The following is a 56,179-nucleotide window of genomic DNA, read 5'->3' on the forward strand; positions in this document are numbered from 1 at the left end:
ACGCATACCTTGCTGGCCCGCCCGGACGTGGACTACGTCTCCATCAAGGTGTCTTCCACCGTGGCCCCGCACTCCGCCTGGGCGTTCGATGAGGCCGTGGAGCACGTCGTGGAGAAGCTCACCCCGCTGTTCCGGCGCGCCGCGTCCTTCGCAGGGGCCGGCAACAACACCGGCAAAAAGGCCAAGTTCATCAACCTGGACATGGAGGAATACAAGGACCTGGACATGACCATCGCGGTCTTCACCAGGATCCTGGACAAGCCCGAGTTCAAAAACCTCGAGGCCGGCATCGTGCTGCAGGCCTACCTTCCGGACGCCCTCGCCGCCATGGTCCGCCTGCAGGATTGGGCCGCCGATCGCCGCGCCGACGGCGGTGCGGCAATCAAGGTCCGCGTGGTCAAGGGCGCCAACCTCCCCATGGAGCAGGTGGAAGCGTCCCTCCACGACTGGCCGCTGGCAACCTGGCACACCAAACAGGACTCGGACACCAACTACAAGCGCGTCATCAACTATGCCCTGCACCCGGACCGGATCGGGAACGTCCGCATCGGTGTGGCCGGCCACAACCTCTTCGACATCGCCTTCGCCTGGCTGCTCGCCAAACAGCGCGGCATCGCGGATACCGCACAGCAGAGTATCGAGTTCGAGATGCTTCTGGGCATGGCACAGGGCCAGGCTGAAGCCGTCAAGAAGGACGTCGGCTCACTCCTGCTCTACACCCCGGTGGTGCAACCGGCCGAGTTCGACGTCGCCATTGCCTACCTCATCCGCCGCCTGGAAGAGGGCGCCAGCCAGGACAACTTCATGTCCGCCGTCTTCGAACTGAGTGAAAACGAATCACTCTTCGAGCGCGAGAAGCAGCGCTTCCTCGCCTCCCTGGACAAGCTCGACGACGAGGTCCCCGCGGCCAACCGGCAGCAGAACCGCAGCCACCCGCCGCAGCCCCTCCCGCACGATTCGTTCCACAACACCCCGGACACGGATCCGTCGCTCCCCGCTAACCGGGACTGGGGCCGCGCCATCCTGGACCGCGTCCCGACCTCCACCCTGGGGAACGCCGCCGTCGAAGCCGCCACCATCAGCGACGAGTCCACCCTCAGCAGGGCGATTGAGACGGCCGTTGAGAAGGGCAAAGAGTGGGGCGCCCTGTCCGGTGACGAGCGGGCCGAGATCCTGCACCGCGCCGGCGACGTCCTGGAGGCCCGCCGCGCCGACCTGCTCGAGGTCATGGCCAGCGAAACCGGCAAGACCCTCGACCAGGGCGATCCCGAGGTCAGCGAAGCCGTGGACTTCGCCCACTATTACGCCGAGTCGGCGCGCAAGCTGGAAAAGGTCGACGGCGCCACGTTCGTTCCTGCCAGCCTCACCGTGGTGACTCCGCCGTGGAACTTCCCGGTGGCCATCCCGGCAGGGTCAACCCTCGCGGCACTCGCCGCGGGCTCCGCCGTCGTGATCAAACCCGCAAAGCAGGCCGCCCGCAGCGGTGCCGTGATGATCGAAGCGCTTTGGGAAGCGGGCGTCCCCAAGGACGTCCTCACCATGGTGCAGCTGGCCGAACGCGAGCTCGGCAAACAGCTGATCTCGCACCCGGCCGTGGACCGAGTGATCCTCACCGGCGGCTACGAGACCGCGGAACTGTTCCGCTCGTTCCGCAAGGATCTGCCGCTGCTGGCCGAAACCAGCGGCAAGAACGCCATCATCGTCACCCCCAGCGCAGACCTGGACCTCGCCGCCAAGGACGTCGCCTACTCCGCGTTCGGCCACGCCGGCCAAAAGTGCTCCGCCGCCTCACTGGTGATCCTGGTAGGCTCCGTCGCCACGTCCAAGCGGTTCCACAACCAGCTGATCGACGCCGTCACGTCCCTCAAGGTGGGCTACCCGCAGGACCCCGCCAGCCAGATGGGTCCGATCATCGAACCCGCCAACGGCAAACTCCTCAACGCCCTCACCACCCTCGGTGAAGGCGAGACCTGGGCCGTGGAACCGAAGAAGCTCGACGAAACGGGCCGGCTCTGGAGCCCCGGCGTGCGCCACGGCGTCCGCCGCGGATCGTACTTCCACCTCACCGAGTTCTTCGGACCGGTGCTTGGCGTCATGACCGCCGACACCCTCGACGAGGCCATTGCCATCCAGAACCAGATCGAATACGGCCTCACCGCCGGCCTGCACTCCCTGAACCCTGATGAGCTGGGCATCTGGCTCGACTCCATCCAGGCCGGCAACCTCTACGTCAACCGAGGCATCACCGGGGCCATCGTGCAGCGGCAGCCGTTCGGCGGCTGGAAGAAATCGGCCGTCGGCGCAGGCACCAAGGCCGGCGGACCCAACTACCTGGCCGGACTGGGGGAATGGACCAGCGGCCAAGCGTCCTCAACGGCAGCCGTGACCCACTCTGGCGTCCGCCGCATTATGAACGCAGCAACCGGAGCCCTGGAACCGGCCGAAGCCGAGTCGCTGCAGCGCTCCCTCGCGTCCGACGCCCAAGCCTGGGCCGACGAGTTCGGCACCACCAAGGACGTATCCGGACTCAGCGCCGAGCGGAACATCTTCCGCTACCGGCCGCTGCCGGTCACCATCCGCCTTTCCGAAGGCGCCTCGCTGGCGCATCTGGCACGGACTGTCGCCGCCGGCGTCCTGGCCGGTTCGGCACTCACCGTCTCCACCGCCGTCGGGCTCCCCGCACAGTTGAGGGCCGTCCTCACCGGGCTGGACATCTCCGTCACGGAAGAGTCCGACGCCGAATGGCTGGCTTCAGCGGCCCGCCTCGCCAAGGCGGGCAAGCTGTCCGGCGCGCGGATCCGCCTGATCGGCGGCGACGCGACCGCCCTCGCGGAAGCAACCGAAGGCCGCCCGGACCTGGCCGTCTACGCCCACCCGGTGACCGAAGCGGGTCGCGTGGAGCTGCTGCCGTTCCTGCACGAACAGGCCATCAGCATCACCGCCCACCGGTTCGGCACCCCGAACCACCTCTCGGATGCTCTGATTTAGACAGGTCCGGGGCGCCACGTCATGCGTTAACAGCGAAAATCCCGGCGGCCACCAAGGGTGGCCGCCGGGACTTTCTGTTTGTTATGAGGGCCCCGCCGGGAGGCGGCGGCCGGAGACCATGAGGAGTTAGCCCAGATACCAGCCTGGGGGAGTCCACGACGTGGGGACGTTGTGGGCGGAGAAATCCTCGCAACGGGTGCAGGTGTAGGCGACTTCGCCCAGTGTCCTGACCGCCCCGTCACGCCGGTAAACCGGAGGGACATACGATTCGAGATAGATAAATTCGTCCGTGCCGCACTTTTCGCAGGTTGGCTTGCCTACGTACTCGGCGGCGTGGGTGATGCCGGCGCCGTAGCTGGAATGATGCGTGACCAGCGGGCGTACGGTGTTATGTCGTGGCGCATATGCAGTGTGTAAATGGGTGTTCTCGGCTGTCGTCATTGGCTGCCTATCCCGAGTACGGCCGCCCCATGGGTCGCGGGGCGCACTCGTAGTGTTGAAACCGGCCACTGCTTGACCCCATGGGTAATCCAGCATAAAGCAGGCTGGGTTTTTCTTCAATGGTTTTGCGCAATCATGAGCGTGTTCAGGCCGGCTTCTTGAGCGTCCGCCCTACAATGGCCTGCGTCAGGGCATCGATCACCTCATCGTTGGCCAGCGGGTTGCGGATGAGCGTGAAATCGACGTCGCCCACGGCCGGCAGGTCGAACCGCCGGGTGATGATTTTCAGGTCTTCGGGCACCAGTGATGTGGGCATCACGGCGACCCCAATGCCCGCCCGCAATGCCGCCAGGACGCCGCTGATCTGCCGGGTGGCGCACGTGATCCGCCACGTCCGGCCGTGGGCTTCGAGCGCGTCAATGGCCAGTTTCCTGCTGAGGCTGGGGGCGGGGTAGGCGATGAGCGGCACAGGGTCGCCAGGCTCAAGGGACGTCTGCTCCAGGCCCACCCAGGAGAACGTGTCGTGCTGGACCACCGTTCCGTCCTTGGCGCCGGCCACCCACTTTACGAACACCAGGTCCAGTTGGCCGGCGTTGAGCTTCTTGTATAACTGGTCGCTCTGGCCCACGGTGAGCTCAAGGTTGATCTGGGGGTAGACCTGCCGGAATTCCCGCAGGATCCGGGGGAGTCCGGTGATGGCCAGGTCATCGGCCGTGCCGAAACGCAGCCGGCCCCGCATGGCCGAGCCGGAGAAGTAGCGGGCGGCAGCGTCGTGGGCCGACAGGATGCTGCGGGCGAACCCGGCCATGGCGTCGCCGTTGTCCGTCAACCGGACGTCCCGCGTGTCGCGGCGGACGAGGATGCGTTTTGCTGCCGTCTCCAGCTTCCGAACGTGCTGGCTGACCGTCGGCTGTGCCAGGCCCAGCCGTTCGGCCGCCTTGGTGAAGCTCAGCGTTTCTGCCACGGTCAGGAAAGAGCGAAGCTGCGCGGGCTCAAACACGATGGACTCCTTCTGTACTGCGGTTCGCTGTGACGGGCAACATTACGTTTCGTAATGGTAGTTATAGGCACGATAGGACTACATAATCACTGGCGACCAGCTTAGCGTGGGAGCATCCAACCCGCCCGCTTCCCTGAGGACATTCCTGTGGCTCCCCCACCGCCAACATCGGCCGCCGTCAGCCAGCCCGTCATCGATTCCGCCTCCGCCTCCGCAACTTATGCCGCCACCCAGACCCAGCCCCTCGGCGTCGTCAGTGAACGCCTCCCATGGCGCCACACCTTCATCTCCCTGAAAGTCCCCAACTTCCGCCTCTTCGCCATCGGCCACTTTGTGGCCGTTGTGGCCCTCTGGATGCAGCGGATCGCGCAGGATTGGCTGGTCCTGGAACTTTCCGGCTCCGTCACGGCCGTGGGCATCACCGTGGCACTGCAGTTCATGCCGTCCCTCCTGCTGGGTCCGTGGGGCGGCATGGTGGCGGACCGGTTCGCCAAACGCAAGATCCTGATGCTGTGCCAGGCCGTGGCCGGGATCCTTGCGGCAACCCTGGCCGTGCTTTCCCTCACCGGCGCCATCGAGGTGTGGCATGTCTACGGCATCGCCCTCGTACTGGGGCTGGTCACCGTGCTGGACCAGCCGGCGCGTCAGGTCTTCGTCAATGAGCTGGTGGGCCCGAAGTACCTGCGCAATGCCATCAGCGTCAACTCCACAACCTTCCAGCTGGGCGGCCTGATCGGCCCGGCACTGGCCGGCCTGTTGCTCACCGCCGTCGGTGCCGGATGGGCCTTTGCCGCCAATGCGGTGGCCTGCTGCTCCACGGTCACCATGCTGCTGCTCCTGCGGAAGGACCGGCTGTTTGTCAGCGCGCCCGCCCCGAAGAAGAAGGGCATGCTGCGGGAGGGGCTGCGGTATGCGCTCAGCAAGCCCACTATTTACTGGCCGTGGCTGATGGCGGGGTTCATCGCCGTGTTCGCCATGAGCCTGCCGGTCCTGCTCGCCGCGTTCGCGGACCACGTGTTCGACGTCGGTGCCGGCGGCTATGGCCTGCTCAACGCCCTGGTGGCGCTCGGCGCGCTGGCCGGTGCCGTCGCCTCCACCCGCCGCCGGCAGTTGCGGCTCCGGTCAGTGGTGTTCTGCGCCGGAATGTACGGCCTGATGCTTTGTCTCGCGGCGCTGGCGCCGTCCATGCTGTGGTTCGGCGGGGTGATGGTCCTGTCCGGGTTCTGGTGCCTGATGTTCCTGACCGGCTCGAACCAGCTGGTTCAGATCAGTTCGAACGTGGCTATCCGCGGACGCGTGATGAGCCTGTACATCATGGTACTGATCGGCGGACAGGCCATCGGTGGGCCCATGCTGGGCTGGATTGCCGAGCATGTTGACCCGCACGTTGCACTGTTGGTATCCGGCGGTGTGCCGGCGCTTGCCGCAGTGACAATCGGCGTCGTCCTGGCCAGGAAAGGTGCGCTGAAGCTTCGGGTGGACCTTAAGGACCGCCGCCACCCGGTACGGATCGTCTGCCGGGCCGCGGCCGCCTAAGCCGGAAGGTGCGGGTACTCCGCCTGGCGCTGCTGGAACTCCAGCACGTCCTTGTTGAGCACTACGCCGTCGCGGATCTCAATGGCCCGCGAAATCGTCTCGTTCGCGTCCCAGGCCTCGGGGCCGCCGATGACCGTTTCCAGGAACGGCAGCAGCGCCTGGCTGATCTCCCAGCTGGCGGAGTTCCAGAGGTATGACGGGCTGTGGTCCACGGCGTAGTAGTTGATATGGTCACCGACGGTGAACGTCGGCTCGGTGAACGTGGTGGAGCGGGCCCAGCTGAAACCCATGCCCTCGTCGCACGAAACGTCCACGATCAGGCCGCCCGGGGCAAATGCGGCCAGGTCCTCGGTCCGGAGGTACGTCAGCGGATTGTTCGGATCCTGCAGCGTGCAGTTGACCACAATGTCGCTTTCGGCCAGGAACGGTGCCAGCGGAACCCGGCCCCGTTCGGAGATGACCTCGCTCAGGAAGGGGGCTTCGGCGTCGTGATCAAACTGCACGATGTTGACCGAGTGGATCGGGGCGCCCACTGCGGCCACTCCGCGGTTGGTCAGCACCTGGACGTCGTGGATGCCGTGCGCATTCAGCGCGGTCACGGCGCCGCGGGCAGTAGCCCCGAAACCAATCACCACGGCGTTGAGTCGGCGGCCGTAGTCACCGGTTGAGCCCGTCAGCGAGAGGGCGTGCAGCACCGAGCAGTACCCGGCCAGCTCATTGTTCTTGTGGAACACGTGCAGGCCAAAACCGCCGTCGCTCGCCCAGTGGTTCATGGCCTCAAAGGCAATAAGCGTAAGCTTTTTGTCGATGGCCAGCTGGGTGATGGCGCGGTCCTGAACGCAGTGGGGCCAACCCCAAAGGACCTGGCCATCGCGCAGCTCTGCAAGGTCTTCCGGCTGCGGTTTGGGCAGGAGCACGACGTCGGCCTCCGCCAGCAGCGCTTGCTTAGTGGCGACTTTGCCCACCAGGGTGGCGAGGTGACTATCCGAGACGCCGAAACGCTCGCCATAGCCCTGCTCCAGGATGATGCGCTGGCGCAGTTCCGGGGCGACGCGTTCGAAATGCAGGGGGTGGATGGGGAGGCGGCGTTCGTCCGGTTTCCGGGTTGATGCCAGTACGCCCAGGGTCAGCTGGCTCTGGTGGCCATTCACTTCTTTTTGGCGGCCTTGGACGTGACGTCCAGGGAGCTGGCCGGCGCGGAAGCGGCCCTCTTGTCTGCGCGCTTTTCCTTGATGGACTTGCCGGATTTTTTGGATGCTGCTTGACGCGGGGACTTGTCAGCCATGATTGCTCCTGTAGCGGAACCGAAGAGGTTCCTGACTCCTGACGATACACGGGGGGACCTAACGCCCCGGTGGCGGCGGGGACGGGCGCGGCGGTGATTGTGCCTTGGCGTTCCCGGTGTGAAAATGACGCTCTGGGCACTGCGCCGGGCGGGCCTCGCAGAAATACGGGAACAGCATCATGGGATCCATCACGATCGAAAGCACCGTCCTCATCCCCTGCGGACGGCCGGACGTCTACGCGTTCTGTGTCGATGCGGAGTCCCGCGCCGCCGTTCCCGGGCAGGAGGCGGTTTCCCTGCAGATCCAAGACCAGGTACAGGACCGCTCGTGGACCGAAACCCTTGAGAGCCGCACGGAGACCGTCACCTGTTCCTGCGTGGTGTACCCGGTAGCGGACAGCACGCGATTGACCGTCACCGCTGAGTACGCCCCGAAAGGATTCGGCCGGATGTTTGCCGCGACCAAGGAGGGAGCTTTCCGGAAGCAGGAGGCGGCGCGGCTGGCGGCGCTGAAGAAGGCCGTGGAGCGTGGGGTTCGGAAGTCGAAGAGTGCCCAGTAGTAGACCGGGCTATTCGCAATGGAGCGGCTGACGGGAATCGAACCCGCGTATCAAGCTTGGGAAGCTAGCGCTCTACCATTGAGCTACAGCCGCGTGGCCCCAGGTGGCCGGGGCAGAACTTAGCTTAGCGCAGATGCGGCCGCGTCCAGGCAACCCGGCCCGCGTGACGGAGCGTGTCTGCCCCGGGACCGGATGCGGGGCGTCATCCAGTAACTCTTCAATAACGTCCCGGCCCGGGGCTAGGTGCCAAGCAAAACCACTGGCTACTGTGAACCCGTAGCTGCAGTGTCATGGGGGTGGGGCGGGCTATCACCGCTGACCTGACGCCAACCGAAGGATCCCATGGCATTCGCAGAACACGAGGTATTCATCCCGCGTGACGCCTTGGACGTGTATACCTTCCTGATCGACGGAATGAACCTGCCAAAGTGGCGCACCGGCATCCGCAGCATCAGCGTCTCATCCGGAGTGGCCGGTTCCAAGGGCTCGGTGTACCAGCAGACCGTCCTGGGCAGGTCCGGCTGGCCCGTACCGGCCGACTTCGAAATAACGGAAGCACGGCCCGGAGCCGAAATCCGTTACCAGGTCATCGCCGGGCAAAACCGGCCCTCAGGCGGGTACTACCTCAGCACCGAACCCGACGGAACGCGCGTCCGGTTCGCGCTCGAATGCCAGCCCAAAGGACTCCTCGGCCTGATGAACACCGGCATCCAGCGGGCCATAAAGGCAGAGGTTGTTCAGCTCGAGCGCCTCAAGGACGTCCTGGCGGTCGCGTCGGCCGCATAGGGTCTCGGGCCACTCCGCGCGCCGTAACCGGCGCCGTTGAGCGCGCACCGGTAACGCGCCGCCGCCGCTATTGGGCCAGGCGCTGGCCTGCCCAGCTTCCGGTGATGTTCGACGGCGATGCAAGGGTTCCGCCGGTCAGGTCCCAGTACTGCACCACGTCGTTCGCCCGGCGCAGTGCCACCCCGGTCGAGTTCAGTCCTGTGACATCACGCAGCGGCCGGATGCCTGTGACATCCCCCCAGCCTGTGGCCACAGTGGCCCGGGCTTCGGCGCGGGGCATTGGAGTCCCGGCGCCGCGGTAAAGCTGCACAGTGCCATCGGACTTTCGTGCCAGGAGGTCCTGGAAGCCGTCAGCGTCATAATCCACCATCGCCAGCCGGGTGGCCGACACCGTGCTGGCCATCAGCGTGCGGGAGGACATGTCGGAGAGGCCGACGTTCGGGTAGAGCCAAAGGGAGCCTGCAGTGTCCAGCGCCACGAGTTGCGGGAAGCGGTTGTTGGCGCACCAGCCGCCGACGGCGAGCGTCATGCCGGCCCAGCCGGACTGGCCGAGAGTGACAGCAGCGCCGAAACCGCCACCCGCGAACCCTGGATGAAGCGTCAGCCGGCCGTCGTTCCATTGGGCGAGGATGTCATAGGTGCCGTTGCGGTCCCAGTCGGTAACGAAGACTTCCTTGACGTTGCTGAAGAAGGAGTTGATGACCTTGGCCGGGCCGTAGGTCCTGTTCCCTGTGGCGGGACGGTTGATGAGCTCGCCGCCGGCATTAACCGTGACGAGGTCGGCGGGGCTGGTGATTGCCGCACCGCTCAGGTCCAAGGTGGGCGGCATGTGCTTGACGGTGGAGTCGCACATGGTTGGCGTAGCGGGCGGGAAAGCTGAGCCGCCGGTGGAGCTGCCGCCGGGAGAATTGACGGTGCCGGCCGGGAGGGTGGTGTAGCCGAAGAAATTCACCACGCCCCAGATCTGGTACGTGCTGTTTGTGTAGGAGATTCCGGCGCCCATGACGTTGAAGCGCGGGTCGAGCAGCATGGCGTTGTGGCCGGGCGAACCCTTCCACCACTCCACCAGCTGCGCGGCGTCACGGTCCGTCCTGATGGCGATGACCTCGCCGGCGCTGCTCGGGTTCATGGCACGGGAATCCAGCCAGAAGTTGGCTCGGTGCTCGATGACTTCGCGTGACGCGATGTTGTCTGACCAGTCCTGCGCGAGGGCGGCCACCGTGGGATGGTACTTGACCGGGGCCAGGTTATTCGCCACCCGGTACTCGTTGATTTTGTTGAAAACAATCACGATGGCGGCCGCGTTGTTGTCCGGGACCAGTGCTTCGGTGGCAAGGGACCCTGGCGCCAGGGACTCCGTTGCGATGTTCCGCGGGGCGGGTACCGTGGCCGTGTTCTGCGCCAGTTCATCCTCGGGGGCCCACAGCGGCGGCACGGAAGGAACCTCGGGGACGAGTTGTTCGGAGGCGGTGGCCGGTGCAGCTTCAGTTGCCGGCTGCGGCAGCGCCGCGGACGCGGGGATTTGCCCCCCGGCGGGCGACGTCGGCGTGCTCACCGGTTCCACGGCGGGGGCGAGCAGCGACCCGACGCCGGCATCCGCACCGCGTGCGACGCCGTCGTCGTCCGCTGTGCCCGCAGGACCCAAGGTGACCGCGCTTGGCCCGAAGGCGCCAACAGCCTCGGGCGTAGGCTGGTGCGCGGGCGGGACGGAATGGAGGCCAGCGGCCGGAGAGACCAGTGCGAGGGCGCACAACACAGCCACAACGGCGGGCGCCGCAAAGTTTTTCAAACCAACCCCAGATCAGTTCAGTTCAGTTGTACCAGCCGGGAGACCTCCGGTGGCTGACATCCTGAGGCAACATTAGCCCCACTAGGCGACAGCAACAACGAAAAATGTGCGCTGTGGACAACGCATAGTAATTTGGGAGGCGTGCTGATCTCTGACCGCGACATTCGCGCTGAACTGGACTCCCAACGGATCGTCCTCGAACCCTACGATCCCGCAATGGTCCAGCCATCCTCGGTGGACGTGCGGATCGACCGGTTCTTCCGTCTTTTCGACAACCACAAATACGCCCATATCGACCCCGCGGAGGAGCAGCCTGAACTGACCCGCCTGGTCGAGGTGGACAGCGGCGAGCCCTTCATCCTGCACCCCGGCGAGTTCGTCCTTGGCTCCACCTACGAGACCGTGACGCTGCCTGACGACATTGCAGCCCGCCTGGAAGGCAAGTCCTCCCTTGGCCGGCTGGGCCTGCTGACGCACTCAACGGCCGGGTTCATCGATCCGGGATTCTCCGGACATGTCACCCTGGAACTGTCCAACATGGCTACCCTGCCCATCAAGCTCTGGCCGGGGATGAAGATCGGCCAACTGTGCTTCTTCCGCCTGACGTCGGCCGCCGAACACCCCTACGGCTCGGGGGAGTACGGAAACCGCTACCAGGGCCAGCGCGGTCCGACCGCCAGCCGCAGCCACTTGAACTTCCACCGCACCGAGATCTAGGCGGGTTTCCGGGCTCCGGCGATCGGGAGCGCACGCCTACGCGCGGGCCGGCTCCCCGGCAGGAGGGCGGAGGGCTTTCACCGCGGGCTCCACGTAACGGGCGGCCAGCGGTCCGATGATGGCCATCAGCAGGACGTAGGCCGTGGCAAGGGCCGCGAGGTCGCGAGGGACCACGCCTGAGGCGACGGCCAGGCCTGCGATGACGATGGAGAACTCGCCGCGGGCTATCAGGGCGGCCCCTGCCCGGAAACGGCCAGGCCGGCCCACGCCTGCCCGCTTGGCCGCCCAGATCCCGGTGATCATCTTGGTGGCGGCGGTGACGACGGCCAACACCAGCGCCCAGCCGAGGACCGGGGGAATGGTCGAGGGGTCGGTGTTGAGCCCGAACGCCACAAAGAAGATCGCGGCGAACAGGTCGCGGAGCGGCTCGAGGATCCGGGTGGCGCTGTGGGCCGTGGCGCCGGAGATGGCGATACCGAGCATGAAGGCGCCCACCGCGGCGGAGACCTGCATGGCCGAGGCCACGCCGGCCACCAGCAGGGCGGCGCCGAGCAGGTTGAGCAGGAAGACCTCGGAGTTTTCGCTGTGCACCGCCCTGGACACGTGGTGGCCGTGCCGCAGGGCCACCATCAGCACCAGGGTGACGACGGCGAGGGAAATGCCCACGGTGGTCAGTCCGCCCAGGAAGCTCACCCCCGCCAGGGTGGCGGTGAGGATGGGCAGGTAGACGGCCATGGCCAAGTCCTCGAATACCAGGATGGACAGCACCACCGGCGTTTCACGGTTACCAAGCCGGCCGAGGTCGGTAATCACCTTCGCGGCGATTCCGGAGGAGGATATATACGTGACGCCGCCCATGACCATGGCGCCCACCGGACCCCAGCCCAGCAGGAACGCAATCCCGGCACCCGGGAGGAAATTCAGCACCAGGTCAAGAACACCGGCCTGCCAGGACCTGCGCAGACCGGTGAAAAGCTCGGCAGCCGTATATTCCAATCCGAGCATAAGCAGCAGCAGGATCACTCCGATTTCGCCCGAGAGATGTGCGAATTCGTGCATACCATCAAGCTTGACCACCCCGCCCGCGCCGAAGGCTAGCCCACCCACGAGGTAGAGGGGGATGGGTGACATTCCGATCCGTCCGGCCAGCCTGGCCAACAGGCCAAGGCAGAACACAACGGCCCCCAGTTCAATGAGGGTCAGGGCCAGAGGGTCCATGGCGCTCAGCCGTTGCGGAGGATATCGGCCGCCGAGTCGAGGCCTTCTTGCGTTCCTACCGCCACCAGCAAATCGCCGGAGTGAAGTACGACGTCGGGTCCCGGCGAGGGGAGCACCTCGCCTTCGCGCATGATCGCCACAATCGAGACGCCGCAGCGGGTGCGAATGCAGGCTTTGCCCATGGGCTGGTTCTGGAACGGGGAATCCGGGGCAATGGAGAACTGCCGGGTCACAATCCCGGGCACGTCCCGGTGTTCCTCGGTCAGCTTCATGGCCAGGTGCCGTCCGCCCAGGAGGTTGCCCAGAGTGGCTGCCTCATCCCCGGTCAGGGGAATGGAGGCCTGGCAGGTGTCAGGATCGTCCCAGGTGGAAACGATAAGTTCCGTCTGGCCTTCGCGCAGCTCCACGACGCCGATGCGGCGCCCGGAAGCCGTCATGAAATCCTTCCGCCGGCCCAGGCCGGGGAGGTCCGTTTCGTCCACGTTCATCCTTCCAGCCTAGTCTCCGCGGGCCGTTTTCGGGTGTCCGTGCGCCGTCCAGCAAAGCAGGGCGGCAAACCGGGGCGATGTGCGCCCCCTCGGATGGAACTGGGCCCGTTAGGAGGCGGGAACCAGTGCAATGGTGGTCTTGCCCGGCGGCTTAACCGGCAGCAGGACCAGCAGGCCGGCGAGCAGGACCACCATGATGCCCAGGACTCCCCAGCGCTGGGCCTGGCCGGGAGCAACGAGGGGCGTGGCCACGGTGATGCACAGGGTGAACAGCGCGGGGGCCAGGAAGCTGACGGCACGGCCGGTGGTTGCATACAGGCCGAACAGTTCGCCGGTCTCGCCGCTGGGTGCAAGCCGGGCCAAATAGGCTCTTGAGGATGACTGCGCCGGGCCCACGAACAGGCAGAGGAACAGGCCAAAGACCCAGAATGTCGTGGCGCCGGCCCAGGCGGTTCCGAAGAACACGTAGCTGCCGTTGCCGAGGACGAGGATCATGGCGCCGGCCATCAGCAGGCCCACGAGGGAGCCCATGATCACGGCCTTGGGCCCCACCCGGTCATCCAGGAAGCCGCCGATGACGGCCCCCACGGCCGCCACCACATTGCCGAAGATGGCGAAGAAGATGACCTGGGACAGCTGGAAACCGAAGGTTCCGGCAGCGATGATCCCGCCGAAGGTGAAGACTGCCGCGAGGCCGTCGCGGAAGACGGCGCTGGCGAGGAGGAAGTAAATCGTGTGGGGGCTCGTGGCATGGATCGCCTTGATCCGGCGCCCCAGCAGGCCGTAGGAGGCCAGGAAGCCCAGCTGTTTTGCCCGTGCCGGGCGCGGAAGCTCCGGGACGCTGAACAGCACGGGGAGGGCAAAGATGAAAAACCATAAGGCCGAGAACACGGCCACGAGCCGGATGTTCAGGCTACCTTCCGTGGAGGCGCCGAACCAGTCGAAGCTCGGCTGCACAAAAAGTTGGAGCACCACCAGCAGCGCCACGATGCCGCCGAGGTAGCCCATTCCCCAGCCGAACCCGCTGACCTTGCCGATGTTTGCCGGGGTGGACACCTGGATGAGCATGGCGTTGTAGTTGACGCCGGCAAACTCAAAGAACACGTGCCCCAAAGCGATCAGGGAGACGCCCAGCAGCAGAAATTCCGGGCGGGGGTAAACGAAGAAACACAGCCCCGTCAGGATGGCGACGGCGGCCGTGTTGACTCCCAGCCACAGCTTGCGGCGCCCGCCGTTGTCCGAGCGCTGCCCCGTCACCGGAGCGAGCAGGGCGATGGCGAAGCCCGCAATGGCCAGCGCACCGCCAAGGACAGCCGAGGCCTGGTCTTTGTCGCCGAAGGCGCTGGAGGTGAGATAGACGGTGAAGACGAACGTGGTCATCACCGCGTTGAACGCCGCCGAGCCCCAGTCCCAGGCAGCCCAGGCGAGCACGCGGCCCTTGCCGGCGGCCTGGGTTCCGGACGCGAGTTCCGATGACGGCTGGGTGGCCTCTGGAGCGCTGGCGGTGTTCATACGCTGAATGGTATCCGCCCGTGGCGAACAGGGCGGGCATAATACGCCTGACACCCGGCAAAATCGAGCGGCCGGGCTCTTTTGCGGGGAAATCGGCCGGAACGACTTGGTAAACTGGGGCCACCGAACCTAACGATTGACCGCCTGCCCTAACTTTTTGCTAAATCGAATTCCTGACGTTGCGGAGATAACAGTGATCACAGTCCTTGCCGTGCAGTTTACGGTGGCTGCTGTGGCGCCTCTCCTGTTCAGGCTCTGGGGCCGTAACGCGTTCTACGCTTTGGCAGCCGTGCCTGCTGCGTCCTTTATCTGGCTGCTGTTCCAACACGGCGCCGTGTATTCGGGCTCCGGCGCGGTTACAGAGCTCATCCCGTGGATACCCGGGCTGAAACTCGAATTCGCCTTCCGGCTGGATCCCCTGGCGTGGGTGATGTCCCTGCTGGTCCTGGGTGTGGGCGCCCTGGTGCTGGTCTACTGTGCCCGGTACTTCAGCAAAAAAGACCAGGACTTGGGCGGATTCGGTGCCCAGCTGCTCGCCTTCGCAGGCGCCATGTTCGGCCTGGTGGTGGCGGACGATCTTCTCCTTCTGTTCATCTTCTGGGAACTCACCACCATCCTGTCCTATCTGCTGATCGGCTTCGCCCGCACCAGGCTTGCCGCCCGGCGCTCCGCCCTGCAGGCGTTGATGGTCACCACTGCCGGCGGCCTGGCCATGCTGGTGGGACTGATCATGCTGGGCTACAGCGCCGGAACGTACCGGATCTCGGCGATCATGGTGCAGGCTCCCACGCTGGTAACCGGACCGGACAGCGGCATCGTCGCCGCCGCCGTCGTACTCATCCTCGTGGGTGCCATCAGCAAATCCGCGCTGGTTCCCTTCCACTTCTGGCTGCCTGGAGCCATGGCAGCCCCCACCCCCGTCAGCGCCTACCTGCACGCCGCGGCGATGGTGAAGGCGGGCATCTACCTGGTGGCCAGGCTCGCGCCGGGATTTTCCGAGACCGCCTACTGGCAGGCCATCGTGCTGGGGCTGGGCCTGGCCACCATGCTGGTGGGCGGCTACCGGGCACTGCGCCAGACTGACATCAAGCTCATCCTCGCGTATGGCACCGTCAGCCAGCTGGGCTTCCTCACCATGGTGGTGGGACTCGGGACGCCGGATGCGGCGCTCGCCGGCCTCGCCATGCTGTTGGCGCACGGACTCTTCAAGGCCACCCTGTTCCTGGTGGTGGGCATCATCGACCACCAGTCCGGAACGCGTGACGTCCGCCAGCTCTCCGGCGTCTTCCGCTCGTCCCGGGCGCTCGGCATCGTGGCAGGCATCGGCGCCGCGTCGATGGCCGGTGTTCCGCTGCTGGCAGGTTTTGTGGCCAAGGAATCAGTCCTGGAGGCGTTCGTCCACCACGCCTCGGCCGGAGACGCCTGGAGCACGGTTGTGTTGGTGGGCATCGTCCTGGGCTCGGTCCTGACGTTCGCCTATAGCGCCCGTTTCATGTGGGGGGCGTTCGCCGTCAAGCCCGGCGTTGAACCCACACCGTTCAAGGCCGTCAGGCCCTCCTTCCTGGCGGCGCCCGCAGTTCTCAGCCTCCTCACCATCGTTTACGGCATGTGGCCGGCCCCTGTGGATGCCTGGATTCAGCCGTATGCGGCCCTCTTTGCGTTCCCCGCGCCCGACGCCGGCACTCCCGCCGAGCAGGCAGGGCACCTTGCGCTGTGGCACGGCCTCACCCCGGCGCTCGGACTGACTGCGCTGACGTTCGCCCTGGGCTTTGTCATGCACTACGGCCGGACGCTCGTGGAGCGGGCACAGTCCCGGGTTCCCGGCTGGATCGACGGCGACCGCTTCTACCAGCTGAGCATCGGCGCGCTGGATGACGTGGCGGTCTGGATCACAGGCCGCACGCAGCGTGGTTCGCTGTACTTCTACCTCTCCGTGATCCTTTCCATGGCGTTCGCGCTGCCGCTGACCACCATGCTCCTGGCGGGGAAGCCCCTCCCGACGAACCTGTACTTCAGCGACCCCTTCTCACCGCTTCAGCCGGTGGTGGGTGCTGGGATCGTGATCGGGGCGCTCGCTGCGGTCAAGGCCAACAGGCGGTTCCTCGCCGTGCTTATGGTGTCGGTGACGGGATACGGGATTGCCCTGATGTTCGCCCTTCAGGGCGCGCCGGACCTGGCCCTGACGCAGATGCTGGTGGAAACCATCATCCTGGTGGCCTTCGTCCTGGCCATGCGCAGCCTCCCGGCCGAGCTCCGCGATCGGACCGGCGGCAGGTACCGCGTGGTGCGGGTGATTATCGGGGCGGCCTTCGGCATCACCATGGTCTTCGCCGCCATTTACGCCATGGGCGCCCGGGTGGCGGCCCCGGTGTCACTGGAATTCCCGCGGCTTGCCTACGAGGGCGGCGGCGGACTGAACATCGTCAACGTGACCCTCGTGGACATCAGGGCCTGGGATACCTTCGGGGAGATTTCGGTCCTCGCCCTCGCCGCAACGGGCGTCGCCAGCCTGATCTTCGTCCGCGGCCGCGGCGACCGGCTCCGGGCTTCCTCCACGATTGCCGAGGGCAGCGTTGGACGGCAGTCCGCAGGGGATCCCGGTTCGCGCGAAGCCGCCTCACTGGCCATCAGCCGCAAGTTCGCCGCCTCGGCACGGGACGCTTGGATCGTGGCCGGACGGACCCTGGCCCCCGAGCGGCGCTCCATCATCTTCGAGGTGGTCACGCGGCTGATCTTCCACTCGCTGATCATCTTCTCGCTGTACCTCCTCCTCGCCGGGCACAACCTGCCGGGCGGCGGTTTCGCCGGCGGCCTCACCGCGGGGCTGGCCCTGACCATCCGTTACCTGGCCGGCGGCCGCTTCGAACTGCGGGAGGCCACTCCGATGGGTGCCGGTACGCTCCTGGGGATTGGGCTCGCGACGGCGGCAGCCTCGGGTGTGGTGCCGCTCCTGCTGGGCGGGCAGGTCTTCCAGAGCGCCATCATCGAACTCTGGCTGCCGGTGTTCGGCGACATCAAGTTCGTCACCTCCACCATCTTCGATATCGGCGTGTACATCGTGGTGGTGGGCCTCGTGCTGGACGTGCTGCGCAGCCTGGGTTCCGAGATCGACGAACATTTTGATGAACACCAGGCCGAACCGGCACCGGACTCCCTTGTTGAGGACGTGATGGCCGGCGCCGTATCCGCCGACGGGCACGAGCCCATGGCTCTGTCCACCGAATCCACCGTGAAGGGCCAAGGATGAGCGTCAACCTGACCCTGCTGATTGTGATGGGCGCGCTGTACGCGTGCGGCATCTACCTGATCCTGGAACGCAGCCTCACCCGGGTGCTGCTGGGGCTGATGCTCCTGACCAACGCCACCAACCTGCTGATCCTGACCACGGGCGGCTATGCCGGACTGGCGCCGTTCTTCAACAAGGACACCGGTGCCAACGAATACGCCGATCCGCTCCCACAGGCCCTCATCCTCACCTCGATCGTGATCTCGTTCGCCGTCACCGCCTTTATGCTCGGCATCATTTACCGCACCTGGGTGCTGGCACGCCAGGACGAGATCCAGGACGACGTCGAAGACCGCCGCGTCGCCGCGACCCCTAGGTTCGATGCCGAGGACGACGCACCGATACCGGCCGAGACGTCGGAGTTTCCCCTGACGATGCTGGGCAGCGATGGCAGCGGTATTTCGGATCATGCAGATCATGCAGAGTCCGGGGAGCACATCATCGCCGGCGCCAGGACGATTCCGGTCGTGGACGCCGCCGCCGAGGAGCAACCCGGCTCACGGAATGTAGATCTCGGCCCCGAAGGAGGTGTGAAGTGAACATCGCAAGCTTTGCCCCGCTCGCCGTCCTCTTTCCCATCTTCGGTGCCGCCCTGGCCTTCCTGTTGTTCCGGCATGCCCGGGCGCAGCGCGGGGTAAGCATTGCCGTGCTGTCCATGACGCTCCTGCTGGAGTGCTTCCTGCTCGCCTCAGTGTGGGAGGGCGGGACGGCCGCCGTGAATATCGGTGGCTGGCTGCCGCCCTGGGGCATCACGATGGTGGTGGACCAGTTCTCCTCCCTCATGCTGGTGGTCTCTTCCGCCGTCAGCCTGGCCGTGCTGATCTACGCCACCGGGCAGGGCATGGCCGACGGCGACCGCGACGCACCGGTATCGATCTTCCACCCCACGTTCCTGATCCTCGTGGCCGGGGTGTCCAACGCCTTCCTGTCCGGGGACCTCTTCAACCTGTACGTCGGCTTCGAGATCCTCCTGACCGCGAGTTATGTCCTGATGACCCTGGGCGGTACGGGGCCGCGCATCCGCGCCGGCGTCACCTATGTGGTGGTCTCCGTGGTGTCCTCGGTCCTGTTCCTGATCTCCATCGCGATGGTCTACGGGGCCACCGGGACGGTGAACATGGCAGACCTTGCCATCAAGCTCGCGGACCTGGACGAAGGAACACAGACGCTGCTGCATGTGATGCTCCTGGTGGCCTTCGGCATCAAGGCGGCAGTGTTCCCGCTGTCGTTCTGGCTGCCTGACTCCTACCCCACCGCGCCCGCCCCGGTCACCGCTGTCTTCGCCGGCCTGTTGACCAAAGTGGGCGTGTACGCGATGGTCCGCACCGAAACCCTGCTGTTTCCCGGCGATAGCCTGAACACTCCCTTGATGGTGGTGGCGCTGCTGACCATGGTGGTGGGAATACTCGGCGCCCTGGCCCAGAGTGACATTAAACGTCTGCTGTCCTTTACCCTGGTGAGCCATATCGGCTACATGGTGTTCGGACTGGCCATGTCCTCCGTGGCCGGACTGGCCGCCGCCGTGTTCTATGTGGCGCACCACATCACCATCCAGACCAGCCTCTTCCTTGTCACGGGCCTGATCGAACGCCGCGGCGGCAGTTCCTCCGTGGACCGGCTGGCAGGCCTGGCCAAGCTTTCGCCCCTGCTGGCGCTCCTGTTCTTTGTGCCCGCAATGAACCTGGCCGGAATCCCGCCGTTCTCCGGGTTCCTGGGCAAAGTAGGCCTGATCCAGGCCGGTATTGAACTGGGGACTCCGCTCGCCTATGCGCTGGTGATCGGCGGCGTGGTGACCAGCCTGCTGACACTCCTGGCCGTGGCGAGGGTATGGAACCGTGCGTTCTGGCGCAAACCGTCGGACGCCGAGCATCCAGACCCCGTCCTGCTGGCCGCGCCCGAGGAATCGGCCACCGGCCGCCGGGCCGGGCGTGACAGCGTGACCCTACTGCCCCGGACCATGGTGGGATCAACCCTCGGCCTGGTGGTGCTTGGGGTCGCCCTCACAGTCTTCGCCGGCCCGCTGTTCAAGGTCGCGGACCAGGCGGCCCAGGAGATGCTGGACAGGTCCTCGTACATCCAGGCCGTGCTCGGTGAGGACACCCAAGTTCCAGCCCTGGCGCTGAAAGCGGGTGGGGGCGAATGAGCCGCCGCCGGATATCCCTGCGCCAGGAGATTCCCCTGCTGGTGTGGCTGGTGATCGTCTGGGGTGCGCTCTGGCAGGACTTCAGTCCAGGCAACCTGCTTTTCGGCGCCCTGCTGGCCGTGCTGGTAGCCCGGATGTTCTACCTGCCGCCGGTGGAACTCAGCGGCAGGTTCAACATCCTGCACGCCGTGCCTTTCGTCCTGCGGTTCCTCGCCCGGGTGGCGGCAGCGAGCATCGAAGTCATGTACTTGGCGGCCGTCCGCGGACCGAAAGTGATCAACGCAGTGGTCGCTGTCCCGCTGCGGAGCCACCAGGACCTGATAGTCACCGCCGTGGGCCACGTGATCTCGCTGATCCCCGGTTCCCTGGTGGTGGAAGTGGACCGTTCAACGTCCACCCTCTATCTCCACGCGCTCAATATCAGCACTGCCGAGGATGTGGAGAACCTGCGCAAGGAGGTCCGCTCCATCGAAGCCGGGCTGATCCGCATCATGGGCAGCAAGGAAGAACTCGAAGTAGTGCGGCAGGAGAACCCGGCATGATGCAGATTGTCCTGGCTGTCACGGCAGTCATTCTTTCACTGGCCGCGGCCGGTGCCATCATCCGGATCGCCCGGGGCCCGTCGCTGCTGGACCGTGTGCTGGCCTCCGACGTCCTGCTGGCCATCCTCGGCGCGGCGCTGTGCATCGACATGGCAGTCAACCGGCACCTGAACAACCTGATGCTGCTCGTGGCGCTGTCCGTAGTCGGCTTCATCGGCTCCGTAACAGTGGCGCGCTTCGTGGCCGACCGGCGGGAGCACACCCATGAGTCCTGACGCGAGCCTGGTGGATAACGTGATTGACACCGTGACGGCGGTGTTCCTGGTGGCGGGCGCACTGATGTCCCTGGCAGCCGCCGTCGGCCTGCTCCGTTTCCCTGACCTGCTGAGCCGCATGCACGCCGCCACCAAACCGCAGGTGCTGGGGCTGTTCCTGCTCCTGGCGGCCATCGGCCTGCAGATGCGGACGTGGTGGGTGTGGCCGGTGCTGCTGGTGGCCTGGATTTTCCAGCTGCTGACCGTGCCGGTGTCCGCGCACATGGTGGGCCGCTCCGGCTACCGCACCAAGCACATGCACCGCGAGCTGCTCAGCTCCGATGATCTGGAGGCCGTGGTCCAGAAGGCGGCCAAATCCGCCCGTGACGAAGCGTCCGACGGCTAAGAGTTTTTGTCCAGATAATGCCGCCTGGTGACTGCACAGCGGCCGTTATCTGGACAAAAACTCGCTAGACGATGTCCTGGGTCTTGGCGAAACGGGTGATGGCCCGCTGCGTGCCGCGGTTGGCGAGGACCTGGATGATGGTGCTGACCGAGGCTGAGATCAGCGCGAAGGTCAGTGCCGAACGAAGGCTCGTGGGGGTGTCTTCGTGCTTGCCCGTGGGTGCCTTGTTGCCGGTGGACTTTTCCCACACGGCGTTGACCAGCTTAGTGCCGACAAACCCGGCGCCGATGCTGATTCCGGTGCCGAGCAGCTTGATGAGCACGTTCATGGTTTGAACTCCTTGTGACCGGGACGGGGACTGCCTTTAGCCTAACGCGATCCGGCCGCCAGCCAGCACAAGGCAAGCACTAGTCCGGGCGCAGGGACCCCAGAATTTCCCGGAGGGCCTCCACCACGAGGTCATGGTCCTGCATCTGCGGCAGCCCCGAAACGGTCACCGTGGCCACGGCGCCCACACCGGTGACGTAAACCGGGAAGCACCCGCCGTGGGCCGCATAGACCGATTCGTCATACCAGCCCTGGTCTTCGATCCGGCCGCCCCGCAGCCGGGCGCGCAAGCCCACCAACAGCGAAGGGATCTCGTATCGGGCGGCGGTGCGCTGCTTCGCCCGGACCCAGTGTTCGTTGTTGGGGGTGGCGCCGTCCAAAGCAACATGGAACAGGACCTGGTCACCCTTGGTGATGTCGATGGCGATGGGCAGCTTCCTGGTCTTGCCGAGCTCCACCAGCAGCAGCCCGAGGCTGAGGGAATCGTCCTTCGTGAACCGCGGGAACTGGAGCTCGCTGATCTCGGCGTCGATTCGTGCAATCAGGGCTTCGAGCGCCCCCGGCGGCTGGTTCTCGTCGGAATCGGGATCGAACGCTGTCACATCGGATCGTTCGGCAGTCATGGCCCACAATCTACCCCTACAGCGGTGTAAACTGGGTCACGCCCATCAGGGCAGAATTAATTACGACAGGGGAGCGCCGCCGTCGGGCACTGCAGTCATGCAGCCGGTGGATGGGCGCTGAGAGTGCGGACAGCCGCAGACCCTCGAACCTGATCCGGTTAGTACCGGCGCAAGGGAGTCGAGCTTCTCAGAGTGTCCGGATCCGGACGGCGCAGGCCGCGCGGCAACCGAGAACACCCTCCCCTCCTGTACCTCAGGAGGTTGACATGACAACAGTAGGAATCAAAAAAGCCAGCTATAGCTGGCGCGTTGTGGACATTGTAGTGGCGGCTCTGATCGCCATTGCGGGCGGCGTTATCTTCTGGGCATGGGACCAGGGTGCGGCGCTGGTCTCCACACCGATGAACGCGACATACCCGCCCCTGACCGGCCTCATCGCCGGCGGCTGGATGATTCCGGCAGTGCTGGGCATGCTCATCATCAGGAAACCGGGCGCCGCACTGTTCTGCGAAGCCGTGGCCGCCACCGGTGAGCTCATGATGGGTTCGCAGTACGGCACCACCGTGCTGATCTCCGGCATCCTGCAGGGCCTCGGCGCGGAACTGGTGTTCGCCGCCTTCGCCTACAAGAAGTTCAACCTTCCGACCGCCCTGCTGGCCGGTGCCGGGGCAGGACTTTTCTGCGGCCTGAACGATTCCTTCCTCCCGTGGGGCTGGAACATCGCCTATGAGGCCGGCGATAAAGCCGCTTACATTGTCTTCTGCGCGATCTCGGGTGCCGTGATCGCGGGCGCCGTTTCCTGGCTCGCCACCCGCGGCCTGGCGAAGACGGGTGTGCTGAGCTCCTTCGCATCGCGGAAGGCATCCTCGGAGCCCGTCTTCAACTGATGGCCGCTTCCGACGCCGGCGTTTCCGCTGTGCGCCCCGCAGCGGTGTCCGCCCGTGGCTGGGGCTGGCGGCACGCCGGCCGCGCCGTACCAGCCGTCCAGGGGCTCGACCTGGACATCGCGCCCGGAGAGCGGGTGCTGCTGCTGGGCCCCTCGGGCGCCGGCAAATCAACGCTGCTGCACGCGCTCGCCGGGGTGCTGGGTGACGAAGCGGACGACGCCGACGAGACCGGCACGCTGCTGATCGACGGCGTTGCGCCGCGCGGCCAGCGCGGCCGGGCCGGACTGATGCAGCAGGATCCTGAAACGCAGGTGGTCCTCTCCCGGCTGGGCGACGACGTCGCCTTTGGCGCGGAGAACCTGGCAGTGCCGCGGGATGAGATCTGGCGGCGGGTGGAGGAAGCGCTCGACGACGTCGGGCTGCGTAGTGCCGGGCGCCCGGACAGTGCGGCCGGAGTCCCGGGCGCGGCGGGACCAGACGCCGCGGGGCTCCCGCTGGACCACCCGACGTCGGCCCTGTCCGGCGGCCAAAAGCAGCGGCTGGCGCTGGCCGGCATCCTCGCGATGCGGCCCGGGCTGATCCTGCTGGACGAACCGACCGCAAACCTCGATCCCGCCGGTGTCCTGGAAGTCCGGGACGCCGTTGCCCGCTGCCTCGACAAGACCGGCGCCACCCTGGTGGTGGTGGAACACCGCGTGTCCGTCTGGAAAGACCTGGTGGACCGGATCGTGGTGCTGCAACCGGGCTCGGCTGCCGGGGCGGCCGATGGCATCCCGGGCAGCACCTCCGGCGTGCTCCTGGACGGGCCGCCGGACCGGGTGCTCGCCGAGGCACGCAGCATACTGATCCGCGCCGGTGTGTGGGTGCCGGGATACGTTCCCGAGACCCGTCCGCGTGCCGGCACATCCGGTGGTAGTTCTGCTGACTTCGGCGATTTGCTGCTGGCGGCCGAGCGGCTTGCCGTGTCCCGTGAGCGGCCACGCCGCCGGGGCTTCCGCACCATCCCGCCGGTGCCTGTGCAAACGGGCATCACGGCCCAGGTCCGCGCCGGCCAGGCCCTGACCATCACCGGCCCCAACGGCGCCGGAAAATCGACGTTCGCGCTGACGCTTGCCGGACTCCTGGCGCCGGTGGAGGGAACGGTGTCCGCCGCCGTCGAGCTTTCCCAAGGTGCCGGGATAGACCCTTACAAATGGAAGGCCAAAGAGCTGATTTCCCGGATCGGCACCGTGTTCCAGGAACCCGAGCACCAGTTCGTCACCGGCCGGGTGCTGGACGAGCTGATGTTTGGTCCGCGTCACCTGGGGTACGGGGAGGAACGCGTGGACGAACTCCTGGAGCGGCTGCGCCTCACACACCTGGTGGATGCGAATCCGTACACGTTGTCCGGGGGCGAAAAGCGGCGCCTGTCGGTGGCCACCGTCCTCGCGGCCCACCCGCGGGTGCTGGTGCTGGACGAACCCACGTTCGGCCAGGATGCCAACACGTGGGCCGAGCTCGCCTCCTTCCTCTCAGAACTGCTCGACGCCGGAACGTCCGTGGTCTCCGTGACCCACGACGAAGAATTCACCGCAGTCCTCGGCGGCACCGAGCTGCGCCTGGGCCCGGCCTCGCGGGGCGGCGCCCGTCAGGAAGCAGGGGCAGCATGAGGGACGCCCTGACGCTCAGCGGCAACCAGGCCCTGCTGACGCGCGCCAACCCGCTGGCCAAATTCGGCGCCGTCTTCCTCATCACCGTGGTCCTGGCGCTCTCCATCGACTGGGTTTCCGCATCGGTGGCGCTCGCCGCGGAACTGGCGCTCTTCCCGCTCGCCGGACTGACGCTGCGCCTGCTCTGGCAACGCGGCTGGCCCCTCATCATCGCGGCAGCGGTGGGCGGCTGGAGCACGGCCATTGTGGCCGCGGACAGCGGAGCTGTACTGCTCGACGTCGGGATCTGGTCGATCAGCGAAGGTTCCCTTCAGCTGGGGCTCGGCTTCATGCTGCGCGGTCTCGCGATAGCCTTGCCGGCGATCCTGCTGATGACCTGCACGGACCCCACCGACCTCGCCGATGCGCTGGCCCAGAAAGCCCGGCTGCCGCACCGGTTCGTCCTTGGCACGTTGGCCGCGATGCGGCTGGTGGGACTCCTGGCCGAGGAATGGCAGACCATCGGGGTGGCCCGGCGTGCCCGCGGCGTGGGGTCGCACGGCAGCCCGTTGCAGCGGCTGCGGGCCACGCTCGGGCAGAGCTTTGGACTGCTGGTTCAGGCGATCCGGCGTGCCTCCCGGCTGGCCGTGACCATGGAAGCACGCGGATTTGGCACCGGTCAGCGCACGTGGGCCCGGGAATCCACCTACTCGCTGCTGGACATCTGGGTGGTGCTGGGTGGCGTGCTGATCGCTGCGGCGGCCGTGGTTGCCGCGGAGCAAATGGGGACCTGGAACTTCGTTTGGCGGTAAACGGGGCTGCCAAGGCGCTTTCTGAACCTTGACGCCAGCGCCCAAGATATCGCATGAAGCGGGTATCTTTCGGGTAATCATGTGTGCCGCGCCATGAAATAGCCCCTCCATAACTCATCCGTGATATTTTTTTGCTATGACTCAGGAAACTGCCGAGCACATCGCCGCTACGCTCAAGGACGCCCGGATAGAAAAGGGCTGGACCCAAGGCCAGTTGGCCGAAGCGCTGGGAACCAGCCAAAGCGCCATCACCCGCATGGAGCAGGGCAAACAGAACCTCAGCCTCAGGATGATCCAGCGGCTTGAAACGATCTTCGAGCGAAGCATCGTCAAGGTGGGCAAACCGCAGATGACACACCTGCGAATCGAAGGCGGCCGGACCCTGTCCGGGGCGGTGGATGTCAACAGCAGCAAGAACGCCGGCGTGGCCCTTCTCTGCGCCAGCCTGATCAACCGTGGCACCACCGTGCTGCGGCGGCTCGCCCGGATCGAAGAGGTCAACCGGATCGTGGAGGTGCTGACCAGCATCGGCGTCGAGTGCACCTGGCTCAACGACACCGATCTCCAACTGCGCCGCCCCGAAGTGCTGGACCTGGCGTCCATGGATGTGGACGCTGCACGCCGCACCCGCAGTGTCATCATGCTCCTGGGCCCCCTCTTGGATGAGAGCTCCGAGTACCGCCTCCCGTATGCAGGCGGCTGCGACCTGGGCACCCGAACGGTGGAACCGCACATGCAGGCGCTGCGCCAGTTCGGCCTCACCGTGGAAGCCACCGCGGGCTTTTACGCTGTGCACGCTCCGGAGCCGGACAGCCGGAACCGCTCGTTCGTGCTGACCGAGCGCGGGGACACCGTGACCGAGAACGCCATCATGGCGGCGGCTCACCGCCGGGGAACCACAGTCATCCGCAACGCCAGCCCCAACTACATGGTCCAGGACCTCTGCTTCTACCTGGAGATGCTCGGCGTGCAGATCGACGGCGTGGGCACCACCACCCTGAAGATCACAGGGCAGCCGCGAGTAAACGCCGATATCGAATACTTCCCGTCCGAGGATCCGATTGAAGCCATGAGCCTGATCACGGCTGGCGTCGTCACCAACTCGGAGGTGACCATCCGGCGAGTACCCATCGAGTTCATGGAGATCGAGCTGGCCACGCTGGAGCAGATGGGCCAGCAACTGGAGATCTCCGGGGAGTACATGGCGCGCAACGGACGGACCCGCCTGGTGGATGTGACCACCAAGCCGTCCGAGCTGCGGGCGCCGGAGGACAAGATCCACCCCATGCCGTTCCCCGGGCTGAACATCGACAACCTCCCATTCTTCGCGGTCATCGCCGCCAATGCTCACGGCCAGACCATGATCCACGACTGGGTCTACGAGAACCGGGCCATCTACCTGACGGAACTGAACCGGCTCGGCGCCCAGGTGCAGCTGCTGGACCCGCACCGGATCTACGTCAACGGTCCCACCAAGTGGCGCGCCGCGGAGGTGGGCTGCCCGCCGGCTCTCCGTCCGGCCGCCTGCCTGCTGCTGGCCATGCTCGCGGCGCGGGGAGTCTCGGAGCTGCGGAACATCTACGTGATCGAGCGCGGTTACGAGGACCTGGCCGAGCGGCTGAACACCATCGGCGCCAAGGTGGAGTATTTCCAGGACTAGTCGCCAGGGGTTTGGGACTGGGTTTGGGCCGGGGCCGGCGGGTTCTGGGGCGTGCCGGCGGGTTCTGCACCATCATCCGGCCACAACACGACTCCGGCCCGTGGGATCACGGTGCTGCGGTCAGGCTCCAGCCGGATGGTTGAGCAGAACCCGTCATAGGAGGAGCCGGCCGCGCTTCAGGACGGCCTGGATTTCCTGCAAGACCATGTCCGGGCTGTTCCAGATCTGTTCCGGGGCGTAGCTGAGGACCGGGTAGCCCTGCGTCTGCGCCACGTTGGACCGGGTCATGTCCTTCCGCCAGGCGGCTCGGGAACTGTGAAATTTGAAGCCGTTGATTTCCACAATGAGCCAGCCGTCGATCAGGAAGTCCACGCGTCCAACGCCGGCAATCTGCACCTGCCTGCTGAACGGGAGCCCGGCAGATTCGAACAGCAGGCGGGCGCTGATTTCCGGGACAGACTCGGACAATCCGTCCGCCTTTGCCAGCCTCCTCCGCGCCGGGCCATAGTACTTCGCGGTTAGCTCTGCTTCCAGGGCGGCCCGGGGTAAGCCATGCATAGCCATCGCCGACTGTGCCATGGCTATCGCGTCCACTTCGGCCAGACACGTTAGGCCGTGAATGACGGTGTCCTCGAGACTGGCGATGGGCAGCCGCTGGTCCGCTGCGAACCGGAGACGGCCGTGCTTGGGGGTATGCCGGCCGCGTCGATGTTTGGCGGCCAGATGGAGGCGGCGCGGCTTGTCCTTGAGCCAGAGTCCGTAGTGGGACGCGCCGGATGCGCACGTGACCAGTGAATCGCTGACGATGGCCTGGAGGAACTGCGCGTCCGCACCGGGTAACGCCCAAACACCTTTACGGGGTTGCGTTGCGCCGGCTTTTGCCAGGTTCCGAACGGCCCGGTCCGAGTAGCCTTCCCGTCGCAGGGTGCCAACCCGGGCCACGCCGCCGAGGGATGTCAAAAAATCCAAGGGGTCCATGGATTGAGCTAGCCACGGTTTGGGTTTGGTGCTGACGGTTGAATGGCTGCATGTGGACAACCCGGGCTGTGGGGGAATAGTGGGGCGTTGGATTCTGCGCCATCATTCGTGCCAGCCGGTGTTCAGCCGGTGTTCAGCCCGCACCATTACAGGGCCTGCCGCCCAGCCCGGCGGAATGATGGCGCAGAACCCGTCGGGGCCGGCCGCGGCCCCTCTCGAACCGGCCCGCTACCCGGACCGGGCTGCCGCACGCCCGGCCGGGTGACGCACAATATAACCATGCGAACTTTCGGCGTCGAGGAAGAGCTCCTGATCGTGGATCCGGAGTCGGGGCAGCCCCTTGCCTTGGCTGACGCCCTGCTCGCGGGGCATCGGATGGCGGCTGACGACGCCCCGGAGGAGCCGCGCGCGCAGAAGACCCGGCACAAGACCGCGAACGACGACGACGAAATGGGCTTGAGTGCGGAGCTGAAGCTTGAGCAGATCGAGACGCAGACGCGTCCGTGCCTCGAGTATTCGGAGCTCCTCCCGCAGATCCGCGCGGGCCGCCTGCTTGCGGACCAGGCGGCACGTAAATTCGGTGCGCGGGTTGCGGCGCTCGCCACGTCGCCGTTCGGGTTGGCGAGCCACACCACCCCGGACCCGCGGTATGCGCGGATGCTGGAGCGCTTTGGCCTGACTGCCCAGGAACAGCTGACCTGCGGCTTCCACGTCCATACGTCCATTGAGTCCGAGGACGAGGGCGTGGCCGTGCTGGACCGGATCAGGGACAAGCTGGCCGTCCTCACCGCACTGAGTGCCAACTCTCCTTTCTGGATGGGGATGCACACAGGATTCGCAAGCTACCGCACCCAGGCCTGGAACCGCTGGCCAACGTCGGGTCCGTCGGCCATCTTCGGCACATATTCCCAATACCGGCGGGTGGTGACGCGACTGCTGGACAGCGGGGTGATGTTGGACGAAGGCATGATCTACTTCGACGCGCGTCTTTCGCGCAACCATCCCACCGTTGAGGTCCGGGTGGCCGATGTCTGCCTCCGGGCGGAGGACGCCGCCCTGATCGCCGTGCTGGTGCGGGCCCTGGTGGAGACGGCCAGCCGGGAGTGGCGGGAGGGCGTGGAGCCGGCGCCCGTGCCCACCGTGCTGCTCCGAATGGCGGCCTGGCAGGCAAGCAGCAGTGGCCTGGGCGGCGAGCTGCTGGACTTCGGCACCTTCCGGCCTGCCCCCGCCGTGGATGTCGTCCGTGCCCTCGTGGATTATCTGGCGCCTGTGCTCGCCGAACAGGGGGAATTGTCCCTTGCCAGGCAAGGCGTGGAGGACATCATTTCCCGTGGCACCGGGTCCGCCGAGCAGCGCCGCGTCCGGGACGCCGCGGCTGAAGCAGCGCCCGACGACGGCGGGCTGGGCGCCGTTGTTGCCCACGCCGTGGGCGTCACCATGCGCGGTACGTCCGGGCTCGCCGAGGTTGATGACGCGCCCGATTTATTGCGGGTGCGCCAGGTCTGACCTGTTCAGCAGCATGTCCGGTCATTCCCTTTGTTCAGTGGGCTAGCTACGATAGGCCGAGCGTGCGTCACTGCACGCAAGGAATTACCTGCGTACGGAACATGAGGGGACACATGGAATACCTGACGCGGCGTAGCGCCATGCTCGGAATCGGGCTGGCCGCTGTGAGCGCCGGGCTCAGCGCGACAGCCGCCACTGCAGCCCCTGCGCCCGCAGTTACCCTCACCCCGGCTTCCGGGCCTGCCGGCACCATGGTCACCGTTTCCGGATCCGGATTTCCGCGGTCGTCCGCGGGCACCATCACCGGCGCCGCTGCGACCGTCAGTTTCCAGACCACCAAGTCCGGATCGTTCAGCGCGCAGGCCACCATCGGTGCGGCGTCTCGAGGCCAGATGGTCCTGACAGTGACTGTCGGTAAGAACTCGCTGACCACCGCCCTCACGGTCCTTACCGGCATCCCGCCCGTCAGTGCGGCGTTCCTCCGCTTCGGCGTCGCCACCCCCGGGGGAGCATCGGCGGGAACGGAACTCGACGCCGGCGCAACACTGGTCGGGGAGAGCCCCGGCATCGTGTTGTCCTACAAGGATTTCAGTCAGGCCCCGCCCGTGGCGGAACTGGACTCCGTGGCGAACCGCGGCGCGGCACCGCTCGTCACGTGGGAGCCGTGGATCGCAGGAAACGGCGTGAACCAGCCGGCCTATACGCTCGCCCGAATCGCCGCGGGGGACTTCGACCCCTACATCAGCCAGTGGGGTGCCGCCCTTGCCGCCTGGGGCAAGCCGCTGATGCTCCGGTTCGCCCATGAGATGAACGGCAACTGGTACCCGTGGTGTGAGGCGGCCAACGGGAACCAGCCCGGGGACTATGTCTCCGCCTGGCGTCACGTGCACAGCCTGGTGAGCGCCGCAGGGGCCGCCAACGTCAACTGGGTCTGGGCACCCAACGGCGGCGGATCCGTAGACCCGGCCCTCCTGTATCCCGGCGATGCTTACGTGGATACGGTGGGCCTGGATGCTTACAACTGGGGGACCACTCAGGCGTGGAGCTCCTGGCAGCTGCCGGCCACGTTATTCGGGCCCTACCTGGCCCAGCTGCGGACCATCGCTCCGGGCAAGCCCATCATCATTACCGAAACGGCCAGCACCGAGGCCGGCGGCAGCAAACCGGACTGGAACACCGCCTTGGTTTCCTACCTGCGGACGCAGGCGGACGTGTCCGGCTTCGTCTGGTTCGACTTCAACAAGGAGACCGACTGGCGGATCGACAGCAGCACCGCCTCGGCTTCCTCCCTCGCTGCGGCGTTGGCTGCCCGCCGGTAGTTCGCCCGACGGTCAGCCGCCGATGGCCAGCCGTATCCCCAGCGTCAGCATCACGGCTGCAACAAGGCCGTCGAGAATTCGCCAGGAGGAGGGCCGCGCGAAGAAAGGCCGCAAGGCGCGGGCCCCGAATCCTAGCGCGCTGAACCAGGCCACACTGGCTGCGATTGCACCGGCGCCGAACCACCACCGCAAGTCCTGCGCTTGCTGGTCGGCAACGGATCCCAGCAGCAGGACAGTGTCCAGGTAGACGTGCGGGTTGAGCCAGGTCAGGGCCAGTACGGTGCTGAGGGCGGCACCGAGGCCGACGGCGGGCTGCCGGCCGGACGCGGTCAGGGCACCGGGGCGCAAGGCCCGGCGTGCCGCCATGACGCCGTAGGCCACCAGGAACGCCGCTCCGGCGAACCGGACCACGCTCACGATCACCGGATTCGCCTGCAGCAAGGCACCCACCCCTGCAATGCCGGCGGCGATGAGGATCGCATCCGAGACGCTGCAGACGAGGACGACAGCGGCCACGTACTCACCCCGGATACCCTGCCGCAAGACAAAGGCGTTCTGGCTGCCGATGGCCACGATGAGGGCAAGTCCGGTGCCGAAGCCCAGAGCAGCGGGGGTCAGCAGTCCTGTGAAGTCCATATGTTCCAAGCTAAGGCGAAGCCTACAATTACTCCAGCTAAATATTCTTACGAGTATTAAGGAAAGCTAATGAAGGCGTTTCAACTGGAGCAGCTCCGGACCTTCGCCGCAGTGGTGGAGGAGGGCACCCTGGAAGCGGCCGCCCGCAGCCTGTACGTCACGCCGTCGGCCATTTCCCAGCGGCTGAAAGCGATGGAGGATGCGGCCGGGCAGATCCTGCTGCAGCGCACCAGCCCTGTCCGGCCGACCACCGCCGGCGAGGCAGTCCTGCGGTTCGCTCTGCAGGTCAGGCAGCTGGAGTGGGATGCGCGCCAGGAGTTGGGCGGCGGCCAAAGCGCGCCGAGCGCGCCCATCCCGCTGGTGGTGAATGCCGATTCGCTGTCCACCTGGTTCCTGCCGGCGCTGGCGGGTCTCCCGGCGGACCTTGGCGTTTGTTTTGAAATCCGGCGGGAGGACGAACAGCATTCCACCCGGCAATTGCGCACCGGCGCGGTGATGGCAGCCGTGACCGCAACGCCGGAGCCGGTCCCGGGCTGCAGCGTGGAACCCCTCGGTTCGCTGCGGTACCGTGCGGTGGCCAGCCTGGCTTACGTGCGGCGCTGGTGGCCGGGTGGGCCCCAACTGGTGGCCGGCAGTCAGTCACCGGTAGTGGATTTCGACCGCAAGGACGATCTGCAGACCGGATTCTTCCGCTCGCTGACCGGCACTGACTTGGCGGCGCCGCGGCACTATGTGCCGTCGTCGGCCGAATTCGCGCAGGCCATCCGGCTGGGGCTGGGCTGGGGACTGCTGCCTGAGCAGGAATGCCTGGCCGACCTCAGAAGCGGGGATCTCGTGGAACTGGCAGCAGAAGACCCGGTTGACGTGTCCCTGTATTGGCAGCGCTGGAAGATCGACTCCCCGGTGCTCAACCAGCTCACCGCCGCGGTGCGGGCGGCGGCGTCCAGGCAGCTCCGCCAGCCCGGAGCCTGACGCCAGCCCTCCCACTAGACCTGCTTGAGCGCCTGTTCGAGGTCGCCGATGAGGTCGTCCACGTCCTCGAGTCCAACTGACAGGCGCACCACGCCGTCGCTGAGCCCGATGGCGGCGCGCCCTTCCGGCCCCATGGCGCGGTGGGTGGTGGTGGCCGGATGGGTGATGAGGGACTTCGCATCGCCGAGGTTGTTGGAGATGTCGATGATCCGCAGCGCGTCCAGCAGCGCAAAGGCAGCCTCTTTGCCGGAGCACCCCCCGGTCGCGGCAAGTTCCAGGGTGAGGACGGTGCCACCGGCCTTCATCTGCTTGGCGGCCAGCTCATACTGCGGGTGCGATTTCAGCAGCGGATACTTGACCCAGCTGACGGCCGGTTGCTGCTCAAGCCATTCGGCCAGCCGCAGCGCCGATGCGGACGAGTGGTTCACGCGCAGGGCCATGGTCTCAAGGCCTTTGGTGAGGACCCACGCGTTGAACGAGGACAGCGCCGGGCCGGTGTGGCGCATCAGCTGCTTGACCGGCCCGTTGATGAATTCCGCCGTCCCCAGGATGGCCCCGCCCATGACCCTGCCTTGGCCGTCGATGTGTTTGGTGCCCGAGTACACAATCACGTCTGCGCCGAACTGCCCGCAACGTTGCAGCAGGGGAGTGGCAAAGACGTTGTCCACCACCACTGTGGCTCCCGCGGCGTGCGCCAGTTCGCTGACCGCGGCGATGTCCACGATTTCCTGCATCGGATTGGACGGCGATTCGAAAAACACGGCTGTGGTGGGCTCTGACAGGGCTTCGCGCCACTGGCCCAGGTCCGGGCCGTCCACAAATACCGTCTCCACGCCCCAGCGGGGAAGGATTTCGTTCAGGATCACAAAGCAGGAGCCGAACAGCGAGCGCGCGGCAACCACCCGGTCACCGGCACCCAGCAGGGCACCCAGGGCGGTGAACACCGCTGACATGCCCGACGCCGTGGCGAAGCATGCCTCGGTGCCTTCGAGCAGGCGGAGGCGTTCCTGGAAAGTCGCCACCGTCGGGTTGCCATAGCGGGAGTAGACAAACCGTTCGTCCTCGCCGGTGAACGCCCGCTCGGCGGCGGCAGCGGACTCGTAAACGAAGCCCGAGTTCAGGAAGATCGGCTCGGTGGTTTCCTGGAACTGCGTGCGGTCGAGCCCGCCGCGGACCGCCTGGGTGTCGGGGCTCCAGCCGGAAGCGTCGTCGTTGAAGGCCACTTACTTGCTTCCCAGGTTGGTGGGCAGGCCGCGGTTCTTCCAACCGTTAACCTTGCGCTCGCCGTGCCGGTCCGGCTCGCCTTCGAAGCCTTCCAGGACGTTGTACGAGGTGAACCCCGCTTGCGTCGCGGCGGTGGCGGCGGCGATGGAGCGCTGGCCTGAGCGGCAGAGGAACACCAGTTCGGTACCGCTGTCCTCCGGCGCCTGCTCGGTGAGGCGGGCGATGAAGTCCGGGTTCGGAATGCCGCCGGCAAACGTCCAGGGAAGGAACAGGGGATCGTTGTGCTTTTCGTTCGCGGATTCGGTGACCGGGATGCCGATGTGCGCCCATTCGCCTTCCGTGCGGACATCCACCAGGATGGCGCCCTGCTCCAGCTTGGTCCACGCTTCCTGCGGTGTGAGGTCTCCGGCGTAGCTCATGCGTGGCCCTCGCCGTCGAACTCGAGATCGTCGCCCGCCTCGAGGTCTTCCACGGCGGTGGCGACGGCGGCATCCGCACTGGCGATGGCAGCCGGCAGGATGAGTGCCTGGGCAACGATCACGGCGTTGCCGTTGAACGTGGCAGCCGGGCTGCCGTGCAGGACATAACCCTCGGCCAGGGCGGTGGAAATCCGCTCACAGAACGTGCGGTCGTCCGGGCCGGTGATGAGCCGGTACGAAAGTTTTTCTTCAGGAACAGGGACGTCGGACACGACGGATCTCCTTCTTTCACGCTTGCAGCTCGAATGGGTCGATATGCCGAGTATTCACCTGAGGCACCCCGCCGCGATAGGAGGGTTGCCGACCGGCCAGTCAGGGCTTGGCGCCGGTTCTCATTACTCCCCAAAAACGTAACACCCGGCCCGCCCCGCCGCACCGCCGCCGTCGTCATGTTCCGTAACCGAACCGCGGTTCCATGACCGGTAGAGTCAACCGGGGGCAGGCCCCCCATTACATAACCGTCCGGGGGGGAAGGTTCACACGAGCATGCCAACAGCCACCGCACTTTGGCGCGTGCCGCCGTCGGACGTCCGCGGGCGCCGCCCGCTGTTCGCGGCGCTCCTCGCGGCCCTCGTCCTTCTGATCAGCCTGGTACCTGCGGGTGCCGTCCACGCCGCCGAGCCTGAACCGGCGGAGGGCAAGCCCCTGCTGGGGGCGGTCCTGGAGTGGGGCGAGGACTCCGCCCAGGGTTTTGCCGAGCGGCTGGGGGCCTCACCGGCGCTGCTGGGGCACGAGATCTCCCTCCCCGTGCGGCCCGGCGAGGAACAGGACATCCGGGAGTACCTGGGCCAGGCCGGCGGCCAAGGTTCCCACGCCATGCTCACCGTGCGGCCCGCCGCCGCGCTGGACCAGGTGGACCCGGCTGCCGCCAAAGCCTTCGCGGCCAAGGTGGGGGAACTGGCTGCCAACTTCAAAGGCACCATCCTGATCCGCTTCGCCCCGGACATGAACTCAAGCTGGGTGGAGTGGGGCCAGCAGCCGGCCGCCTACAAAGCAGCATTCCGCAACGTTGCCGCGGCGTTCAAAACCGCGGACGACGCCGGCACGGTGATGGTGTGGCAGCCCTACCTGGGGCGGGACTACCCGTTCGAACGCCACCCGAACGCCCCCGCCGCCGGGACCGGGGGTTTCGCCTTGCTGGACACCAACGGTGACGGAAGCTGGAACGGTGCAGATGAAGCTTACGCGCCGTACTACCCCGGCGATGACGTGGTGGAGTGGGTGGGGCTGACGGCTTACCACGATGACAGCGGCGGCAACTCCGCCGTCAATACCGTTCCCGCCGATGGCGAGTTGTCCGCGATGCTGACCCGGTCCGGCAATGAGGATTTCTACGCTGCCTACGCCGCCGGGCGCAAGAAGCCCATGCTCCTTCAAACGGCAGCCTTCTACAGCCCTGCCACGGGCGGCGCCGCGGAAGCTGACATTAAGGCGCCCTGGTGGGACCAGACCCTGGACGCTGCCACCTCCACTGAGTTCGCCCGCATCGCCGCCGTCGTCTGGGACGAGCGGACCAGCACGCGTGACACCGGGGTCATCAGCATCGACTGGCGGCTGACCGGCAAGGACAGCATCGCCGGAGCAGCGCGCAAAAGGCTCGCTGAATCCGGCCTCACCACCGGGCCCGTGACGGCTGTCAGCGGGGGCCAGCAGGCCACCCGCGCCAACTCCCTGTCCGGGGCGGCCGCCCGGAGCGTCGCCGCGGCCATGCTCATCCTCCTGGTGGCTCTGTGGCAACTTCCGCGGCGCGTCGGCGCCGTGGCCGGCTGGGGTTATGGGCTGCCGTCCAAACGGGACACCCGGGTGGACCTCCTCCGCGGACTGGCGATTGTTTTTGTGGTGGTCAACCACCTGGGCATGACATCGCTGTTCCAACTGCTCACCCAGGAAGCCATCGGGTTCGTGTCCGGCGCGGAACTGTTCGTCCTGTTCTCCGGCCTGGTGGTGGGAATGGTCTACGGCCCCAGGGTCAAGGACGATTTCGGCAAGGTGGTGGATCTGACGTCCCGCCGGGCTGGCAAGCTGTACCTGACGGCCCTTGCCGTCCTGGTGGGAGTCTTCCTGCTCTCGCTGCTGCCGTTCTTCCAGACCGATGCGCTGACCACGTACGTGGACCAGGGAACCGGAGGGGGCGGCCACAACGCCGTCGGCCGTACCTACGACCTGTACGCCGGGATGGAAACCCTGCTGCAGTTCCCGGTCCCTGCCCAGGTGCTGCCCGCCATCATCCTGCTGCAGTTCGGGCCCTGGCAGTTCAATGTGATGGGCCTCTACGTGGTGCTGCTCCTCGCCAGCCCGCTGATCCTCTTGGCGCTCAACCGTGGCAAGACGCTGTGGGTGCTGGCCGCGACGCTGGGCCTCTACACCGTGGGCGCCGCCACCCGCTTCAGGCTGCTGCCGTCCCAGTTCGAGGACTCCTTCCCGCTGCTCGTGTGGCAGGTGCTCTTTGTCCTGGGCCTGGTGGTTGGCTTCCACCGGCACCGCATCGTTGCCTGGCTGTCGGCACATCACTGGGTAGTGGTGGCGTCTACTGTCCTGACATTTGTTTTCGCGTTCCTGTCCTGGTGCAACCCCTACCTGGCCAACGGTTTCGACCTGCGCCTGGCCATCATCCCGGACGCTGCCTACCGGGTCATGTACGACACCTTCTTTGCCCGCACCTACCTTGATCCCGGCAGGCTGCTCAACGTTGTGGTCCTGGTGGTGGCCGCCTACGCGTTCCTCACCGCCTACTGGAAGCCCGTGGAGCGGGCACTGGGGTGGTTCCTGATCCCGTTGGGCCAGGCCACGCTCTACGTCTTCATCCTGCACGTGGTACTCATCGCCGTGATCACCAACATCCCGGTCCTGCGCCAGGGTGACATTATGATCAACACTGCCGCCTACGCGGCGATTCTGGGCCTGCTGTGGCTGATGGTCAAAAAGCGCGTCCTGTTCGGGATCATCCCCACCTGACCGGACCTGACCTGACCCTCGCCGGCTGTCGCCTTCGGGCGCGCCGCTTACGGGGCCTGGTGACGGGCGGTGAGCTCCCGCTTGAGGACCTTGCCGCTGGGACCGGTCGGGAATTCCGTGACCAGGGTGATGATGCGCGGATACTTGTAGGCTGCCAGTTCCGCCGCGGCAAAGTCCCGCAACTCATCAATGGTGGCGCTGCTGCCCGGATTAAGGACGACGGCGGCCGCCACCTCCTGCCCGTGCGTTTTGTCCGGGACGCCATAAACGGCAACACTCAGGACCGCTGCGTGCCGGCTCAGGACTTCCTCCACTTCGCGCGGGTACACGTTGTACCCGTTGCGGATGATCATCTCCTTTTTCCGGTCCAGGATCCTGAGGTATCCGTCGCCGTCCTTGGTGCCCAGGTCGCCGGTGCGGAACCAGCCGTCCACCATAGCCTCCGCGGTGGCCTCGGGGCGGTTCAGATAGCCCGTGAAGAGGTTGTGCCCGCGGATCACCAGCTCGCCCAACTCGCCCTGTGGCAGCAGTTCGATGGCATCCGCGATCTCCGGGCGGGCGATCTCCACCTGGACACCCCAAATGGCCTGGCCTACCGTTCCGGGCCGCGGCTCTTTCCCTACGTGGTTGAAGGTGGCCACCGGGGACGTCTCGGTCAGTCCGTAGCCTTCGTAGATATCCGAGCCGAACTCCGTTTTGAACCGATCCATCACCGCCACCGGCAGCGACGCGCCGCCGGAGATGCAGTACCGCAGGGCGTTGGACCGGCCGGGGTTGGTGCGGGCGGCTTCGAGCAGGGCGATGTACATGGTGGGCACGCCGAAGAAGATGTTGATGTTGTGGCGGGCCAGGGCATTCAGGGCTGCTTCTCCGCTGAATTTGGGCAGCATCACGATGGTGGCCCCCGCCCGGAGCCCCGTATTGAGGACGCATGTCTGGCCGAAGGTGTGGAACATCGGCAGTCCGCCGAAGATGACGTCACCGCGGCGTAGGTCGAACGTGCTGGTCAGCAGCGTATTGGTCTGCTCCACCAGGGCAAAGTGGCTACCCAAGGCGCCCTTGGGCTGGCCGGTGGTTCCCGATGTGTACAGAATCGTAGCCGTCTCGGACGGCCGCAGCGGCAGCCAGGTGCTGATGGGCTCGGCTCCCGCCGCTTCCTCCTCCAGCCGGACGGCACCTTCGGTCCCCTCGGGCACCAGGACCGTGACGACGTCGACATTCGCGGCTGCGGCCCCCTTGGCACCCTCCTCCAGGAGCGGGCCCGCGCAGATGAGCAACTGCGCGCCACTGTCGCGCAGCATGTACTCGATCTCCCTGCCCTTCAGCAGCGCATGCAATGGCACCACTACGCCGCCCAGCGCGAGGACCGCGTAGTAGACCCGGGCGAAATCAGCCACATTGGGCATCAGCAGAGCTACGCGGCTTGCATGCCCCACGCCACGGTCCCGCAGCGCACCGCCATACGCTCGTGTCTGTTCCCAGAGTTCGCTGTACGTCACCCGCTCCTCACCCACCACAAGGGCCACGGAGGCGGGGAAACGAGCGGCTGATTCAGCGAGGATGGCGGCAACGGAGAGGGTCCCGAAGCCCTGTTCGGCGGGGGCTGAACTGACCATGGTGTCCTGTCTGGCTGGTGGGTTGGTTGGTTGGGAGGAAGGGTCACGCTTTGAGGATCAGGGCCTCGCCCTGGCCACCGCCGCCGCACAGGGCCACCACGCCGGTGCCCCCGCCGCGGCGTTTCAGTGCCAGTGCCTGGTGCAGCGCAAGGCGCGCCCCGGACGCGCCCACCGGATGTCCCAAGGCGATGGCGCCGCCGTCGGCGTTGATCTTTTCGGCGTCGATGCCCAGGTCCTTGGCGGACTGCAGCACCACCGAGGCGAAGGCTTCGTTGATCTCGATAAGGTCCAGGTCCCCAACGGCCAGGCCCTCAAGTTTCAGGGCACGCTCAATGGCTCGTGACGGCTGGGAGTGCAGGGAACCGTCCGGCCCGGCGGTCTGGCCGTGGCTGCCGATCTCCGCGATCCAGCTAAGCCCCGCAGCCTCCGCCGCTGCCTTGCTGGCCACCACCAGGGCGGCCGCACCATCGGAGAGCGGCGAGGAAGACCCTGCGGTGATGGTGGCTGAGTCCGCCGTGGAGAAGGCGGGCTTCAGCGCTGCGAGGGCCTCCGGCGTCGTACCTGCCCGGATCCCCTCGTCAGCATCAATCACGACGGCGGGGCCGCGGCGCTGCGGCACCTCCACCGGAGCGATCTCCGCGGCCAGGATACCGGCCGCCCGGGCGGCTTCCGCCCGCTGGTGGGAACGGGCGGCGACGGCGTCCTGGTCCTCCCGGCTGATGCCAAGGCGGGCGTTCCCGGCGTCGGTGGCCGAACCCATCAGTTCACCGGAACGGGGGTCCTGCAGGCCGTCGAAATTCAATGAATCCAGCAGCGCCGCGTCGCCTATCGCAACACCGCCGCGGAGCCTGGGCAGCAGGTGCGGAGCGTTCGTCATCGATTCCTGGCCCGCGGCCACAATGAAGTCGGCCTCGCCCGCACGGATCATCCGGGCGGCGTCGATCACGGCGGTCAGCCCGGACAGGCACAGTTTGTTGATGGTCACCGTGGGCACGTCCCAGCCGATCCCGGCGGCCAGGCTGGCCTGCCGTGCGGGTCCCTGGCCGGCGCCGGCCTGGATGACCTGGCCCACGATCACGGCCTGGATCTGCTCCGGCGCCACTCCGGTCCGCGCCAGGGCGTTGCGGATGGCGTGGGCGCCGAGTTCGCTTGAGGACAGGCCCGACAGCCCCCCGCGGAACTTGCCGAACGGGGTGCGGGCGCCGCCCAAGATGACGGGGGTGCGGGCATCGTTGCTCATGGTCTGTGCCTTACGGCTAGTCGAAGGGTGTTCAAGTGACGAGGCCGGTCCAACGGCTCGCGGCTATTCGAAGGAGGCGCGGCGGCGGTCCGAGGTCCTGGTGTTCCAGACGTCCGGTTTGTTGACCCGGAACCGGCGCCCGGTGAGCGCCCGCGGGGTCAGCCGGATGTAGTAGACCTTTTCCCCGGGCTGCCACGGTTCCAGGTGAAGAGCGTCCACGTTGTCCTTTTCAGCCTGGTCTTCGATCAGTTCCGTGTCTCCGCGCACCACAACGCTCCAGGCTTCCTCCGTGTGCGGATCGTACCCATCGATCTCAATTGCTGCGGGCCGCGCCGATTCCGCGCCCCACAGCTTGGTGCCGCCAGCGCTGCGGAACACGACGCTCCTGCGCTGCAGGATGTAGTTGATCGGGAAGATCTCTGGATGGCCGTCCACCACAAGGGCCAGTCGCCCCACGATGTCGTTAGCCAGTAGTTCCCAGCATTCGTCAAAGGTCAATTTGATGATCGGATCCGTGTGCGAGTTCATGGACCAAACCTTACGGATGATCCTGCCGTTCCAACAGGCCTTGGACGAGGGCATCAAGGATGGGCAGTTGGCCTTTGACGAGCTTGCTGCGCGCATCGGCCTCGGTGACCCACCGGGCGTCGTCGATCTCAGGGAAGTCCTGGATGGTCCCGGACCCCTTGGGCCACTCCAGGGGGAACGTGTTACTGACAACCTCCCCCGGCTGGAAGTCAGCCGCCGCGGTGAACACCGTGATGCGCTTCCCGGACGGCTGGCGGAATTCGCCGAGCAGGGCGTAATCAGCGGCAGGCGGCGGGCTGCCGATCTCCTCAGTGAATTCGCGCCGGGCTGCCGCCAGGGGGTCCTCGTCAGCCTGGTACTCGCCCTTGGGGATGGACCACGAGTGGGCCTTCTTGCCGGCCCAGAACGGTCCGCCCATGTGCCCGAGCCAGACTTCCAGGACTCCCGCCGCGCCGTGCCGGTAAAGCAGGATCCCCGCGCTGCGCACCGTCACGTTGCTTACTGGATTCCCGCGTAGAGTGCGTTGAGTTCGGCCGTCAACTGCTTCTGGAGGGCCGGTGTGCCGATTTCCTTGCCGTCAATGTGGTTCACGGGCGCCAGCAGCCGGATGCTGGAAATCAGCCACACGGCGTCAGCGTCCAGAAGGTCCTGCGGCTCCAGCGGACCGTAGCCCAGTTCCCAGCCTGCCGCCTTCGCAGCGGCGAACAGCGCACCCTGGGACGTGCCGGGGAGTATTCCGCTGTCCAACTGAGGCGTGATGAGCCGGCGGACGGTGCGCGCGCCCGCGCCATCGTCGGCTGTTTCCACATGCGCAAGCAGGACCGTGGACGTGGGCCCCTCCAGGACCCGTCCGTCGGCGGAGAGGAAGATGACGTCGTCGGCGCCCTGTTTGTGCGCGTGCCGCAGGGCGGCCATGTTTACCGCGTAGGACAGGGTCTTGGCGCCGAGCAGCAGCCAGGGCGCACGCTCGGCAACGTCGCTGTCGTAGCCGCGGTCCAGGAGGATGACGTCGATGCCGGCCTCGCGCTGGCGGCGTCCGAGCGCACCCACGGGGGATACCTGCACCCAGCACGTGGGAGAGCCTGCGCCTTCCGGCCCGCGGGTGGCCACCAGTTTCACCACCAACTCGTCCTCGGCCGCAGAGGGTGCCGGGTGCTGGGAGCGGTGTTCCGCTACGCCGGTGGCGATGGCCGCCCGCCACTGCTCCTGCGCCGGGATCACCAGGTCGAGGGTTTCGGCTGACCCGCCCAGCCGGTCCAGGTGGGCCTGCAGTTTCCGGACGTTCCCGCCCACGGCGAGCATGGATTCGAACACCCCGTCACCGCGCGTGGCTCCCTGGTCCGTGGCCATCAGCTGGGGCTGCGAGGCGTCGGCCAGGCGGCCTTCCGGATAGGCGGGGTCAAGGAAAACGAGCACCACGGGCGCAGGAGAGGTCATGGCTCCAGCTTAGTCGGGCCGAGCGCGGCTAAGCTGTGGTCATTGCCCGGCCGGAATCCGTCCGCCGGTGCGCACACCGCGGGGGTACTTTCATTGTTGTGGCCGATTTCGCTTGCCGGTACTGCGCCGACGTGGGTTGTGGTGCTTCTGAGCATTGGCGATCTGGTCATCAGGGTCCTGGCCCTGGGCATTATTCCGGGCAACAGGCGCCCCACCACCGCCATGGCCTGGCTGCTGGGGATCTTCTTCGTCCCGTTCCTGGGCCTGATCCTCTTCCTGCTGTTCGGCAACTTCAAACTCTCCCGCAAGCGCCGGGCCCAGCAGGATGCCGTGAACAAACGGGTCCGCGCCGGAACGTCCCAGTTGGCCGCCGTCGAGAGCCGTTATGCCGGGCCCGAGTGGGTGGCCTCGGCGGCGGAGCTGAACAAGACCCTCGGTTCGCTGCCCATGGTGGACGGCAACAGCGTGGAGCTGCTCCCCGGGTACCCGGACTCCATCAAGGCCATGGCCGCTGCCGTGCGCGAGGCGAAGGAGTTCGTCAACGCCGAGTTCTACATCATGAGCACAGACCACATCACTGACGACCTGTTCACCGCCTTGGAGGAGGCAGCCGAGCGCGGCGTCGAGGTCCGGGTGCTGTTCGACCACCTGGGCACCCTGCGGATCAAGGGATACCGCAAGCTCATCGCGCGCCTGAAGGCCGGCAAGATCCAGTGGCGTCCCATGCTCCCGCTGAATCCGGTCCACGGCCAGTGGCGCCGTCCGGACCTCCGCAATCACCGCAAGATCATGGTGATCGATGGCGAAGTCGCTTTCACGGGCTCCCAGAACCTGATCGAGCCCTCCTACAATAACCCCAGGCACCGCAAGGTGGGCCGCGAATGGGTGGAGCTGATGGCGTGCCTGCGCGGGCCGATCGTCACCACCCTCAACGTGGTCTTCGCGACCGACTGGCTCAGCGAGACGGACGAATCCCTGGAGCATCAGCTGGCGCACGAGCCCGAGATGGTGTCCGGCGGCGTCACTGCCCAGGTCGTGCCCAGCGGCCCCGGGTTCATCACCGAGAACAACCTGCGCCTCTTCAACACCCTCATCTACTCCGCCCAGCACAAGATCTCCATCTGCAGCCCGTATTTCGTCCCGGATGATTCGCTGCTCTACGCGGTGACGACGGCGGCGCAGCGGGGCGTCGACGTCGAACTTTTCGTCTCGGAAAAGGGGGACCAATTCCTGGTCCACAACGCGCAGCAGTCCTACTACGAAGCGCTGCTGGAAGCGGGCGTGCGGATCTACCTCTACAAGGCGCCCTACGTGCTGCACGCCAAGCACTTCACCATCGACAACGAAGTGGCTGTCCTGGGCTCCAGCAACATGGACATGCGGTCCTTCTCTTTGAACCTGGAAGTCTCGGTGATGCTGCTGGGGGCGGACATCGTGGAGAGCATGCGTGCGGTGGAAAGCACCTACCGGGACATTTCGAAGGAGCTCAAGCTCGAGGACTGGCGCCAGCGTCCCCTCGCTGCCCGCTACATCGATAACGTGGCGCGGCTGACGGCCACCGTCCAGTAGCGCCGCATCTTGCCCAAAAATTGCGCCGGTCCGCTCTGGAGCCGCGCGGGAAGGGCGGCTAACCTGAAAGCATTGGTTCATGCATCCGGACCAATGTGTCCCGGCCTGTCTAAGGGCAGCGCCCGAGGGAGCTGACGGTTATGCCACAGTCGAAAGTAGCGCGCTTCTGGTCTCGCGCGTCGGCGGTGTCCTTCACCTTGCTGGCCGGCTTCACCCTCGTCCAGGTCTCCGGCTTTAGCCGCGACCTCGACCGGACATGCGAGGCTGCCGGCCAGCCGCTGGACTTCAACTACCGGCTTCGGCATCCGCACGACGGGACTTTTTACTTCCCGCTGCAAAACAGATGTAACCCCGTGTATGACACGGTTCCAGAATGGGTCAATCCAGTCCTGGCAATCCTGGCAACCGTGTTGGCCATTGCGCTGATCGGCGCCCTGGTCACCTACGGCGAGAAAAAACCCCGGCCGGCACGCGTCAGCCGCCGGGGAACTCCGCGCCCAGAGCGGAAAGCACACCGTGCGCCTTCACCCGGATCTCGTCGTACTCCTCATCCGGCACAGAGTCGGCAGTGATGGCACCGCCGACGCCGAGGGTCAGTTCCACCGTCAGTGCCTCTTCGCTGCCATGCCCGCCGGTGCCTTCCGCGCTAGTGCCGTCCACGGCCTCGCCGTCTTCGGTACCTGCGCCGTCTCCCGTGTAGGTGACCAGCGTCCGGATGGCCACGGCCAAATCCGTGGCTCCGTTCAGCGAAAAGTAGCCGATCGCGCCCGAATACAGGCCGCGCGGACCGTCCTCCAACCGGTCCAGGATGGCCATGGTGCTGATCTTGGGGGCGCCGGTCATGGAGCCGGCAGGAAAGCAGGCAGCCACGGCCTCCGCCCGCGGTGAACCGGGCATCAGCTGAGCGTCGATGGTGCTCACCATCTGGTGCACCGTGGCGTAGCTTTCGATCTCGCACAGCCTGCTGACCGTCACGGATCCTGGCTCTGCGAAGTGGCTGAGGTCATTCCGGAGCAGGTCCACGATCATGATGTTCTCCGCGCGGTCCTTGAGCGACGCTGCGAGATCGTTCCGCAGTGCCCTGTCCTGCTCCGGATCAGCACCCCGGCGGCGGGTGCCCTTGATGGGCTCGGCGCGCATGCCGCCGTCGGACGTGATGCGCAGGAAGCGTTCGGGCGAGGTGCTTGCGACGGTCAGGCCGCCAAACCGCAGATAGCTGGCGAAGGGTGCCGGGTTCCTTAGCCGCAGGGCAAGGTAGGTGGGCCAGGGGGCCGCCGCGGTGGCCGGCAGCCGGGCCGTGAGGGTCGTGGTGAGGCAGACTTCGTACGAGTTCCCCTCATGGATTTCGTGCTGGGCGGCGGCGATTTTCCGTTTGTAGGACACCTCAGTGTCGCGGCTGCTGAACGCTGGCGCGCCGGGAACCACGATGCCGTTGCTGCCGCCGGCCTGGGTAGCTGCGGTTGCGGTGGCGGCGGCTGCGTTGACGGCGCTCCGGGCGGCGGCCTGCCAGCTGTCCGCGTCGGGCGCCTCCAATGCAAGCAGCCAGACCGTTCCCTCAGCATGGTCCACCACCACGGCCCGGCCCGCGAAAATCAGTGCCGCATCGGGGGTCGGCGACACTACGTCCGAGCCGCCGGTTTCGCGCTTGAGCTCATACCCCAGGCAGCCCAGCCAGCCCAGGGTGAAGTCCCCGGGATAGTCGTCGGGGCCGCGGACCGCCCGGCGACCCCAGACAGCATCCAGCCAGCGGAAGAACGGGCCTGGCACGCGTACTGTTGCTGATCCGGCAGTGACCACGGTTTCGCCGGAGCGGTGCGTGACCGACTGGCCGAACGTTCCGGCGTCGTCAGCGAGGATGCTGAAGCGGCTGCGTTCGGTGGCGGGTGACTGCTCTGACGGGGGAGCGGCGGGCGCGTTGGAGGAATCCAGCCACGCAGCGCGTACGGAAGTGCCATACAGGGACGCGAAGAGGGCTGCGGTGTCCGGCCGGCCGGCCAGGCGCTCCGCCCGGAGCCGGAGGCCGCGGCGGCCCGCAAGTTCCGGAACCATGACCGGTCCAAGCACGGGCAGGTAGGAGAGGGCTTGCAGGACGTCCGCCGGGGCCGACCCGTCTGCATGGTTGAGCACGCGGACATCGGCGTGCGCGGGGACGTCGTCCTTGGCCAGCCATTCATCTTCCTGCGCCGCCCACTGTTCCCAGTACGGCTCGTACGTGCCGCCATCGCGGTCCAGGGCCCGTTTCCGGCGGACGTCGTCGGGGGAGTCGGCCCAGATGACGGCACTCAGCAGCGGCCGGGCTTGCAGGGCGGCGGCCCCCACCCCCTCGATGATCACGATCTCCGAGGGAAGGGTGACGCGCGTGTCGCCGTCGTAGTGGTTTGCCCAGTCCCAGCTGGTCCAGGTGGCCGGTTCGCCGCTGCTGAGTGGACCCAGGACGGTGGAAACGTAGCGCTCGATCCCCGCGGCGAGCCCGTTCCAGCCCGGATAAATGTCCTCAAGATGGAACAGGGAGACCTTGTGATGGTTCCGCAGCCGGGCCGCCACTTCGATTGCCAGAGTGGTCTTGCCTGCGCCGGATCGCCCGTCAATGGCGATGATCACAGGTGCGGGGGTCATGAAGTAGAGCGTACCTGCTGCTGTCTCTGCTGCTGGGTTCCGCGGCGGAGCGCAGCGCGGACGTGCTCAACAATGCCTGGCAGGGCGCCATGGATCTGGTGCCAGGCGGCGTCGAAGTCCCCGTGGTCGCCGTACCAGGGATCTTCGATGCCTTGGTCCAGCAGATCATGGCCGGAAACTGCGGGGTCGAAGCTGCGCAGCATCCGGACTTTGTCCATGGACCCCTGGTCCGGCGCTGCCTCGCGCAGCCACGCATAGTGGTCAACGTCCAGGGCCAGAATCAGGTCGCGCTCGCTGAACCAGCGCGCCTGCCATTCGCGGGCAACATGGTGCTGCGAGCTGAGCTTGGTGATCGCCAGCCGGCGGGCCGCCCGTGGGTCAATGGGCCGTCCCACCTCGTAGCCCGTGGTTCCCGCCGAGTCCACGCTCACCTCAGCGCCAAGGCCCTCCGCCCCGAACGCCGCAGCCAGCATGATTTCGGCCATCGGCGACCGGCAGATATTTCCGGTGCACACGGCAATGATCCGGTAGGGGCTCGACGATGAGTTCATAATGCTAAGCATGCGTGTTATTGGAGGTTTTTGGCTAATTTCCTAGTGGATCGCTGCAAGGAGAACTCCGACGGCGACAAACAGGACCCCGAAAATCCGGCTCAGGACCTTCTGTCCGTGGGCATTGTGGGTGAAGCGCTGGAAGGACTTCGCGGCCAGCGCAAAGAAGAACCACATGACCAGGATGTCGATCGCCACAACGGTGCTGGTGAGTACCGCGTACTGCGGCAGGAGCGGCTGTTCGGGGCGGATGAACTGCGGCATGAAGGCGAGGAAGAAGACGATGGCCTTGGGGTTGAGGAGGTTGACCCAGAGGCCGCGGCGGAACATGGACCAGGCTGGCTCGTTACGGAGTACGGCCGCCTGTTCCTGATCGAGGTCCGGTTTGCTCAGGAACTGGCGGATGCCCAGGTACACGAGGTAAGCGGCGCCGGCGTACCGGATCACGTTGAAGGCCACGGGTGAGCTGGCCACCAGGACGCCGACGCCGAGCGCCACGATCAGCACGTGGATCACCAGGGCTGCCTGCTGGCCAAGGATCCCCCAGATGGAGCGGCGGAACCCTGAAGTCAGGGAGTTGCTCATCGTGTTGATGGCGCCGGCTCCCGGAGTGAAGCTGACCAGGACGCCTGCGCCCGCGAGCGCGAGCCAAAGTGAGAATTGCACCTCCCAAGTTTAGGGCCGGTTCACCACAGGGTGGGCACGGGATCAAAGGCCTGGAGATCTTCATCGGCTGTCACCAGTGTGAACCCCTCAACCATGGCCTGGGCCGCGAGGATCCGGTCGAAAGGGTCCTTGTGCTCCCAGTCCAGCTGACCGGCCGCCAGCGTGTGGGGTGCGGAGATGGGGAGCTCTGATGCGTAAAGGTGGGCTACCTGCCGGGCAAAACTGGTCACGATTGCAGCGCCCGATGGCAACTTGCCCTGACGGTGTTTGTAGGACAACTCGTAGGCCGTCACGGGGGAGACATACACCTGGTTCTCCAGTTTGGAGATGGCGTTTCTGGCCTTGCTGGAGAGGCGTTTCGGCTCTGAAATAGACCACAGGAAAACATGGGTGTCCAGCAGCAACTGGATCACTCGGCAGCCCCCATTTCCTCATCCGTCCACGGTTCGTAGAACGCGTCGGGAATGTGGAGCGGGCCCAGGAATCCAAGTTCGCGTTTGTGCGGGCGCTCGATCTTCACCAGCCGGGCAACCGGCCGGCCGGCCTTTGCGATGACCACATCCTCGCCACGTTCAACCAGGTTCAGTAGTTCGGAAAGCCGTGTTTTTGCGTCTTGGACGTTGTATTGGCCCATGTTGACCAAGTCTAGTTGGTCAACCTCAGCCGTGTAAGGCTCAGTCCAGTATTCGTTCTCACCGTAGTGGCTCATGGCTCGAAGCTATGGCCCGGGCCGCGAGGAATGAAGCCCCGGCGCCGGCTATGTGGAAATCCCGGGAGGCCAACGGCTTACGCCCGCGCGATGACCTCGCCGTTCGGGATCAGGAACCAGCCGTCGTCGGTGGATCCCCAGCGGTGCCATCCCGCGGAGATCCGGGCCAGGTCCGCCGGGTTGGCGAAGCCGTACTCCAGTGCCTGGTCCGCAAAGGCCGAATGCAGCACCCGCTCGCCCCATACCCGCGCCTGCCACCGCCGCTGCTGCCCGGTGGCGTAGAGCCAGTTGCTGCTGGTGGGCGCCACGTCGGTGAAGCCTGCGGACTGGGCCCAGGAAACCAGGCGGCGTCCGGCGTCGGGCTCCGCGCCGTTGCGGCGGGCGATTTGCTGGTAAAGCTCCATCCACTCATCAAGTTCCGGCAGGGACGGGTACCAGCTCATGCCGTGGAAGTCCGCGTCCCGTACGGCCACAATGCCGCCGGGCTTTGCCACCCGGCGCATCTCCCGCAGTGCCTCCACCGGATCGGTCAGGTGCTGCAGCACCTGGTGGGCGTGGACGACGTCGAACGTCTCGTCCTCGAAGTCGAGGTCATAGATGTTGCCGGCCACGAACTCCGCGTTGGTCACACCGCGTTCAGCAGCCAGCGCCGTGGCCTGGGCGATGATGTCAGGCGACCGGTCCAGGCCGGTCACCTTTCCCGGGGAAACCAGCGCGGCGAAATCGCAGGTGATGCTTCCTGGCCCGCAGCCGACGTCGAGCACGGATGTCCCGGGGGTGAGGTGCGGGATGACAAAGGCAGCGGAATTTTCCGCGGTCCTGGAAGCGTGGGCGCGGACCACGGACTCGTGGTGGCCGTGCGTGTACACATCGTCGTCTGGCTGCTGCGCACTCATAACCAAACGCTACCGCCGCGGTGGCCTGAATGGGAGGAGCCGCCGTCGTGCGTTCCACTTGGGCGGGGAGGCGGGCGTCAGACGGCCGAATCGCCGGGGGTGGCCGGTCCCCCGCCGGACGCTTCGTGGCGGGCGGCGATGGTGGCATCCACCATGGCGCTCATGAACCGGGTGACGAGTTCAAGTTCCTCGGGGGAGAAGGCTGCCATGGCACTTCCCATGTGGCGGGACAGCGGCATAAACATGGCCCCGCCGTCCTGGAAGGCCTTTGGCGTCATGCGGAGCTGGACCTGCCGGCGGTCCGACGCATGCCGCTCGCGGACCACGTGGCCGGAGTTGTCCAGCCGGTCGATCAGGGCGGTGGTGGCCGGAGAGCTGAGGTTCAGTTCCTTTCGGAGGACCCCGGGCGTGACGACGAGACCCTTGGCGGTGCGGCGCATGATGACGGCCAGGGCGTTCAGGTCGGTGCGGTGCATGTCATTCTGCGCCCCGGCGGAGTCGACGTACCGGTTGGCTTCAAGCGTGAAGTCCTGCAGCAGGCGGATGAGGGACTGGGGGGCGGAGGCAGGCGGGCGCTGGAACGGTTCGTCCGTCACGTTCCGCCTCCTCCGCTAGTGGGTGTGGTCCTGTTTCTGGCTCGCCTCAGGTTTTTGCTGGTGCCCTGACGGATATTACTGCAGCAGCGTCGTCTGCGGCCTTCCATCCCTGAGATATCAGGCAAACGAGAAATTGCACGACAGCCACTTATCTCTATGATGGAGATACTCTATGATGGAAGCAATTGTACTCCTCCCTCCCCAGCCCAGAAGGAATCATGAAAACCAGTTCCCAACACAGCGCGCGGGTCCCGTTCTGGCTGCGCTGGCTCATTCCAGTACTCCTGGTGCTCACATGGCTGGCCCTTGCCGGCGTCGGCGGACCCACCTTCGGGCGGTTGAGCGAGGTCTCCTCGAACGACCAGGCATCCTTCCTCCCCGCAAGTGCCGAAGCCACAGCCGCTCAGGAATGGCAAACGAAATTCCGGGATTCCAACGAAGTGCCAGCCGTCGTTGTGATTGAGAATGCCGAAGCGTTCACCCGGGCCCAGCTGGGCGAGGCCGCAGGCCTGAAGGCGGACCTTGAAGCGCTGAAGCTCGGCAGCACGGTGATCGGCCCTATCCCGTCCGAGGACGGCAAGGCCGTTCAGTTCATCGTCCCCGTCAACTCATCCGGCGCGCTGAAGGAAGCCGTGAAGGAGCTGCGGACCACTGTTGCCGGCGCCGCTCCGCAGGGCATGCAGACGTTCGTCACCGGACCTGCCGGCCTGGCTGCGGACCTCACCAGCGCGTTCGCCGGGATTGATGGCATCCTGCTGCTGGTGGCCCTGGGTGCGGTGTTTGTAATCCTGCTGATTGTCTACCGCTCGCTCCTCCTGCCGATCGCGGTACTCCTCACATCGGTCTTCGCGCTGTGCGCCGCCATCCTGCTTGTGTTTGGAATGGCGAAACTCGGCTGGATCCAGCTGAATGGCCAGAGCCAGGGCATCCTGTCCATCCTGGTGATTGGTGCGGCCACGGACTATGCCCTGCTGTACGTGGCACGGTTCCGCGAAGCCCTGACCCACACGCGCAACCGGACCGCCGCCGTACTGACGGCCTGGAAGGCCTCGGTGGAGCCGATTGTGGCTTCCGGCGCCACCGTGATTATCGCCCTGCTCTGCCTGCTCTTTTCTGATCTGAATTCCAACAAGGGCCTGGGTCCGGTGGCGGCCGCAGGAATCCTCTGCTCGCTGTTCGCTGCGCTGACCCTGCTGCCCGCCCTGATGGCACTTCTGGGCCGGGCCGCCTTCTGGCCGTTCCGCCCCAAGCTGGTCCCGGAGGATCAGCGGGAACCGGAGCTGGTCACGGGTCTGGAAGGTCAGAAAGGCATCTGGCGTGCCACGGGTTCGCTGGTTTCCCGCCGTCCACGCACCGTATGGGTCGCTTCGGTCCTCTTGCTGCTGGTGGCATCGTCCGGCATCCTGCAACTGAAGGCCAATGGTGTGCCCCAGACGGATGTCATCCTCACGGCCTCCAACGCCGTTGACGGCCAGGACGCGCTGGCGCGCCATTTCGACGCCGGCAGCGGCAGCCCCGCCGTCGTGGTTGCGGATGAAGGCAAAGCTGACGAGGTGCTCGCGAAGGTCAAAGCGGCCGCCGGCGTGGGGGACGCCTACCTCCTGGCTGCCGGCAGTGTGCCAATCGTTTCCGGCGGACCAGGAACCCCAGGGGCTCCCAGCGTTCCCGATGTCCGCGATGGCAAGGTGCTGATCAACGCCACGCTCAACTACGCCGCGGATTCCATCGAGGCCGAGGATGTGGTCAAGGCATTGCGGGAGAACGTGAAGACGGTTGATGCCGGCGCGTTAGTGGGAGGCGTGACTGCTACGGCCCTCGACACCAATACGACGGCGCAGCGCGACCTCGTGATTATCATTCCGGTGGTGTTGGTGGTCATCCTCTTCATCCTGATGCTCCTGCTCCGCTCCGTGGTGGCACCGGTCCTGCTGGTGCTCTCGGTGGTTTTGTCCTACGGCGCGGCGATGGGCGTCTCGGCCCTGGTGTTCAACAACCTGCTGGGCTTCCCCGGCGCCGACGCCACGGTGCCGCTGTTCGGATTCGTCTTCCTGGTGGCCCTCGGCGTGGACTACAACATCTTCCTGATGAGCCGGGTGCGCGAGGAGTCGCTGAAGCACGGGACACGCCCCGGGATCCTGCGTGGGCTGGGCGTGACCGGTGGCGTGATCACGTCCGCCGGCGTGGTGCTGGCCGCCACCTTTGCCGCCTTGAGCATCATCCCCATCATGTTCCTGGTCCAGCTGGCGTTTATCGTGGCCTTCGGTGTGCTGCTGGATACTGTCCTGGTGCGTTCGCTGTTGGTTCCGGCCTTGACCTACGACATCGGCCCGCGCATCTGGTGGCCGAGCAGACTGGGCCGGCCGGAGGCGGATGCTGCGGTGCAGCGGGACGACGCCGACGTCGAGCTTGAAGCCGAGGGCGCCGGCCGCCGGTAAGCCGGGAGCCTCAACCCTGCGCCCGCCACCAGGCCGCCGTGGCCGCGGCTGCTTCCGCGAGGGGCGTTGGGCGCAGGCCCAGGGCGGCTTGGCTCGCTGCGGAGTCCATCACGAACGGCTTTTGGAACTGGTAGAGGGTTTCGGCCAGCTCGCCGAGGTCCTTTGAGAAGACGCCCATGGCCCGGAGCGCCCACCCGGGCATGGCCCCAATCTTTGGCGGGGCGGCTCCGCCGGCTTCCGCGAAGGCAGTTGCCAGTTGCCGCTGAGTCACCGCGGGACCGGTGGGCGCGTGCCACACCTTGTTCCACAGCGAAGGTGTCTGCGCGGCCCGGATCATCGCCGCCGCGAGGTCCGGGACGTAGGTGAACGAGTGCGGCTGGTCCACGCTGCCGACCACCCAGAGTTTCTTTCCGGCCAGGACGGGCGCAACCATGCGCTCGCCGCCGTGGGAGTTCCGGACGCGCGGGCCGAAGAAGTCGCCGGCTACTACGCTGGCGGTATCGGTGGGGGACGCTTCCCTGGCTCTGAGCAGCTCGGTGCGGACCCCGCGCTTGCCGCCTTGGGCGGTCCGCGGGCCTGCCTCGGTCATCGGGCGGTCCGGCTCGCTGTAGGAGTAAAGACTTTCGGGAAAGACGACGACGGCGCCTGCCTCACCCGCTGCGGCCAGCACCGTTTGTTCGGCCCGGGGGAGTTCCGCCCGCCACGCGTCCGCCGTGTAGGAAGAACCGTGGATGCAATGGAAAACGGCCGCGGCGCCAGCGAACGCCGCGCTCACCTTGCTGGGCTCCTGGACGTCGACGGTCAGCCGTTCCACCAGCGGATGCACAGGGCCGGAACCGGAACGGGTCAGGACCTTGACGTGTTTGCCCTGCCCGGCCAGCTGTTCCGCAACCGCCCAGCCAACAGGGCCTGCTCCGGTGACAACGTGAAGATCGTTCATGGCTTCTCCTTCAGGACTAATTTTTGAGAGCACCGCTCTCCAGTAAGGATGCGCCCTTACCCGAGCAAACGTCAAGAGCAGTGCTCTCAAATGTTGACAGTGCTCTGCTCTGTGGGATGCTGGACCTATGAACGACGCTGCCGCAAGCGCGGAAACCACGCTCCGAACACCCAGGGAGCGGGCCCGCGCCCAGACGATTGCGGACATTGTCCGGTTGGGGCGGCACCACTTGGCAACCCAGGGTGCCGCCGCATTGTCACTCCGTGCGGTGGCGAGGGATCTGGGTGTGGTGTCGTCCGCCGTCTACCGCTACGTGGCCAGCCGCGACGAGCTCCTCACTCTTCTGCTCGTGGACGCGTACAACGAACTCGGCGACGCGGTGGATGTGGCTGTGAACGCGAGGCCGGCGGGTGACTTCGCCGGCCGGTTCGCGGCGCTGGGCCGCGCGGTCCGGGAGTGGGCACTGCGTGAGCCTGCACGCTACGGACTGCTGTTCGGCAGCCCGGTGCCCGGCTATCAGGCGCCCGCCGGCCAAACCACAACCCCCGGAACCCGGGTGATTTACGCCCTGGTGGGGATCCTCGACGCCGCCTACCGCGCGGGTGCCCTAACGGCGCCGGAGCGTGCCGCCGTCGTACCTCCCGCCCTGGCTGCCGACCTCCAATCCATCCGTTCCGGACTGGGGCTCGCGGTCCCCGACAACCTGATAGCAAACGGCGTCCTCGTGTGGACATCGCTGTTCGGCGCCGTGAGCTTCGAAGTTTTCGGCCAGTACGGCCCCGACACGTTCAGCGCCCGAGACGAACTCTTTGAGCACCATCTCGGCGCCCTGGCGGGGGTGGCGGGCTTTACCGGGAAGTGATCCGCCCCGGTACGGCAGAAAACGGTAAGCCTACTGCCCTTTCGCTCAGCATCCTCCGGGTCTAGCCTGATCAGCAGAAACTCTTTCGCCGTCGCAGGAGCCCAGGAGGCCAACATGGCTGACCGCATAGCTGAGATCTGGGGAAGCCGGACACCGTATGCCCGTGGCGGGCTGTGGCCGGTCCGGGTGGACCAGGCGCTCGACGGCGGCCTGCAGGAAGCGGACGTTGACCGTTGGGTGCAGTCCGCCTGCGTTCTGTGCAGCAACGGCTGCGCCTGCGATATCGCCGTCAAGGACGGGGCCATGGTGGGCATCCGCGGCCGTGCGGGCGATTTGGTGAACCATGGGCGGTTGGGACCGAAGGGCCTGTTCGCCAGTTGGCAGGGAGTGTCGCACAAGGACCGTCTCACACAGCCGCTGATCCGCGAGAACGGGCAGCTGGTGGAATGCAGTTGGGACACGGCCATGGGCCGCATTGTCGAAAGAAGCCGGGAACTGCTCCGGACCAAAGGGCCGTTGAGCCATGGCTTCTACACCAGCGGCCAACTGTTCCTCGAGGAGTATTACGCCCTGGCCGTGATCGGGAAGGCCGGCATCGGCACGCCGCATATGGACGGCAACACCCGGCTGTGCACAGCCACGGCCGCGGCTGCACTAAAGGAATCCTTCGGCGCCGACGGGCAGCCCGGGGCGTATGAAGACATCGACCACTGCGATGCCATGTTTTTGTACGGGCACAACATGGCCGAAACGCAAACCGTTCTCTGGTCGAGGGTTTTGGACAGGATCGGGGGACCGGACCGCCCGAAGATCGTGTGCGTGGACCCCCGTGACACGGAGGTCGCGAAGCATGCGGACGTCCATCTCGCGCTCAAGCCGGGCACCAACCTGGCGCTGATGCACGCTTTGGTCCGTGAAGTCCTGCATAACGGCTGGGAGGATACGGCCTACCTGAGCGAGCACACGCTCGGGCTAGAGGATCTCCGGAAGACCGTGGAGCCCTGGACTCCCGACGCCGCGGCGGAAACCTGCGGCGTGGCCGCCGAAGACATCCGGGAGGCCGCAAGGATCTTCGGAACCTCGGCCCGGGTCCTGTCCACGGTGCTCCAGGGGTTCTACCAGTCCTCGCAAGCCACGGCCGCCTCCTGCCAGGTCAACAACCTGCACCTGCTGCGCGGCATGCTGGGGCGCCCCGGCTGCGGGTTACTGCAGATGAACGGGCAGCCCACGGCGCAGAACAATAGGGAATGCGGGGCCGACGGCGACCTGCCGGGCTTCCGGAACTGGGAAAACGAGGACCACATCAACGAGTTGGCGCGGCTCTGGAAAGTGGACCCGGCGATCATTCCGCACTGGGCGCCACCCACGCACGCGATGCAAATCTTCCGTTACGCGGAGCAGGGCTCCATCGGACTCCTCTGGGTGTCGGCCACCAATCCGGCCGTCTCCATGCCGCAGCTGCCCAGGATCCGGGAGATCCTCGCCAAACCGGAACTCTTCCTCGTAGTCCAAGACCTGTACCTGACCGAAACAGCCCAGGCGGCCGACGTCGTCCTCCCTGCCGCCGGCTGGGGCGAAAAGGCCGGGACGTTCACCAACGCGGACCGCACCGTGCACCTTTCGGACAAGGCCGTGGAACCCCCGGGCGAAGCCCGCCCGGACTTGGATATCTTCCTCGATTACGCCCGCCGGATGGACTTCCGCACGCAGGATGGTGCACCCCTGCTGCCATGGGCCGGCCCCGAGCAAGCCTTTGACGCTTGGAAGGAATGTTCCCGGGGCCGCCCCTGCGACTACTCAGGCATCAGCTACGAAAAGCTGCGCGGCGGGAGCGGCATTCCCTGGCCGTGCAACGACGACTATCCCGATGGCCGGGTCCGTCTCTACAACGACGGTCTGTTCCCAACGGACCCTACATACTGCGAAAGCTATGGCCACGACCTCCTCACCGGTGCGTCCATTCCTCCGACGGAATATAAAGCTATGGCTCCTGCCGGCCGGGCGTTCCTGCGCACAACGCCCTACACGCCGCCGCACGAGGAACCGGACCAGGATTACCCTCTCCGCTACACGACTGGGCGTACCGCGTACCACTTCCATACGCGCACCAAAACTGGCCGTTCCAAACCGCTGACGGCGGCCGCACCGAAGGCCTGGGTGGAGATGGCAGCGGCAGATTGTGAGGCGCTGGGAATCTCTGAAGGCGATTTGGTGCGGGTCTCCTCCCGGCGCGGCAGCATTGAAGTGCCTGTCCGCATCAGTGGCATCCGACCCGGCAGTGTCTTTGCACCTTTCCATTACGGCTACTGGGATGCCGGCGGCGTTCCGGGGGAGCATCCCACCGCCGCCAACGAACTCACGCTCACCGAGTGGGACCCGGTGTCCAAGCAGCCGGTGTTCAAGAACGCCGCGGTAAAGGTGGAACCGCTTGGGAGCGGTTCCGGACCTGCTCCGGCGCCGACGACGACGGCGTCCCGGCCTGCGGGGACCGGTCACGTTCCAGCTACCAAGGGCGGCCCGGGCGGGGAAGCGTCAGAACTCCTTACCCCGGCCGCGCCACC

Annotated in this window: 51 protein-coding genes, 1 tRNA gene and 2 riboswitches (2 of these 54 only partly in view); of the genes, 23 read left to right on the plus strand and 29 right to left on the minus strand. The window is 66.3% G+C overall.

Annotation, left to right across the window (positions count from 1 at the left end; all coding sequences use genetic code 11):
- Positions 1-2,988 carry the 3' portion of a bifunctional proline dehydrogenase/L-glutamate gamma-semialdehyde dehydrogenase gene (locus tag AB4Y73_RS15705; protein WP_441872821.1) on the plus strand. It extends 516 nt beyond the left edge of the window, so the window shows 2,988 of its 3,504 coding nt (coding positions 517-3,504); its start codon lies off the left edge, out of view; the stop codon is at positions 2,986-2,988.
- Between the two features lie 126 nt (positions 2,989-3,114).
- On the opposite strand, the gene AB4Y73_RS15710 is transcribed toward AB4Y73_RS15705, so the two are convergent.
- The gene (locus AB4Y73_RS15710; protein ID WP_441872822.1) at positions 3,115-3,429 is read right to left on the minus strand and encodes a hypothetical protein; all 315 of its coding nucleotides are present in this window, start codon (positions 3,427-3,429) and stop codon (positions 3,115-3,117) included.
- Positions 3,430-3,574: 145 nt separating this feature from the next.
- Positions 3,575-4,429 carry a LysR substrate-binding domain-containing protein gene (locus AB4Y73_RS15715; RefSeq protein ID WP_441872823.1) on the minus strand — a complete coding sequence of 285 codons (855 nt, stop codon included), beginning with the start codon at positions 4,427-4,429 and terminating at the stop codon, positions 3,575-3,577.
- A 147-nt stretch (positions 4,430-4,576) separates the two neighbouring features.
- On the opposite strand from AB4Y73_RS15715, the gene AB4Y73_RS15720 reads away from it, so the two are divergent.
- On the plus strand, positions 4,577-5,965 hold the full coding sequence (locus AB4Y73_RS15720) for an MFS transporter (protein WP_441872824.1): 1,389 nt from the start codon (positions 4,577-4,579) through the stop codon (positions 5,963-5,965).
- On the opposite strand, the gene AB4Y73_RS15725 is transcribed toward AB4Y73_RS15720, so the two are convergent.
- Both AB4Y73_RS15725 and AB4Y73_RS15730 read right to left on the minus strand, forming a co-directional pair.
- Positions 5,962-7,116, minus strand: coding sequence for a N(5)-(carboxyethyl)ornithine synthase (locus AB4Y73_RS15725; protein ID WP_441872825.1), 1,155 nt, complete (start codon positions 7,114-7,116; stop codon positions 5,962-5,964). The genes AB4Y73_RS15720 and AB4Y73_RS15725 overlap by 4 nt on opposite strands.
- Entirely contained in the window at positions 7,113-7,250 is a 138-nt protein-coding gene (locus AB4Y73_RS15730) for a hypothetical protein (RefSeq protein ID WP_441872827.1), read from the minus strand. The genes AB4Y73_RS15725 and AB4Y73_RS15730 overlap by 4 nt, the downstream gene beginning before the upstream one ends.
- Before the next feature lie 179 nt (positions 7,251-7,429).
- On the opposite strand from AB4Y73_RS15730, the gene AB4Y73_RS15735 reads away from it, so the two are divergent.
- On the plus strand, positions 7,430-7,810 hold the full coding sequence (locus AB4Y73_RS15735; protein WP_441872828.1) for a hypothetical protein: 381 nt from the start codon (positions 7,430-7,432) through the stop codon (positions 7,808-7,810).
- 19 nt (positions 7,811-7,829) lie between these two features.
- Here AB4Y73_RS15735 and AB4Y73_RS15740 read toward each other — a convergent pair.
- A tRNA-Gly gene (locus AB4Y73_RS15740) sits at positions 7,830-7,903 on the minus strand.
- 249 nt (positions 7,904-8,152) lie between these two features.
- Here AB4Y73_RS15740 and AB4Y73_RS15745 point away from each other — a divergent pair.
- Entirely contained in the window at positions 8,153-8,596 is a 444-nt protein-coding gene (locus AB4Y73_RS15745) for an SRPBCC family protein (RefSeq protein ID WP_441872829.1), read from the plus strand.
- Between the two features lie 67 nt (positions 8,597-8,663).
- On the opposite strand, the gene AB4Y73_RS15750 is transcribed toward AB4Y73_RS15745, so the two are convergent.
- Positions 8,664-10,385 carry a CAP domain-containing protein gene (locus AB4Y73_RS15750; RefSeq protein ID WP_441872831.1) on the minus strand — a complete coding sequence of 574 codons (1,722 nt, stop codon included), beginning with the start codon at positions 10,383-10,385 and terminating at the stop codon, positions 8,664-8,666.
- Between the two features lie 141 nt (positions 10,386-10,526).
- Between AB4Y73_RS15750 and dcd the strand changes: the two genes are divergently transcribed.
- Positions 10,527-11,102 carry a dCTP deaminase gene (gene dcd / locus AB4Y73_RS15755; RefSeq protein WP_441872832.1) on the plus strand — a complete coding sequence of 192 codons (576 nt, stop codon included), beginning with the start codon at positions 10,527-10,529 and terminating at the stop codon, positions 11,100-11,102.
- A gap of 36 nt (positions 11,103-11,138) precedes the next feature.
- Here dcd and AB4Y73_RS15760 read toward each other — a convergent pair whose 3' ends face one another.
- The 3 genes from AB4Y73_RS15760 to AB4Y73_RS15770 all read right to left on the minus strand — a co-directional run bounded on the left by AB4Y73_RS15760 (position 11,139) and on the right by AB4Y73_RS15770 (position 14,320).
- Complete coding sequence (locus AB4Y73_RS15760) at positions 11,139-12,320, minus strand: cation:proton antiporter (protein WP_441872833.1); 1,182 nt, start codon at positions 12,318-12,320, stop codon at positions 11,139-11,141.
- A 5-nt stretch (positions 12,321-12,325) separates the two neighbouring features.
- A complete protein-coding gene (locus AB4Y73_RS15765; protein ID WP_441872834.1) occupies positions 12,326-12,808 on the minus strand; it encodes a cation:proton antiporter regulatory subunit in 483 nt (160 codons plus the stop codon).
- A gap of 108 nt (positions 12,809-12,916) precedes the next feature.
- Complete coding sequence (locus tag AB4Y73_RS15770; RefSeq protein WP_441872835.1) at positions 12,917-14,320, minus strand: MFS transporter; 1,404 nt, start codon at positions 14,318-14,320, stop codon at positions 12,917-12,919.
- 193 nt (positions 14,321-14,513) lie between these two features.
- Between AB4Y73_RS15770 and AB4Y73_RS15775 the strand changes: the two genes are divergently transcribed.
- Genes AB4Y73_RS15775 through mnhG form a run of 6 tightly spaced genes read left to right on the plus strand, consistent with a single transcriptional unit; the run spans position 14,514 to position 20,951 of the window.
- Positions 14,514-17,567, plus strand: a complete 3,054-nt coding sequence (locus AB4Y73_RS15775; protein ID WP_441872836.1) for a Na+/H+ antiporter subunit A — start codon at positions 14,514-14,516, stop codon at positions 17,565-17,567.
- On the plus strand, positions 17,564-18,145 hold the full coding sequence (locus tag AB4Y73_RS15780) for a Na(+)/H(+) antiporter subunit C (protein WP_441872837.1): 582 nt from the start codon (positions 17,564-17,566) through the stop codon (positions 18,143-18,145). Before AB4Y73_RS15775 ends, AB4Y73_RS15780 begins: the two co-directional genes overlap by 4 nt.
- The gene (locus AB4Y73_RS15785) at positions 18,142-19,749 is read left to right on the plus strand and encodes a Na+/H+ antiporter subunit D (protein WP_441872838.1); all 1,608 of its coding nucleotides are present in this window, start codon (positions 18,142-18,144) and stop codon (positions 19,747-19,749) included. Before AB4Y73_RS15780 ends, AB4Y73_RS15785 begins: the two co-directional genes overlap by 4 nt.
- Positions 19,746-20,291 (plus strand): Na+/H+ antiporter subunit E, encoded by a 546-nt coding sequence (locus AB4Y73_RS15790; protein WP_441872839.1) that lies wholly within the window; start codon positions 19,746-19,748, stop codon positions 20,289-20,291. The genes AB4Y73_RS15785 and AB4Y73_RS15790 overlap by 4 nt, the downstream gene beginning before the upstream one ends.
- Positions 20,288-20,566: a monovalent cation/H+ antiporter complex subunit F gene (locus AB4Y73_RS15795; RefSeq protein ID WP_255768701.1), complete on the plus strand. Its 279-nt coding sequence runs from the start codon at positions 20,288-20,290 to the stop codon at positions 20,564-20,566. The genes AB4Y73_RS15790 and AB4Y73_RS15795 overlap by 4 nt, the downstream gene beginning before the upstream one ends.
- Positions 20,556-20,951, plus strand: a complete 396-nt coding sequence (mnhG, locus tag AB4Y73_RS15800) for a monovalent cation/H(+) antiporter subunit G (protein ID WP_441872840.1) — start codon at positions 20,556-20,558, stop codon at positions 20,949-20,951. The genes AB4Y73_RS15795 and mnhG overlap by 11 nt, the downstream gene beginning before the upstream one ends.
- Before the next feature lie 64 nt (positions 20,952-21,015).
- Here the strand turns inward: mnhG and AB4Y73_RS15805 are convergent, their stop codons facing one another.
- Complete coding sequence (locus AB4Y73_RS15805; RefSeq protein WP_441872841.1) at positions 21,016-21,279, minus strand: DUF4235 domain-containing protein; 264 nt, start codon at positions 21,277-21,279, stop codon at positions 21,016-21,018.
- 79 nt (positions 21,280-21,358) lie between these two features.
- The gene (locus tag AB4Y73_RS15810; protein ID WP_441872842.1) at positions 21,359-21,901 is read right to left on the minus strand and encodes a heme-degrading domain-containing protein; all 543 of its coding nucleotides are present in this window, start codon (positions 21,899-21,901) and stop codon (positions 21,359-21,361) included.
- A gap of 57 nt (positions 21,902-21,958) precedes the next feature.
- Positions 21,959-22,095: riboswitch (TPP riboswitch) on the plus strand.
- A gap of 72 nt (positions 22,096-22,167) precedes the next feature.
- On the opposite strand from AB4Y73_RS15810, the gene AB4Y73_RS15815 reads away from it, so the two are divergent.
- The 4 genes from AB4Y73_RS15815 to AB4Y73_RS15830 all read left to right on the plus strand — a co-directional run bounded on the left by AB4Y73_RS15815 (position 22,168) and on the right by AB4Y73_RS15830 (position 26,888).
- On the plus strand, positions 22,168-22,788 hold the full coding sequence (locus AB4Y73_RS15815) for an ECF transporter S component (RefSeq protein WP_441872843.1): 621 nt from the start codon (positions 22,168-22,170) through the stop codon (positions 22,786-22,788).
- Positions 22,788-24,437 (plus strand): ABC transporter ATP-binding protein, encoded by a 1,650-nt coding sequence (locus AB4Y73_RS15820; protein ID WP_441872844.1) that lies wholly within the window; start codon positions 22,788-22,790, stop codon positions 24,435-24,437. Before AB4Y73_RS15815 ends, AB4Y73_RS15820 begins: the two co-directional genes overlap by 1 nt.
- Positions 24,434-25,228 (plus strand): energy-coupling factor transporter transmembrane component T family protein, encoded by a 795-nt coding sequence (locus tag AB4Y73_RS15825; protein ID WP_441872845.1) that lies wholly within the window; start codon positions 24,434-24,436, stop codon positions 25,226-25,228. Before AB4Y73_RS15820 ends, AB4Y73_RS15825 begins: the two co-directional genes overlap by 4 nt.
- Positions 25,229-25,364: 136 nt before the next feature.
- The gene (locus tag AB4Y73_RS15830) at positions 25,365-26,888 is read left to right on the plus strand and encodes a UDP-N-acetylglucosamine 1-carboxyvinyltransferase (protein WP_441872846.1); all 1,524 of its coding nucleotides are present in this window, start codon (positions 25,365-25,367) and stop codon (positions 26,886-26,888) included.
- Between the two features lie 153 nt (positions 26,889-27,041).
- Here AB4Y73_RS15830 and AB4Y73_RS15835 read toward each other — a convergent pair whose 3' ends face one another.
- Entirely contained in the window at positions 27,042-27,857 is an 816-nt protein-coding gene (locus AB4Y73_RS15835) for an endonuclease domain-containing protein (RefSeq protein ID WP_441872847.1), read from the minus strand.
- Between the two features lie 288 nt (positions 27,858-28,145).
- Between AB4Y73_RS15835 and AB4Y73_RS15840 the strand changes: the two genes are divergently transcribed.
- Both AB4Y73_RS15840 and AB4Y73_RS15845 read left to right on the plus strand, forming a co-directional pair.
- Positions 28,146-29,372 (plus strand): glutamate--cysteine ligase 2, encoded by a 1,227-nt coding sequence (locus AB4Y73_RS15840; protein WP_441872848.1) that lies wholly within the window; start codon positions 28,146-28,148, stop codon positions 29,370-29,372.
- 113 nt (positions 29,373-29,485) lie between these two features.
- Positions 29,486-30,691, plus strand: a complete 1,206-nt coding sequence (locus tag AB4Y73_RS15845; RefSeq protein ID WP_441872849.1) for a glycosyl hydrolase — start codon at positions 29,486-29,488, stop codon at positions 30,689-30,691.
- A gap of 12 nt (positions 30,692-30,703) precedes the next feature.
- On the opposite strand, the gene AB4Y73_RS15850 is transcribed toward AB4Y73_RS15845, so the two are convergent.
- Positions 30,704-31,327, minus strand: a complete 624-nt coding sequence (locus AB4Y73_RS15850; RefSeq protein ID WP_441872850.1) for a LysE/ArgO family amino acid transporter — start codon at positions 31,325-31,327, stop codon at positions 30,704-30,706.
- Positions 31,328-31,396: 69 nt separating this feature from the next.
- Between AB4Y73_RS15850 and AB4Y73_RS15855 the strand changes: the two genes are divergently transcribed.
- On the plus strand, positions 31,397-32,299 hold the full coding sequence (locus tag AB4Y73_RS15855; RefSeq protein ID WP_441872851.1) for a LysR family transcriptional regulator ArgP: 903 nt from the start codon (positions 31,397-31,399) through the stop codon (positions 32,297-32,299).
- Between the two features lie 14 nt (positions 32,300-32,313).
- Here AB4Y73_RS15855 and AB4Y73_RS15860 read toward each other — a convergent pair whose 3' ends face one another.
- The 3 genes from AB4Y73_RS15860 to AB4Y73_RS15870 are packed head-to-tail and all read right to left on the minus strand — an operon-like array spanning position 32,314 to position 34,214.
- Entirely contained in the window at positions 32,314-33,522 is a 1,209-nt protein-coding gene (locus tag AB4Y73_RS15860; protein WP_441872852.1) for an O-succinylhomoserine sulfhydrylase, read from the minus strand.
- On the minus strand, positions 33,523-33,942 hold the full coding sequence (locus AB4Y73_RS15865) for a rhodanese-like domain-containing protein (RefSeq protein WP_441872853.1): 420 nt from the start codon (positions 33,940-33,942) through the stop codon (positions 33,523-33,525). It lies immediately after the preceding gene.
- Entirely contained in the window at positions 33,939-34,214 is a 276-nt protein-coding gene (locus AB4Y73_RS15870; protein ID WP_441872854.1) for a DUF1737 domain-containing protein, read from the minus strand. Before AB4Y73_RS15870 ends, AB4Y73_RS15865 begins: the two co-directional genes overlap by 4 nt.
- 13 nt (positions 34,215-34,227) lie before the next feature.
- Positions 34,228-34,342, minus strand: a riboswitch (SAM riboswitch).
- A gap of 146 nt (positions 34,343-34,488) precedes the next feature.
- On the opposite strand from AB4Y73_RS15870, the gene opgC reads away from it, so the two are divergent.
- Positions 34,489-36,957 carry an OpgC domain-containing protein gene (gene opgC / locus AB4Y73_RS15875; protein ID WP_441872855.1) on the plus strand — a complete coding sequence of 823 codons (2,469 nt, stop codon included), beginning with the start codon at positions 34,489-34,491 and terminating at the stop codon, positions 36,955-36,957.
- A gap of 47 nt (positions 36,958-37,004) precedes the next feature.
- Here opgC and AB4Y73_RS15880 read toward each other — a convergent pair whose 3' ends face one another.
- The 5 genes from AB4Y73_RS15880 to AB4Y73_RS15900 all read right to left on the minus strand — a co-directional run bounded on the left by AB4Y73_RS15880 (position 37,005) and on the right by AB4Y73_RS15900 (position 41,778).
- Complete coding sequence (locus AB4Y73_RS15880; RefSeq protein WP_441872856.1) at positions 37,005-38,573, minus strand: long-chain-fatty-acid--CoA ligase; 1,569 nt, start codon at positions 38,571-38,573, stop codon at positions 37,005-37,007.
- A 43-nt stretch (positions 38,574-38,616) separates the two neighbouring features.
- Positions 38,617-39,813, minus strand: a complete 1,197-nt coding sequence (locus AB4Y73_RS15885) for an acetyl-CoA C-acyltransferase (RefSeq protein ID WP_441872857.1) — start codon at positions 39,811-39,813, stop codon at positions 38,617-38,619.
- Between the two features lie 63 nt (positions 39,814-39,876).
- On the minus strand, positions 39,877-40,341 hold the full coding sequence (locus tag AB4Y73_RS15890; protein ID WP_441872858.1) for a pyridoxamine 5'-phosphate oxidase family protein: 465 nt from the start codon (positions 40,339-40,341) through the stop codon (positions 39,877-39,879).
- A gap of 10 nt (positions 40,342-40,351) precedes the next feature.
- Complete coding sequence (locus tag AB4Y73_RS15895; protein ID WP_441872859.1) at positions 40,352-40,834, minus strand: NUDIX domain-containing protein; 483 nt, start codon at positions 40,832-40,834, stop codon at positions 40,352-40,354.
- A gap of 5 nt (positions 40,835-40,839) precedes the next feature.
- Positions 40,840-41,778: an aminodeoxychorismate lyase gene (locus AB4Y73_RS15900; RefSeq protein ID WP_441872860.1), complete on the minus strand. Its 939-nt coding sequence runs from the start codon at positions 41,776-41,778 to the stop codon at positions 40,840-40,842.
- A gap of 93 nt (positions 41,779-41,871) precedes the next feature.
- Here AB4Y73_RS15900 and cls point away from each other — a divergent pair, with 93 nt between their 5' ends.
- Positions 41,872-43,347, plus strand: coding sequence for a cardiolipin synthase (cls, locus tag AB4Y73_RS15905; RefSeq protein WP_441872861.1), 1,476 nt, complete (start codon positions 41,872-41,874; stop codon positions 43,345-43,347).
- A 474-nt stretch (positions 43,348-43,821) separates the two neighbouring features.
- Here cls and AB4Y73_RS15910 read toward each other — a convergent pair whose 3' ends face one another.
- The 7 genes from AB4Y73_RS15910 to AB4Y73_RS15940 all read right to left on the minus strand — a co-directional run bounded on the left by AB4Y73_RS15910 (position 43,822) and on the right by AB4Y73_RS15940 (position 49,381).
- Complete coding sequence (locus tag AB4Y73_RS15910; protein WP_441872862.1) at positions 43,822-45,963, minus strand: chorismate-binding protein; 2,142 nt, start codon at positions 45,961-45,963, stop codon at positions 43,822-43,824.
- Positions 45,960-46,514 (minus strand): low molecular weight protein-tyrosine-phosphatase, encoded by a 555-nt coding sequence (locus tag AB4Y73_RS15915; RefSeq protein WP_441872891.1) that lies wholly within the window; start codon positions 46,512-46,514, stop codon positions 45,960-45,962. Before AB4Y73_RS15915 ends, AB4Y73_RS15910 begins: the two co-directional genes overlap by 4 nt.
- 42 nt (positions 46,515-46,556) lie before the next feature.
- Positions 46,557-47,180 carry a LysE family transporter gene (locus AB4Y73_RS15920; RefSeq protein ID WP_441872863.1) on the minus strand — a complete coding sequence of 208 codons (624 nt, stop codon included), beginning with the start codon at positions 47,178-47,180 and terminating at the stop codon, positions 46,557-46,559.
- A gap of 20 nt (positions 47,181-47,200) precedes the next feature.
- Positions 47,201-47,593, minus strand: a complete 393-nt coding sequence (locus AB4Y73_RS15925; protein WP_441872864.1) for a type II toxin-antitoxin system VapC family toxin — start codon at positions 47,591-47,593, stop codon at positions 47,201-47,203.
- A complete protein-coding gene (locus tag AB4Y73_RS15930; RefSeq protein WP_441872865.1) occupies positions 47,590-47,889 on the minus strand; it encodes a type II toxin-antitoxin system Phd/YefM family antitoxin in 300 nt (99 codons plus the stop codon). Before AB4Y73_RS15930 ends, AB4Y73_RS15925 begins: the two co-directional genes overlap by 4 nt.
- Positions 47,890-47,966: 77 nt before the next feature.
- Positions 47,967-48,785, minus strand: a complete 819-nt coding sequence (locus AB4Y73_RS15935; protein ID WP_441872866.1) for a methyltransferase domain-containing protein — start codon at positions 48,783-48,785, stop codon at positions 47,967-47,969.
- Positions 48,786-48,862: 77 nt separating this feature from the next.
- Entirely contained in the window at positions 48,863-49,381 is a 519-nt protein-coding gene (locus AB4Y73_RS15940) for a MarR family winged helix-turn-helix transcriptional regulator (RefSeq protein ID WP_441872867.1), read from the minus strand.
- Positions 49,382-49,599: 218 nt separating this feature from the next.
- On the opposite strand from AB4Y73_RS15940, the gene AB4Y73_RS15945 reads away from it, so the two are divergent.
- Positions 49,600-51,816: an MMPL family transporter gene (locus tag AB4Y73_RS15945; RefSeq protein ID WP_441872868.1), complete on the plus strand. Its 2,217-nt coding sequence runs from the start codon at positions 49,600-49,602 to the stop codon at positions 51,814-51,816.
- A gap of 10 nt (positions 51,817-51,826) precedes the next feature.
- Here the strand turns inward: AB4Y73_RS15945 and AB4Y73_RS15950 are convergent, their stop codons facing one another.
- Positions 51,827-52,756 carry an NAD-dependent epimerase/dehydratase family protein gene (locus AB4Y73_RS15950; protein WP_441872869.1) on the minus strand — a complete coding sequence of 310 codons (930 nt, stop codon included), beginning with the start codon at positions 52,754-52,756 and terminating at the stop codon, positions 51,827-51,829.
- 127 nt (positions 52,757-52,883) lie between these two features.
- On the opposite strand from AB4Y73_RS15950, the gene AB4Y73_RS15955 reads away from it, so the two are divergent.
- Both AB4Y73_RS15955 and AB4Y73_RS15960 read left to right on the plus strand, forming a co-directional pair.
- Entirely contained in the window at positions 52,884-53,618 is a 735-nt protein-coding gene (locus tag AB4Y73_RS15955; protein ID WP_441872870.1) for a TetR/AcrR family transcriptional regulator, read from the plus strand.
- Positions 53,619-53,732: 114 nt separating this feature from the next.
- Positions 53,733-56,179: the 5' portion of a molybdopterin oxidoreductase family protein gene (locus AB4Y73_RS15960; RefSeq protein ID WP_441872871.1), read on the plus strand. It continues 43 nt past the right edge of the window; only the first 2,447 of its 2,490 coding nucleotides appear in the window; the start codon lies at positions 53,733-53,735; its stop codon lies beyond the right edge, outside the window.

The organism is Pseudarthrobacter sp. TAF60_1 (assembly GCF_052113505.1).
Lineage (GTDB): Bacteria > Actinomycetota > Actinomycetes > Actinomycetales > Micrococcaceae > Arthrobacter.

Coding starts and splice junctions, on each gene's coding strand:
- AB4Y73_RS15815 (WP_441872843.1), top strand. CDS start 22,168: ATGACAACAGTAGGAATCAAAAAAGCCAGCTATAGCTGGCGCGTTGTG.
- AB4Y73_RS15745 (WP_441872829.1), top strand. CDS start 8,153: ATGGCATTCGCAGAACACGAGGTATTCATCCCGCGTGACGCCTTGGAC.
- AB4Y73_RS15845 (WP_441872849.1), top strand. CDS start 29,486: ATGGAATACCTGACGCGGCGTAGCGCCATGCTCGGAATCGGGCTGGCC.
- AB4Y73_RS15880 (WP_441872856.1), bottom strand. CDS start 38,573: ATGGTCAGTTCAGCCCCCGCCGAACAGGGCTTCGGGACCCTCTCCGTT.
- AB4Y73_RS15945 (WP_441872868.1), top strand. CDS start 49,600: ATGAAAACCAGTTCCCAACACAGCGCGCGGGTCCCGTTCTGGCTGCGC.
- AB4Y73_RS15795 (WP_255768701.1), top strand. CDS start 20,288: ATGATGCAGATTGTCCTGGCTGTCACGGCAGTCATTCTTTCACTGGCC.
- AB4Y73_RS15810 (WP_441872842.1), bottom strand. CDS start 21,901: ATGACTGCCGAACGATCCGATGTGACAGCGTTCGATCCCGATTCCGAC.
- AB4Y73_RS15805 (WP_441872841.1), bottom strand. CDS start 21,279: ATGAACGTGCTCATCAAGCTGCTCGGCACCGGAATCAGCATCGGCGCC.
- AB4Y73_RS15955 (WP_441872870.1), top strand. CDS start 52,884: ATGAACGACGCTGCCGCAAGCGCGGAAACCACGCTCCGAACACCCAGG.
- AB4Y73_RS15910 (WP_441872862.1), bottom strand. CDS start 45,963: ATGACCCCCGCACCTGTGATCATCGCCATTGACGGGCGATCCGGCGCA.
- AB4Y73_RS15850 (WP_441872850.1), bottom strand. CDS start 31,327: ATGGACTTCACAGGACTGCTGACCCCCGCTGCTCTGGGCTTCGGCACC.
- AB4Y73_RS15765 (WP_441872834.1), bottom strand. CDS start 12,808: ATGAACGTGGACGAAACGGACCTCCCCGGCCTGGGCCGGCGGAAGGAT.
- AB4Y73_RS15865 (WP_441872853.1), bottom strand. CDS start 33,942: ATGAGCTACGCCGGAGACCTCACACCGCAGGAAGCGTGGACCAAGCTG.
- AB4Y73_RS15900 (WP_441872860.1), bottom strand. CDS start 41,778: ATGACCTCTCCTGCGCCCGTGGTGCTCGTTTTCCTTGACCCCGCCTAT.
- AB4Y73_RS15770 (WP_441872835.1), bottom strand. CDS start 14,320: ATGAACACCGCCAGCGCTCCAGAGGCCACCCAGCCGTCATCGGAACTC.
- AB4Y73_RS15935 (WP_441872866.1), bottom strand. CDS start 48,785: ATGAGTGCGCAGCAGCCAGACGACGATGTGTACACGCACGGCCACCAC.
- AB4Y73_RS15830 (WP_441872846.1), top strand. CDS start 25,365: ATGACTCAGGAAACTGCCGAGCACATCGCCGCTACGCTCAAGGACGCC.
- mnhG (WP_441872840.1), top strand. CDS start 20,556: ATGAGTCCTGACGCGAGCCTGGTGGATAACGTGATTGACACCGTGACG.
- AB4Y73_RS15780 (WP_441872837.1), top strand. CDS start 17,564: ATGAGCGTCAACCTGACCCTGCTGATTGTGATGGGCGCGCTGTACGCG.
- AB4Y73_RS15855 (WP_441872851.1), top strand. CDS start 31,397: ATGAAGGCGTTTCAACTGGAGCAGCTCCGGACCTTCGCCGCAGTGGTG.
- AB4Y73_RS15820 (WP_441872844.1), top strand. CDS start 22,788: ATGGCCGCTTCCGACGCCGGCGTTTCCGCTGTGCGCCCCGCAGCGGTG.
- AB4Y73_RS15950 (WP_441872869.1), bottom strand. CDS start 52,756: ATGAACGATCTTCACGTTGTCACCGGAGCAGGCCCTGTTGGCTGGGCG.
- AB4Y73_RS15790 (WP_441872839.1), top strand. CDS start 19,746: ATGAGCCGCCGCCGGATATCCCTGCGCCAGGAGATTCCCCTGCTGGTG.
- opgC (WP_441872855.1), top strand. CDS start 34,489: ATGCCAACAGCCACCGCACTTTGGCGCGTGCCGCCGTCGGACGTCCGC.
- AB4Y73_RS15710 (WP_441872822.1), bottom strand. CDS start 3,429: ATGACGACAGCCGAGAACACCCATTTACACACTGCATATGCGCCACGA.
- AB4Y73_RS15735 (WP_441872828.1), top strand. CDS start 7,430: ATGGGATCCATCACGATCGAAAGCACCGTCCTCATCCCCTGCGGACGG.
- AB4Y73_RS15760 (WP_441872833.1), bottom strand. CDS start 12,320: ATGGACCCTCTGGCCCTGACCCTCATTGAACTGGGGGCCGTTGTGTTC.
- AB4Y73_RS15825 (WP_441872845.1), top strand. CDS start 24,434: ATGAGGGACGCCCTGACGCTCAGCGGCAACCAGGCCCTGCTGACGCGC.
- AB4Y73_RS15730 (WP_441872827.1), bottom strand. CDS start 7,250: ATGGCTGACAAGTCCCCGCGTCAAGCAGCATCCAAAAAATCCGGCAAG.
- AB4Y73_RS15840 (WP_441872848.1), top strand. CDS start 28,146: ATGCGAACTTTCGGCGTCGAGGAAGAGCTCCTGATCGTGGATCCGGAG.
- AB4Y73_RS15930 (WP_441872865.1), bottom strand. CDS start 47,889: ATGAGCCACTACGGTGAGAACGAATACTGGACTGAGCCTTACACGGCT.
- AB4Y73_RS15890 (WP_441872858.1), bottom strand. CDS start 40,341: ATGAACTCGCACACGGATCCGATCATCAAATTGACCTTTGACGAATGC.
- AB4Y73_RS15915 (WP_441872891.1), bottom strand. CDS start 46,514: ATGAACTCATCGTCGAGCCCCTACCGGATCATTGCCGTGTGCACCGGA.
- AB4Y73_RS15885 (WP_441872857.1), bottom strand. CDS start 39,813: ATGAGCAACGATGCCCGCACCCCCGTCATCTTGGGCGGCGCCCGCACC.